Source organism: Daejeonella rubra, from assembly GCF_900103545.1.
In the GTDB taxonomy this organism is placed as follows: domain Bacteria; phylum Bacteroidota; class Bacteroidia; order Sphingobacteriales; family Sphingobacteriaceae; genus Daejeonella; species Daejeonella rubra.
The window spans coordinates 115344-167881 of the sequence record NZ_FNHH01000009.1 but is presented as its reverse complement, the minus strand read 5'-3'; the positions used below and the strand labels follow the sequence as shown (position 1 = coordinate 167881).

At 37.6% G+C, this 52538-nt stretch carries 42 protein-coding genes and 1 other RNA gene (1 of these 43 only partly in view); 17 read left to right on the top strand and 26 right to left on the bottom strand.

Features of this window, described 5'->3' with window-relative positions; translation table 11 throughout:
- Window positions 1-196: hypothetical protein (locus BLR27_RS18655; RefSeq protein ID WP_221406314.1), on the top strand; the 196-nt coding region annotated here is incomplete at its 5' end.
- Between the two features lie 393 nt (window positions 197-589).
- Window positions 590-1030 carry a PaaI family thioesterase gene (locus BLR27_RS08820; protein WP_090703908.1) on the top strand — a complete coding sequence of 147 codons (441 nt, stop codon included), beginning with the start codon at window positions 590-592 and terminating at the stop codon, window positions 1028-1030.
- A gap of 51 nt (window positions 1031-1081) precedes the next feature.
- Here BLR27_RS08820 and BLR27_RS08815 read toward each other — a convergent pair whose 3' ends face one another.
- From BLR27_RS08815 to htpG, 3 genes are all read right to left on the bottom strand, one after another.
- Entirely contained in the window at window positions 1082-2326 is a 1245-nt protein-coding gene (locus BLR27_RS08815; RefSeq protein WP_090703904.1) for a nucleoside recognition domain-containing protein, read from the bottom strand.
- A 78-nt stretch (window positions 2327-2404) separates the two neighbouring features.
- A complete protein-coding gene (locus BLR27_RS08810; RefSeq protein ID WP_090703900.1) occupies window positions 2405-3607 on the bottom strand; it encodes a M14 family metallopeptidase in 1203 nt (400 codons plus the stop codon).
- A 119-nt stretch (window positions 3608-3726) separates the two neighbouring features.
- The gene (gene htpG / locus BLR27_RS08805) at window positions 3727-5610 is read right to left on the bottom strand and encodes a molecular chaperone HtpG (RefSeq protein ID WP_090703898.1); all 1884 of its coding nucleotides are present in this window, start codon (window positions 5608-5610) and stop codon (window positions 3727-3729) included.
- A gap of 256 nt (window positions 5611-5866) precedes the next feature.
- Between htpG and BLR27_RS08800 the strand changes: the two genes are divergently transcribed.
- Window positions 5867-7552: a L,D-transpeptidase family protein gene (locus BLR27_RS08800; RefSeq protein ID WP_176767647.1), complete on the top strand. Its 1686-nt coding sequence runs from the start codon at window positions 5867-5869 to the stop codon at window positions 7550-7552.
- Window positions 7553-7614: 62 nt separating this feature from the next.
- Here the strand turns inward: BLR27_RS08800 and BLR27_RS08795 are convergent, their stop codons facing one another.
- Both BLR27_RS08795 and BLR27_RS08790 read right to left on the bottom strand, forming a co-directional pair.
- A complete protein-coding gene (locus BLR27_RS08795) occupies window positions 7615-9213 on the bottom strand; it encodes a peptide chain release factor 3 (RefSeq protein ID WP_090703892.1) in 1599 nt (532 codons plus the stop codon).
- A gap of 151 nt (window positions 9214-9364) precedes the next feature.
- Window positions 9365-10309 carry a Smr/MutS family protein gene (locus tag BLR27_RS08790; RefSeq protein ID WP_090703890.1) on the bottom strand — a complete coding sequence of 315 codons (945 nt, stop codon included), beginning with the start codon at window positions 10307-10309 and terminating at the stop codon, window positions 9365-9367.
- 128 nt (window positions 10310-10437) lie between these two features.
- Here BLR27_RS08790 and BLR27_RS08785 point away from each other — a divergent pair, with 128 nt between their 5' ends.
- The 3 genes from BLR27_RS08785 (at window position 10438) to BLR27_RS08775 (ending at window position 12754) form a co-directional block, all read left to right on the top strand.
- Window positions 10438-10653, top strand: coding sequence for a VF530 family protein (locus BLR27_RS08785; RefSeq protein ID WP_090703887.1), 216 nt, complete (start codon window positions 10438-10440; stop codon window positions 10651-10653).
- A gap of 84 nt (window positions 10654-10737) precedes the next feature.
- Window positions 10738-11274 carry a DUF3347 domain-containing protein gene (locus BLR27_RS08780; RefSeq protein WP_090703883.1) on the top strand — a complete coding sequence of 179 codons (537 nt, stop codon included), beginning with the start codon at window positions 10738-10740 and terminating at the stop codon, window positions 11272-11274.
- Between the two features lie 193 nt (window positions 11275-11467).
- A complete protein-coding gene (locus BLR27_RS08775) occupies window positions 11468-12754 on the top strand; it encodes a citrate synthase (RefSeq protein ID WP_090703880.1) in 1287 nt (428 codons plus the stop codon).
- Window positions 12755-12847: 93 nt separating this feature from the next.
- Here BLR27_RS08775 and BLR27_RS08770 read toward each other — a convergent pair whose 3' ends face one another.
- The 4 genes from BLR27_RS08770 to BLR27_RS08755 form a co-directional block, all read right to left on the bottom strand.
- Window positions 12848-14122, bottom strand: a complete 1275-nt coding sequence (locus BLR27_RS08770; protein ID WP_090703876.1) for a NupC/NupG family nucleoside CNT transporter — start codon at window positions 14120-14122, stop codon at window positions 12848-12850.
- Window positions 14123-14194: 72 nt separating this feature from the next.
- Window positions 14195-14791, bottom strand: a complete 597-nt coding sequence (locus tag BLR27_RS08765; RefSeq protein WP_090703873.1) for a bifunctional nuclease family protein — start codon at window positions 14789-14791, stop codon at window positions 14195-14197.
- 49 nt (window positions 14792-14840) lie between these two features.
- Window positions 14841-15818 carry an electron transfer flavoprotein subunit alpha/FixB family protein gene (locus BLR27_RS08760; RefSeq protein ID WP_090703869.1) on the bottom strand — a complete coding sequence of 326 codons (978 nt, stop codon included), beginning with the start codon at window positions 15816-15818 and terminating at the stop codon, window positions 14841-14843.
- A gap of 49 nt (window positions 15819-15867) precedes the next feature.
- A complete protein-coding gene (locus BLR27_RS08755; RefSeq protein ID WP_090703935.1) occupies window positions 15868-16605 on the bottom strand; it encodes an electron transfer flavoprotein subunit beta/FixA family protein in 738 nt (245 codons plus the stop codon).
- A gap of 45 nt (window positions 16606-16650) precedes the next feature.
- Here BLR27_RS08755 and BLR27_RS08750 point away from each other — a divergent pair, with 45 nt between their 5' ends.
- Both BLR27_RS08750 and chrA read left to right on the top strand, forming a co-directional pair.
- On the top strand, window positions 16651-16986 hold the full coding sequence (locus BLR27_RS08750; RefSeq protein WP_090703866.1) for a heme biosynthesis protein HemY: 336 nt from the start codon (window positions 16651-16653) through the stop codon (window positions 16984-16986).
- 4 nt (window positions 16987-16990) lie between these two features.
- Window positions 16991-18193: a chromate efflux transporter gene (chrA, locus tag BLR27_RS08745; protein ID WP_090703863.1), complete on the top strand. Its 1203-nt coding sequence runs from the start codon at window positions 16991-16993 to the stop codon at window positions 18191-18193.
- Window positions 18194-18223: 30 nt separating this feature from the next.
- On the opposite strand, the gene dnaB is transcribed toward chrA, so the two are convergent.
- A complete protein-coding gene (gene dnaB / locus BLR27_RS08740) occupies window positions 18224-19789 on the bottom strand; it encodes a replicative DNA helicase (protein WP_090703859.1) in 1566 nt (521 codons plus the stop codon).
- Window positions 19790-20074: 285 nt separating this feature from the next.
- Here dnaB and rlmB point away from each other — a divergent pair, with 285 nt between their 5' ends.
- Window positions 20075-20860, top strand: coding sequence for a 23S rRNA (guanosine(2251)-2'-O)-methyltransferase RlmB (gene rlmB, locus BLR27_RS08735; RefSeq protein WP_090703856.1), 786 nt, complete (start codon window positions 20075-20077; stop codon window positions 20858-20860).
- On the opposite strand, the gene BLR27_RS08730 is transcribed toward rlmB, so the two are convergent.
- Both BLR27_RS08730 and BLR27_RS08725 read right to left on the bottom strand, forming a co-directional pair.
- On the bottom strand, window positions 20853-21935 hold the full coding sequence (locus BLR27_RS08730) for a mannose-1-phosphate guanylyltransferase (protein ID WP_090703854.1): 1083 nt from the start codon (window positions 21933-21935) through the stop codon (window positions 20853-20855). The genes rlmB and BLR27_RS08730 overlap by 8 nt on opposite strands.
- 14 nt (window positions 21936-21949) lie before the next feature.
- Window positions 21950-22915 (bottom strand): KpsF/GutQ family sugar-phosphate isomerase, encoded by a 966-nt coding sequence (locus tag BLR27_RS08725; RefSeq protein ID WP_090703851.1) that lies wholly within the window; start codon window positions 22913-22915, stop codon window positions 21950-21952.
- Between the two features lie 93 nt (window positions 22916-23008).
- On the opposite strand from BLR27_RS08725, the gene recQ reads away from it, so the two are divergent.
- Together recQ and kdsA are read left to right on the top strand one after the other, a co-directional pair.
- Window positions 23009-25195: a DNA helicase RecQ gene (gene recQ, locus BLR27_RS08720; RefSeq protein WP_090703848.1), complete on the top strand. Its 2187-nt coding sequence runs from the start codon at window positions 23009-23011 to the stop codon at window positions 25193-25195.
- Window positions 25195-26007: a 3-deoxy-8-phosphooctulonate synthase gene (gene kdsA, locus BLR27_RS08715; protein ID WP_090703845.1), complete on the top strand. Its 813-nt coding sequence runs from the start codon at window positions 25195-25197 to the stop codon at window positions 26005-26007. Before recQ ends, kdsA begins: the two co-directional genes overlap by 1 nt.
- Before the next feature lie 43 nt (window positions 26008-26050).
- On the opposite strand, the gene BLR27_RS08710 is transcribed toward kdsA, so the two are convergent.
- The 6 genes from BLR27_RS08710 to BLR27_RS08685 form a co-directional block, all read right to left on the bottom strand.
- On the bottom strand, window positions 26051-26944 hold the full coding sequence (locus tag BLR27_RS08710) for a sugar phosphate isomerase/epimerase family protein (protein WP_090703841.1): 894 nt from the start codon (window positions 26942-26944) through the stop codon (window positions 26051-26053).
- A 25-nt stretch (window positions 26945-26969) separates the two neighbouring features.
- Window positions 26970-27932, bottom strand: a complete 963-nt coding sequence (locus BLR27_RS08705) for a hypothetical protein (protein ID WP_176767646.1) — start codon at window positions 27930-27932, stop codon at window positions 26970-26972.
- Between the two features lie 36 nt (window positions 27933-27968).
- Window positions 27969-29333, bottom strand: a complete 1365-nt coding sequence (locus BLR27_RS08700) for an enolase C-terminal domain-like protein (protein ID WP_090703837.1) — start codon at window positions 29331-29333, stop codon at window positions 27969-27971.
- A 152-nt stretch (window positions 29334-29485) separates the two neighbouring features.
- Window positions 29486-29914 carry a DUF6526 family protein gene (locus BLR27_RS08695; RefSeq protein ID WP_245704483.1) on the bottom strand — a complete coding sequence of 143 codons (429 nt, stop codon included), beginning with the start codon at window positions 29912-29914 and terminating at the stop codon, window positions 29486-29488.
- 2 nt (window positions 29915-29916) lie between these two features.
- Window positions 29917-31827: an OmpA family protein gene (locus BLR27_RS08690; protein ID WP_090703829.1), complete on the bottom strand. Its 1911-nt coding sequence runs from the start codon at window positions 31825-31827 to the stop codon at window positions 29917-29919.
- Window positions 31828-31941: 114 nt separating this feature from the next.
- Entirely contained in the window at window positions 31942-32565 is a 624-nt protein-coding gene (locus BLR27_RS08685) for a 7-carboxy-7-deazaguanine synthase QueE (protein WP_090703825.1), read from the bottom strand.
- Window positions 32566-32656: 91 nt separating this feature from the next.
- Between BLR27_RS08685 and BLR27_RS08680 the strand changes: the two genes are divergently transcribed.
- A complete protein-coding gene (locus tag BLR27_RS08680) occupies window positions 32657-32986 on the top strand; it encodes a Rieske (2Fe-2S) protein (RefSeq protein WP_090703822.1) in 330 nt (109 codons plus the stop codon).
- Window positions 32987-33641: 655 nt separating this feature from the next.
- Here the strand turns inward: BLR27_RS08680 and BLR27_RS08670 are convergent.
- Complete coding sequence (locus BLR27_RS08670) at window positions 33642-34520, bottom strand: bifunctional 5,10-methylenetetrahydrofolate dehydrogenase/5,10-methenyltetrahydrofolate cyclohydrolase (protein ID WP_090703816.1); 879 nt, start codon at window positions 34518-34520, stop codon at window positions 33642-33644.
- An 84-nt stretch (window positions 34521-34604) separates the two neighbouring features.
- Window positions 34605-36392: a translation elongation factor 4 gene (gene lepA, locus BLR27_RS08665; RefSeq protein ID WP_090703813.1), complete on the bottom strand. Its 1788-nt coding sequence runs from the start codon at window positions 36390-36392 to the stop codon at window positions 34605-34607.
- A gap of 187 nt (window positions 36393-36579) precedes the next feature.
- Between lepA and BLR27_RS08660 the strand changes: the two genes are divergently transcribed.
- From BLR27_RS08660 to BLR27_RS08650, 3 genes are all read left to right on the top strand, one after another.
- Window positions 36580-37701 carry an NAD(P) transhydrogenase subunit alpha gene (locus BLR27_RS08660; RefSeq protein WP_090703809.1) on the top strand — a complete coding sequence of 374 codons (1122 nt, stop codon included), beginning with the start codon at window positions 36580-36582 and terminating at the stop codon, window positions 37699-37701.
- A gap of 110 nt (window positions 37702-37811) precedes the next feature.
- A complete protein-coding gene (locus BLR27_RS08655) occupies window positions 37812-38120 on the top strand; it encodes an NAD(P) transhydrogenase subunit alpha (protein WP_090703805.1) in 309 nt (102 codons plus the stop codon).
- Between the two features lie 59 nt (window positions 38121-38179).
- Window positions 38180-39586, top strand: coding sequence for an NAD(P)(+) transhydrogenase (Re/Si-specific) subunit beta (locus BLR27_RS08650; protein WP_090703802.1), 1407 nt, complete (start codon window positions 38180-38182; stop codon window positions 39584-39586).
- 86 nt (window positions 39587-39672) lie between these two features.
- Here the strand turns inward: BLR27_RS08650 and BLR27_RS08645 are convergent, their stop codons facing one another.
- The 4 genes from BLR27_RS08645 to smc form a co-directional block, all read right to left on the bottom strand.
- On the bottom strand, window positions 39673-41052 hold the full coding sequence (locus tag BLR27_RS08645; RefSeq protein ID WP_090703798.1) for a sigma-54-dependent transcriptional regulator: 1380 nt from the start codon (window positions 41050-41052) through the stop codon (window positions 39673-39675).
- Between the two features lie 108 nt (window positions 41053-41160).
- Window positions 41161-41543: RNase P RNA component class A (gene rnpB / locus BLR27_RS08640), an RNA gene on the bottom strand.
- A gap of 10 nt (window positions 41544-41553) precedes the next feature.
- Entirely contained in the window at window positions 41554-42480 is a 927-nt protein-coding gene (locus BLR27_RS08635) for a M28 family peptidase (protein WP_090703794.1), read from the bottom strand.
- A gap of 55 nt (window positions 42481-42535) precedes the next feature.
- Complete coding sequence (smc, locus tag BLR27_RS08630; RefSeq protein ID WP_090703790.1) at window positions 42536-46087, bottom strand: chromosome segregation protein SMC; 3552 nt, start codon at window positions 46085-46087, stop codon at window positions 42536-42538.
- Window positions 46088-46253: 166 nt separating this feature from the next.
- On the opposite strand from smc, the gene BLR27_RS08625 reads away from it, so the two are divergent.
- Entirely contained in the window at window positions 46254-47237 is a 984-nt protein-coding gene (locus BLR27_RS08625) for a potassium channel beta subunit family protein (protein WP_090703786.1), read from the top strand.
- 51 nt (window positions 47238-47288) lie between these two features.
- On the opposite strand, the gene BLR27_RS08620 is transcribed toward BLR27_RS08625, so the two are convergent.
- Both BLR27_RS08620 and lpdA read right to left on the bottom strand, forming a co-directional pair.
- Window positions 47289-48131 carry an MBL fold metallo-hydrolase gene (locus BLR27_RS08620; protein ID WP_090703782.1) on the bottom strand — a complete coding sequence of 281 codons (843 nt, stop codon included), beginning with the start codon at window positions 48129-48131 and terminating at the stop codon, window positions 47289-47291.
- A gap of 35 nt (window positions 48132-48166) precedes the next feature.
- Window positions 48167-49555: a dihydrolipoyl dehydrogenase gene (gene lpdA, locus BLR27_RS08615; RefSeq protein WP_090703778.1), complete on the bottom strand. Its 1389-nt coding sequence runs from the start codon at window positions 49553-49555 to the stop codon at window positions 48167-48169.
- A 235-nt stretch (window positions 49556-49790) separates the two neighbouring features.
- Here lpdA and BLR27_RS08610 point away from each other — a divergent pair, with 235 nt between their 5' ends.
- On the top strand, window positions 49791-52538 hold the 5' portion of the coding sequence (locus BLR27_RS08610) for a TonB-dependent receptor (protein ID WP_090703774.1). Its footprint extends 549 nt past the window's final position; 2748 of the gene's 3297 nt are visible here — the first part of the coding sequence; the start codon lies at window positions 49791-49793; its stop codon lies off the right edge, out of view.

The window sequence follows — 52538 nt, the reverse complement described above, 5'->3', positions numbered from 1 at the left end:
GATAAACTATCCGGCAGATAGTAAACTACAAATAAAGTTATTTAAAACGATAGAAGCGGAACCTCAGGTTCTGGTTAGGGTATCGCGCCGAAAGAGCAGAGGCAGGAATATTGCAAAATACCGGTGGGATAGAGCCGGGTTTGATTGGGATTGGTGTACCGCAGAAACTGTAAGATCGCACTATCCGCGTAGCTGACCAGCTTAAAATAATCAGAAAGGTATTCCGGAATAATTCGGCTATGAAAAGCATGGAATGAATTGTGTAGGAAGTTTTTTAACCCTGAATTCAAGCTTCTCGTAACTCCATAAATTTGAACCTGATCCCTGATATTTGATTTCAGTTTTTTTGAAACCGGAATGCAAGTCCAACTGATCTATAAACAATAAAACCTCTTGAATTTTGTTTCAAAAGGTTTTATTTAGGTATGTAGGGTCTAATATGTATTATCTTAAACAATAACTATGCCTGTATTAAAAATTTGATTTTTTGACATTAAGCTCAATATTCAGTCCTTCTTCTGTTTACTATTGTAGTGAAATCCAGACAGGGTAGTTTCAATGGTTTTAGTATTATATTCAAAAAGATAAGATGAATAAGACAAATAGTCGTTTAGAGATAATGAAAGAATCAATTGGTAAAAAATCCTTTGACAGTCCATCTCCATTTTCTCATTGGCTTAAGCCTATTATCAGAGAAGCTGAGTATGGATCCCTCAAATGTGAATTTACAGTTCGGAAAGATATGACCAATCCAATGGGTATGCTGCATGGTGGTGTTTCGGCAGGCATAATCGATGATATCATTGGTGCGACTATATTCAGCATGGATTTAAGTCATTCTTTCACTACGATCAATAACTACATAGATTATTTTGCTCCTGCAATGGAAGGAGATATCATTGAAGCTCACACTTCTGTTGTTAAATTAGGCCGTCAGATCATTAATTTGCAATGTGAGATTTGGCTTCCATTTAAGAAAAGGCTAATTGCTCGCGGTTATTCTAATATGATCAGGATAGAAAAATCCTGACCAATTCAGAATATTAATTCAATAGAAAAATAATATTGTTTTAGTTAATTATTACTTAATTGTATGTCCGAAGAAAATATAAGCAAGGAAAATTGCTGCAATCAGACCTACAAGATCGGCGATCAAACCGCAAACAATGGCATATCTTGGCTTTTTGATGCCAACTGAACCGAAGTATACAGCAAGAACATAAAATGTGGTTTCAGAAGATCCCTGAATGATACTTGCAAGTCTGCCCTGAAAGGAATCGGCACCATAGGTTTTCATTACATCAACCATTAATCCTCTGGCACCACCACCACTCAGCGTTTTCATTAAGCCTACAGGTAAAGCAGGAACAAAAGATGTGTCAAGTCCGAATAAAGCTACAAGAGAGCCTATTGCATTAACTACATAATCCATACAACCGGTTGTACGAAAGGCACTTATGGCAACAAGTATGGCAATAAGAAATGGAATGATCATGATGGAAGTACTGAAACCTTCTTTTGCTCCATCAATAAAGGCTTCATAAACATTCACCTTTTTTGATGCACCGTAAACAATGAACAGGGTAATGATTGAAAAAATAATTATACCACCTAAAAGACCTGCATACACCTGAATCTGATCAGGGGGAAGTGAGCCAAGCCATAAATATAGTCCTGACATTAAAGCAATAAAACCACCAAAGAAAACCAGAATTGGTAGTTGAAAAAGGTTAATCTTTTGGTAGATAGCTACAGCGATCATACCTGCTAAGAACGAAATAAAAGTGCCGATCAGGCAGGGAATAAATACATCTGCTGGGTTGGCTGCTCCATTAGCCATTCTTAAGGCAATTACTCCTGTAGGAATCAAGGTTATTCCAGCGGTATTCAGAACCAGGAACATGATTTGGGCATTACTGGCTGTGTCTTTTTGTGGGTTTAGTTCCTGTAATTCCTGCATGGCCTTTAGCCCGACCGGTGTTGCAGCATTATCAAGCCCCAGCATATTCGCCGAGAAATTCATGATAATTGAACCATTTGCAGGATGACTTTTTGGAACTTCAGGAAATAATCTGCTGAAAAACGGATTTACACCGCGTGCAAAAAGTGTGATCATTCCCGCCCGTTCACCGATCTTCATTATTCCCAGCCAAAAGGTCATTATGCCAATAAGGCCAATAGAAATCTCAGCACCTGTTTTTGCACTGTCGAACATTCCGTTGACCACATTATTGAAAATGCTGGTATCCCCTAATACAATGAGTTTTACCAAAGCCACAACAAAAGCAATTACAAAGAAACCAATCCAAATGTAGTTTAAAGCCATAGTGGGGATTATGTTGTGGGTAAGGAGTTATGAGGTATATGTTGCTAAAAATTATCAGTCTGCTAATCAGTCGCCAATTTATTCATTTATGTTTGTTAATCTTCCATTTTCAATGGTGAGCAGAATATTAAGCCCATCCTGAATGATGATATCTGCTGGCTCATCGATCTTTAAGCCTCTTATTTCTGTGATATTAAAAGATTCACAATTGATTTCTTCATAGCCATAGTATTGAGATAAATCACCCAATTCGTTCACAACGTAGGTATAACTTACTGATTGCAGATCTTCATTGATCTTTTCTTCAGCAATTAAACCGACATCTGCCAGATAGGGGATCCCATTTCTTTGAAGTTTACAATTCCTTAATAATAGATGGAAATGCAATTTTTTATTCTCCGGTATCGAGAAATATTCTTCATTCTTCACATGAAGATAAGATTCATCTGCAATACTTATTAAACCGGTAATTATAGCCTTAAAATAGACCTTGCGGATATATTGTTTCTCCGGATCATTGTGAAAGCCTCCTGCTTCTATCAGAATGGTACTTGTTCCGGCAGCCTGAAAATTATCTCCAAAAGCCCTCGGTTCATGTTCATCGTCAAAACGTCCAACACATCCAGGGATACTCTTTTGTAACTCTTTATTCATTATGGCAATTACCTGCATTGCTTTTTGACGGACCGGATTGATACTGAGCTCCTCATCGTAAGCAGGTGCCAGCAGGGAAATTGTTGCGGGATTTCCGCTTTTACCAGCTGACCAGGAGGTACTCTGATCGTGCAGATTAAAACCAAAATGAGGATGGATCTTATCTCTTAATTTGCGCAATAATTGACCTTCAGGACTTTGTTGTCTGTGGAAATCCCTGTTGATGTCGATTTCCATTGCATTTCTTCTGGTAAATAATTCGGCTCCATCAGGATTAAGCATTGGTAAAATATACAGGGTACAGTTTTTATCTATTGAATCTCTGATCTCATTGTATATTCCATTTTGCGATAGAAAGTTTATAAGATCTGCCAGGGCCATAGTAGCTGTAGCTTCATCGCCATGCATCTGGCTCCATAAAAACACCCTGCAGGGGCCATTTCCCCATTTAATCAAATTGATCGAACGTCCCATGGTGGATAGTCCTGCTTCTTCAACCCTAAAAACTTTTTTGTTCCTGATTGAATCTAATAAATCACTTACCAGGCTATGTTTGAAAAAGCGGTCTTTGATCTGAATTTCTTCAAACGACTGATAATTTTCAATGAGGTTGTTGAGCAGATCCATGCCTCTAAATTAATATTTAGTGTTTGAATTTTAGTGTTTATATAAATTTCATTTATGACAAAAAAAATACCCTCCTAATTAAAGGAGAGTATTTATAAGGTTAAAATATATTGTTTCGTTTAGATCAGACTAACACTTCTGTTGACAAATTCTGTTAATTCAGCTCCTGTAAGCATTCCTTGCGAAAGCAAAGCCAGATCAAAGGCCTGTTTAGCAAGCTGTAATTGTTCTGTTTCATCACTGCTTTGCAAGATCTTTCCAATAAGTTTATGGTTACCGTTAATGGCAACATTATAATTATCCGGAAGATTACCATAGAAGCCCATTCCGCCACCCATTTTTGACATATCTTTCATTCTGCGCATGAATTCATCCATAGTTACAATAACTGGAAGTTCATCAGGATTAAGGCTTTCAACTTCTACACGCATGTTCGGCTTAATAATAGCCTTCTCAAAGATTGATTTTACTTTACCTTTTTCCTCATCATTCAATACGTGGACAGTGGTATCTTCTTTGCTGATTATCTTATCTGCAACATCAGCATCAACACGTTTTAAAGATGTTTTTTCAAGCTTTTGCTCCAGCTGGCTTATGAAATGAGTATCGATAGGAGAGTTCATCAGTAAAACATCATATCCCTTTTTATTGGCTGATTGTATGAATGTATCCTGCTTGTCAGCATCTGTGGCATACAGGTAAACCAATGCATCATCCTTATCGGTTTGTATAGATTTTACTTTTTCTTTGTATTCATCAAGAGTAAAATACTCATTTTTGGTATTGGTTAGTAAAACAAAATCTTTACCCTTATCATAGAATTTCTCTTCACTGATCATTCCGTATTTTACAAATAAGCCAATGTCACTCCATTTTTCTTCATAAGATTTACGATCATTTTTAAAAAGTGAAGCAAGTTTATCTGCCACCTTTTTGGTGATATAGCTATTGATCTTTTTCACCGCACTATCAGCCTGAAGGAAGCTTCTCGATACATTAAGTGGAATATCCGGAGAATCGATCACTCCATGAAGAAGCATTAAAAATTCAGGAACAACATCTTTTACCTCATCGGTGATAAATACCTGTCTTGAAAATAATTTGATCTTATTTCTCTGAATCTCAAACTCATTTTTAACCTTAGGAAAGTACAATACGCCTGTCAGGTTAAATGGATAGTCAACATTCAGGTGGATCCAGAACAAAGGATCTTCTGAGAATGGATATAATTCTTTATAAAAAGCAAGATAATCCTCGTCTTTTAACTCTGAAGGCGATTTTGTCCAAATGGGACTTGTATTGTTGATGATATTGTCAACTTCAACAGATTTGTATTTTGGTTTTCCTTCCTCATCAACACCATCGGCCTGCTGCTCTGACTTTGTTCCGAATTGAACCGAAACCGGTAAGAATTTGCAATATTTATCCAGGATCTCTCCCAGCTTTGCTTTGTTCAGAAATTCTTTGGATTCCTTATTAACATGAAGGATAATATCAGTTCCTCTTGTACTACGGGTTCCTGAACTTATTTCAAATTCTGTACTTCCATCACAGATCCATCGTGCTGGCTCAGCACCGTCCTGGAAAGATAACGTTTGTATCTCAACCTGGTCTGCAACCATAAAGGCTGAGTAAAAACCAAGACCGAACTTTCCAATGATCTCATTGGCGTCTTTTGCATCCTTAAATTTCTCAACAAATTCAGTGGCACCAGAAAAGGCGATCTGATTAATATATTTTTTAATTTCTTCGCCAGTCATTCCTAAACCATTGTCAGAAATGGTGATCGTTTTTTTCTTTTCGTCAAAGGAGACTGAAACCTTTAACTCGCCAAGGTCTCCTTTGTATTCACCAAGAGAGGAGAGGCGTTTAATTTTCTGAGTGGCATCCACTGCATTTGCGACCAGCTCTCTCAGGAAGATCTCGTTATCAGAGTATAAAAATTTCTTAATGATTGGAAAAATGTTCTCAGTGTGAATCGAAATGGTTCCTTTTTCTTGCATCTTCTTAATTTATTTGGTTAACAGTGCTATCATCTCAATACTTATTCCAAAAGAATATTATGTCAATTTGACACCCGAAATGCATTCTTTGAGTAAATAAAATGAACAAAACCAAGTTGACCTGACGGTAATTAATCCACTTCGGCACATTTGTTGCATTAATGGCAGAATCGAGGATTATTCAAGAAATTAAATTGTATAAAAATTGAAAAATAAATATTTAAATAATATAAATGAGTTTATGCAATTTCTAAAAATGAATAGAAGTACGAATACATTAGCAGTCAATAATCAAAGAACAGCTTTTTTCGGAATTAAAAATAAGGTAAAACGAATCATATTTTTTTTGTCAGCAGGTTCACTGTTTTTGTTTGCATCTTCCTGTAAAAATTCGAACTCTAGATTTGCTGATAATCCTCAGCAACTTCTCGACAGTACCTATTATATAGAATATGTAAAGTCTGATCCTAAACTCAATGATCAGATAGACCTGGTGAAAACATTTTACAGAGATAGAAAATTTGAATTAGCCTGGTATAAAAACAATGAGATGGTTCCTCAGGCAGAAAAAATGCTTGACGTGATCAGAAAAGCCTCTGATGAAGGATTGAATCCTGCAGATTATCTGATAATCGATTTTGAAAAATTGTATGCAGAGCTTAAGGCTTCCAAAAAGGATTTTGAACGGTTTTCGATTGTTCAGAAAGAAATTGATGTGGCTTTGACAGCAACATATTTTATTTGGGCTTCCGATTATTACAGAGGAGTTGTGGTGCCAAATGAGAACAAAGAAATTGAATGGGATGTAAAACGAAATAGAATCAAGCTGGATCTGGCTTTATTGAATGTGTTGGGAGAGAAAGAGAGCCAATATCCATATGCTAATTTTAGTCCGCTTCATCCTGAATATACACGACTTAAAACAGCATTGGCAGCATACCGAAAGATTGAAACAGCAGGAAGCTGGCCAATTGTTCAGGCAGCACCAAAATTAAAAAAAGGAATGCAATCTCCTGTAATTCCGGCTCTTGCGAAGAGAATGGGAGTAAATATTGATTCAAGTACTGTTTATTCCGAAGAGCTATTTAATGCAGTCAGGCAATTTCAAACAGATCAGGGATTGAAGCCGGATGGAGCTTTGGGTGCTGAAACTATCCGGATCATGAATGTTCCGATTAAAGACCGTATCAAACAGATCATTTTGAATATGGAACGATGGAGATGGTTGCCAAGGAGTTTTGAATCCAATTATTTACTGGTAAATATTCCGGAGTTTAAAGTATACGTTTTTGAGGAAGGGAAAAGTAAGATCTCCATGAATGTAATTGTTGGTAAAGCATTGAACAGCACACCGGTATTTAGTGATAAAATGGAATATGTTGTTCTTTCTCCCTATTGGAATGTTCCATTTAGTATCATTAAAGAAGATCTGGCACCTAAGTTAGCATCTAATCCTTCCTATCTTGACCGCCTTGACATGGAAATTATTACTTCAAAAGGGGAGAATGTTAGTCCTTCCTCCATTGACTGGAATACTATTAGTGAAGATAACTGGAACTATACACTTAGAAGACGTCCAGGGCCAAAAAATGACCTGGGTGACGTAAAATTTATTTTTCCAAACTCGAATGATATTTACCTTCATGATACACCTCATGATGAACTCTTCAGTCAGGCAAAAAGAGGATTTAGTCATGGCTGTGTTCGGGTTGAAAAACCAATTGATCTGGCCGTTTATTTACTTCGGGATCAGGAAAATTGGGATCGGGAAAAGATCCTGAGTGCCATATCTGAACGTAAAGAAAAACAAATTAAATTAAAAGTAACATTGCCTGTTTATCTTGTTTATTTCACGGCATTTACAGATGAAAGTGGTAAAGTTCATTTCCGTGATGATATTTATGGACACGATAAAACCCTTGCCGAGCATTATTTTAATTAAACAAAATCTCTTTTTTCTGTCGTTTAAGAAATTGATAAAAGCCACCATCGTGTGGCTTTTATTTATTGCTTATCCTTATGCCTGTTAAACTCAGATGTGCTATGGAATTCAACATTAGGAAAATCACGTTTTGCAAGGTTTAAAGTCCAATCATTGTCTGCAAGAAATACAGGGTTTCCATCTTTATCTGTTGCAATATGATGATGCCTGCGTTGTATTATTTCATTAATATTTTTCTTGTCTTTTGAAGTTAACCAGCTTGATTTTCGGAAGGTTAATGGCCTGAAAGCACATTTAGCACCATATTCATGCTGTAGCCTGAATACGATCACTTCATATTGAAGTTCACCAACTGTACCAATAATCTTGCGGTTACCCGGCTGCTGTACAAAAAGCTGTGCTACACCTTCTTCAGTAAGCTGCTGAAGGCCTTTCTCCAGTTGTTTTGATTTTAGCGGATCCCTGTTTTCAACTTCTTTGAATATCTCGGGTGAGAAACTTGGTATACCCTTAAATTGTAACTCTTCTCCTTCAGTCAGGGTATCACCGATCTTGAAGTTTCCGCTATCATATAATCCCACAACGTCACCTGGCCATGCCTCTTCAACCAAACTCTTTTCATTGGCCATGAAGTCAACAGGGTTTGAAAACTTTAGTTTTTTATTAAGTCGGGTATGATAGTAAAATTTATTGCGTTCAAATTTTCCTGAACATATTCTAAGAAATGCAATTCTATCACGATGGTTTGGATCCAGGTTGGCATGAATCTTAAATACAAAACCTGTAAAATTCTTCTCATTGGCCATTACCATCCGCTCGTTGGCTTCCCTGCTTTTCGGACTTGGAGCAATTGAAACAAAGGTATCGAGCAATTCTCTGATGCCGAAATTATTGATCGCACTTCCAAAAAATACAGGAGCGAGCAAGCCTTCAAGGTAAAGGTCATTATCAAGTTTACCATAAACACCATCTACCAGTTCCAGATCATCCTGCAGGGTTTTGAGTTCTTTTGGTTGAAGGAATTTGCTTAAAAGCGGATCTTCAAGGTCGTTAACCTGAATAACGGGCTCAGTGATCTTTGATTTGTCCGGTTTAAACAGGTTTAACTGCTTATCGAAAATGTTGTATACACCTTTGAAGTTATGGCCCTGCCCAATTGGCCATGAAAGGGGGCAAACGCTGATATTAAGATTGTTTTCAAGTTCGTCAAGCAGATCAAATGTGTCCTTACCCTCACGGTCAAGCTTGTTGACGAAAATGATGACCGGAGTATTTCTCATCCGGCAAACATCCATCAGTTTTTGGGTCTGCTCTTCCACACCCTTAACACTGTCAACCACCAGAATAACACTGTCAACAGCTGATAATGTTCTGTAAGTGTCTTCAGCAAAGTCCTTGTGTCCGGGAGTATCCAGAATATTGATCCGTTTTCCATTGTACTCAAAACCCATCACTGAGGTAGCAACAGAAATACCTCTCTGCTTCTCAATTTCCATGAAATCTGAAGTGCTGCTTTGATTTGCCTTATTTCGCTTGACAGTACCGGCAGTATTAATTGCACCACCAAACAACAGAAATTTTTCTGTCAGTGTTGTCTTACCTGCATCAGGGTGACTAATAATCGCAAATGTTTTTCTTTTTTCAATTTCAGGATGGACCATAATAGTATCGGAACGTAGGATCGTTTTTGATTTAACAGGAAAGTTTTAGATAATTCTGAAATATATCAGCATCCTTAACATTTTGCAAAGGTAATAAAATTTGATTTAAACCCCTTGAGGCTCCTTCGGGCATGCCAGCAAAGGGTGTTATTTATTTCAGAATGATTTCTGTGGCACCGTAACCAAATTTCTCTTTATATGCATCCATAAAGGTTTTTACCTGGGGATGTTTAGATATGATTTTATGTATTTCATTTCTAAGCGTTCCATTGCCGGTACCATGAATAAAAATAATTGAATGCAATTTATGGACAATCGCTGCATCAAGATACTTTTTAAAGTGGTTTAACTGAATATCCAATATTTCGGAGCTGCTTAGAAACTGATGATCGTCACGAAGTTTTTCTATGTGCAGATCAACTTCTTTTCCGGGATTTGGGATTTCAATCTTTTCTTCAGTGGGTCTGAAAAAGCTTTCCTTTAATTTTTGAGGATCAATTAGCGGAACTTCAGAATCAATTTGTATCAGCCATGCTTCTTTTCCTAAGATTGAACTGTACTTCTTTGCCCCGGAAAAATCTTTTGCCTTAAATTTATCTGAATACAGAAGGGGTTTTTGCATTTCATGTTTACCGTAAGCGTACAATAAAGTCTGAAGATGAAATTTGGGCCATAGGTCGAGTTCATTCAATGATGCAGAATAGACCTGTGTAGTGGATTCCGGGTTTAATATACCAGAACACTCACCTTTAAAGTCATGTTGCTTTTCTGTATTTAAAGTGAATAATACCTGCCATGAGCTTGTATTAATAAGGTTGAAATGTACAACTGATCCAATGCGCTTGTCATCAGCAATTCCAAGGAATATTCCGTTTGAGATGAATTGTTCAGGCTGTTTTAAAGTCGATTCTTCATTTGCATGAACATCTGTAAAATCACTTTTTCCATGTACCCGTGTAACCTGACTTGCAAGTACGGGAATTTCAAATCCATCATCGTCAGTGACAGCAATGGTATTCTCATCAATTATCCGGGTAATAAAACCTTCTCTTCGTTCATTAACAAAACGAACAAATTCACCTAATTTATATTTCATAATCAATGGATTGTACAGATAGAACACAAATCTATTAAAATTAGCTGCCTTATGATCTTATCTACTGATTTTAACGATAAAAACCGGGTCAGGTTCATACCTTTGGTTATACTAATATCTTTAAACTTATGAGTGCTGACCCTCTTCATGGTAAAACTCTGGAAATGATCCTTGTTTTTCTGGTCGATTTTTATGGATGGGAAAAATTGGGATCCCTGATCAGAATAAATTGTTTCACTGACAATCCAAGTATCAGTTCCAGCTTGAAATTTTTAAGAAAAACAGATTGGGCCCGTAAAAAGGTAGAAGATCTATATATAAAGAGTATGGAGCCCTTAAAATAATAATATATCTGATTCCAGATCCTGATCTTTTTCTTCATTTCATTGGTTGAAAATGATGATATTTGAGAAACCAAACTATTTATCATGAATAAAATAAAATTATTTGCATCAGCCCTTTCAATTATGGCTGTATATTCCGCTTGTAACCAAACTCAGGAAAGCACTGAAGCTCCAAAAGCTGATTCAGTTATTGTCTCTGCACCTATGGCGATCGAATTAAAAGATGCTGATTCTGATCGGGCGTATGATCAATATTTACATTTGAAGGATGTTCTTGTGTTATCTGATTCAATCCAGGCTCAGACAGCTGCAAAAGACCTTGCTGTCACACTCCGTAAAATTAATGGTTGTGAAAACACCGCTATCATGGCCGAGAAAATAGCTTCAGGATCATCCTTAAAAGATCAAAGGGTTAATTTTACATCGTTAAGTGCAGATTTAATCGATATGTTTAAACATGCTGAAATTGCTTCAGGAAGCATGTTCGTGCAGTATTGTCCAATGGCCAATGATGGTGATGGAGGCTATTGGCTTGCTTCTGAAACAGAGATCAGGAATCCGTATTATGGAGATGAAATGCTTAACTGCGGAGAAGTAAAAGAGACTATTACTAAAAAATAAATTTCGTTTCAAACAATTAAAAAATCTATAAATAGATCAAAATCTGAATTGAATTCATTGATAAACGCAGTCTATTTTTGAAAAAATGATATCATTTTCATTTTTTAACAAAAATATTGCAATTCCTTTCATGAAAATTAGCTCTAAAGTGAGCTTATTTATTAGTTTTGTCTATTAACTATTTCAAATTAATATGTCAGAATCAGCATCCTTAATAATAGGAGAAAAAACTTACGAACTACCAATAATTACAGGTACTGAAGGCGAAAAGGCCATTGATATTTCAAAACTACGGGATGCAAGCGGATATATAACCCTCGATTCTGGTTATAAAAATACAGGTGCAACCAAAAGCGCAATTACATTTTTAGACGGTGAAGAGGGGATTTTAAAATACAGAGGTTATGGAATTGAGGAATTGGCAGAGAAATCTACTTTCCTTGAGGTTGCCTACTTGTTAATATATGGTGATCTTCCAAATCAATCTCAATTAAATTCCTTTCAGTCGGATATCTCCAGACATACGCTGGTACATGAAGACATGAAAAAGTTTTTTGATGGATTTCCATCGAAATCTCATCCAATGGGTCAATTATCTTCCTTGATCTGTTCATTATCTTCCTTTTATCCTGAATCATTAAATTCAAAACAAACTCCTGAGGAACAAAATCTAACGATTATTAAGCTTTTTGCTAAAATGACCACTGTTGTTTCCTGGATCTATAAAAAATCTTTAGGACATCCTATTATTTATCCTCAGAACAATCTTGATTACGTTAGTAATTTTCTGAATATGACCTTCGGCCAGCGTACTGAAGTGATAGAGATCGATCCTGTTATCGTTAAAGCAATGAATGTATTGTTTATACTTCATGCTGATCACGAACAGAATTGCTCAACATCAACTGTTCGTATGGTTGGATCATCCGATTGTAATTTATACGCTTCCATTTCAGCAGGTATTTCAGCTTTATGGGGTCCGCTTCATGGCGGAGCTAATCAGGCTGTTATTGAGATGCTTGAGCAGATCAAGAACGATGGGGGAGATACTGATAAATGGATCAATAAAGCCAAAGATAAAAACGATGATTTTCGTTTGATGGGATTTGGACACCGTGTTTATAAGAATTTTGATCCGCGAGCGAAGATCATTAAAAAGGCTTGCGATGAAATTCTTGAAAAACTGGGTATTAATGATCCTGTACTTGAGATCGCTAAGAAATTGGAAAGTGCTGCTTTAAATGATCCTTATTTTGTTGAACGCAAGCTTTATCCAAATGTCGATTTCTACTCCGGTATCATTTACCGTGCATTAGGCTTTCCAACAGATATGTTTACAGTGTTATTTGCCCTTGGCCGTTTACCGGGATGGATCGCACAGTGGAAAGAAATGCGCGAAAATAAAGAACCTATTGGAAGACCAAGACAGATATTTACAGGAGAAGTCATACGCGAATATGTTGACTTAAAAAATCGCTAGTAAAACTCACATAAAAGAAAGTCCGGTGAATTTCACCGGACTTTCTTTTATGCAATAAAATATTGATTTTAAATTTCTATCTGTTTTTCTAAATTACATCAGTATGCCTGCAATAGTTGCTGATAAGTAGGAGGCAAGTGTTCCGCATATTAATGCTCTCATTCCAAGTTTAGCCAGGTCAGTTCTTCTTTCCGGGGATAATTCACCAATACCTCCAACTTGTATAGCTATAGAACTAAAATTAGCGAATCCGCATAAAGCGAAACTGGTTATCAGAATTGTTTTGGGATCAAGTGTTTCTTTGATCTTTGCAAGGTCAAGATAAGCCACAAACTCGTTGATTACCATTTTTGTTCCCATCAGTGAGCCTGCCACCTGAATATCCTTACCCGGAACACCCATTGCATAAGCGAAAACTGAAAATAGAGTCCCAAGGATCTGATTTAAACTAAGAGTTTGAAGGTTAATACCTATAAATGAAAGCGACATTCCAAGGCTGCTTAACCCAAAACCAATCTTACCTAACACAAAGTCTACCAATGCAATAATAGCGATAAAGCCAATCAGCATTGCAACCACATTTAAACCTACTTTCAATCCGTCACTTGCTCCGTGTGAAATAGCATCTACCAGATTGGCATTTGTCTTTTTAATCTCCAGTGAAACTCTTCCCTTTGTTTCCGAAATTTCAGTCTCCGGCCAAACGATCTTGGAGATCACCAATGCAGCTGGAGCTGCCATAAGACTTGCAGCGATCAGATATTCTGCAGGAACTCCCATAGCAATATACACTGCCATTACTCCACCTGCAATACAAGCCATACTACCGGTCATGGAAGCTAATAGTTCAGACATGGTCATTCCTTTCAAATAAGGTTTTATCATTATCTGGGCTTCTACCTGGCCAACAAAGGCGCTGGCAACGTTTGATAATGCTTCAGAGCCTGAAACACCCATCAATTTGTAAACGATCATTGCTATGAATTTTACAACACGCTGCATAATTCCAAGATAATACGCAACACTCACCAATACAGCAACAAAAATTATTGTCGGAATAATATTAAAGAAAAAGATAAATTCATTACCGCTGCCGAAAGCTTTACCCATATTCACAGAATTCACCAATGGTCCGAATACAAATTCAGCGCCTTTCTGAGAAAAGTTTAAGATTTTAGTAACTGCATCACCCAACCAGGAAAAGATAGTTTTGCCAAGTGGAACTTTAAGGATAAAGACAGCGAGAGATAGTTGAATTGCTATACCTGAAAATACCAGCCTATAGTTGATCGCTTTTCTGTTGTTAGACATTAAAAAGGCGATACCAAAAATTAATACAACGCCAATAAGACCGGTGAATCTCTCCATAAAGAAATTTAATTCTGAATTAATCGTGAAATTTAGGAATAAGAATTAGAAATAAAACTTTTATAGGGAAATTCATGAAGATTTCCGCCTTGAAAGTTCATCACGAATGTTTGCAGCTTTTTCATAGGCTTCGTCTGCAAGTGCATCCTTTAATTTGATTTTTAGTTCCTCTTCAGAAAGTGAACTGTAATTTAAAGTAGGACTTGCTACTTTTTCTTCTGTTTGCGGCTCAATATTTTCAAGGAAAACAAATTCATTACCTTCAATGACTATTCCGGCGCTTGCTAAAATAAATTCATAGGTATAGATAGGACACTCAAATCGCACAGCCAAAGCAATTGCATCCGAAGTTCTTGCATCTATCTCACTGGTTTTTTTACCGTCAGAACAAATTAATTTGGCATAAAAGATTCCGTCTACCAGGTTATAAATTATGACTTCCTGAATATTAATATGGTAATTAGCTGCTAAAGATTTAAAGAGATCATGAGTAAGAGGCCTGCTGGGAGTCATTTTTTCGATTTCAATAGCAATAGCCTGTGCTTCAAAACTTCCTATTATGATAGGTAGTCTTCTGCGCCCATTTACCTCACCAAGAACAAGTGCATATGCACCTGATTGAGTCTGACTATATGATAAGCCTACAATATCTAGTTTAATCTTCTTCATAAAATAAGCCTAAAGGGTTATGAATTCAAATTACTCAATTTTATAAAGATCAGGAATGAGCTTTATAAGCCTTAATAGCGTCGATCAGCTTAGGTACCACTTCAAAAGCATCACCAACGATGCCGTAATCAGCTACTTTGAAAAATGGAGCTTCAGGGTCTTTATTGATAACAACAATTGTTTTTGAAGAGCTTACCCCTGCAAGATGCTGGATCGCACCGGAAATCCCAATTGCAATATAAAGGTTAGGGCTTACAGCAATTCCTGTTTGACCAACATGCTCTTCATGAGGTCTCCATCCTGCATCCGAAACCGGTTTAGAACATGCCGTAGCCGCACCGAGTATACCGGCTAGTTCTTCGATCATTGCCCAGTTTTCAGGTCCTTTCATACCACGACCGGCAGAAACAACCAGTTCAGCATCTGGTAAAGCTATTTTGTCACTTGCTCTGACAATCTCAGAAACCATAGTGCGAAAATCCGAATCTCTGAATTCAGGTTGAAAATCTTCAACTTTTGATATAGATCCGCTCTCTTTAAGTTGAAAGGAGTTTGGATTTAAAGCAATAACTTTTACTTCTGAATTTAATTCAACAGTTGCAAATGCTTTTCCGGAAAATGCAGTTCTTTTTATTGTAAATGTATTATTGTCTGTTTTGGGAAGCTCAACAGCAGCATCTGCAAGACCAGCTTTCAGTTTGACCGCAATGCGTGGTGATAGTCCCTTTCCTGTGAATGAGTTGGCTAAAACAACAACAGAAGAACCTTCCCTTTTTGCTGCTTCTGCAATTACAGATGCATAAGCCTGATTCACAAAGTTTTTTAGCTTGTCACTGCTTACATTAAGAACCTTTGCCGCACCATATTTGCCCAGATTACTTAAATCATCTTGTTTTACATCTCCAATGGAAATGGCAATTAATTCTGTTTTTAACAGATCTGACACAGCCGCGGCGTATGAAACTACTTCAAAAGTAGATTTCTTAAATTTGCCATCTGCATTTTCAACATATACTAAAACTGACATATTTATTAGTTAAGCCCTAAAAAGGGATTTTGAATTTATGATCTGTGTTTTAAATTACTTTTGCCTCTGTATGTAAGAGACTAACCAGTTTTTCGGTTTCATCCTGCGAAAGGATGGTTACAGAACCCCGGGGGGCAGGAACACTATAAGATGTGAAAGTGATCAATTGATCAACTTCAGTTGGCTCAACAACTTCCAGTGGTTTTGTCCTGGCAGACATTATCCCACGCATGTTTGGTATTTTAGGCTCAGCTACACCTTCAGCGCAACTTGCTACAAAAGGGAAACTGACTGTTAAATGTTCTTTACCGCCCTCTATTTCGCGAATAATACTTGTCTTATCTGAATCAATATCAAGTTTTTTAATAATTGAAATTGAAGGTATGTCTAAAAATTCACCCAGCATAGCAGCAACCTGTGAGCCATTATAATCGATTGATTCACGGCCTGTTAGAATCATATCAAAACCTTTATCTTTTGAATAATGTGCTATCTGAGCTGATACAAAATATGAATCCCTGGGTGATGCATTGATCCGAACAGCATCGTCAGCGCCTATTGCCAGCGCTTTTCTTATGGTTGGCTCAGAACTTATTTCTCCAACATGAATTACAGTAACAGATCCTTTACCACCTTCAGCTAATTCAATTGCTCTTGCCAAAGCAATTTCATCATAGGGGTTTAATATAAATTGAACACCTGCTGTATTGAATTGTGTATTATCGCTGTTAAAAGTTATTTTTGTTGTTGTATCGGGGACATTACTGACACAAACTAATATTTTCATATAGATTTCTCTTTTTACAAATCTACTTAAAAAAGATAAAATAAAATGCATCTTATCCGATTACAAAAGCTTTTGGATTTTCTGAAAAATGAGCCTGATGATCCTTTTTTGAAATATGCTTTGGCAACAGAATATTTGAGTCAGAATGATATAGAAAAGGCGCTTTTTTATTTTGAAGATCTGTTATCAAAACACCCTGAATATGTTGGAACCTATTATCATATAGGTAAATTATACGAACGTCTTGACAGGAAATCGGAAGCTATTCTAATTTACCAAAAAGGAATGGAAGTAGCAAGAAGAGCCGGGGATAGTCATGCTTACTCTGAATTGCAGACAGTTTTCAATTCAGCTTCCGGTTTAGATTACGAAGACGATTAAATTTATGTGGAGTAAACGCCAGCTTATTTTTCTTTACGATGTAATTTGGTTTACTCTTACTGCCTTTGGTGGTGCCCAGGCGCATATAGGCATGATGCTTAAAAACTTTGTAAACAAAAGGAAATATATTTCTGAAAATGAATTACTGGAGCTGAATGCATTAACCCAGATTCTTCCAGGACCCTCTTCGACGCAAACATTGGTAGGAATCGCTTATAAGGTCGGAGGTTTGCCGATCGCAATTACCACTTTTTTTATTTGGATATTGCCATCCACAGCATTAATGTCTCTGGCAGTATTAAGCTATACTTTATTAGGCCAGAAGGAAAAATTTGATAAAATTCTGGAGTTTATTCAGCCTATTGCAGTTGGAATTGTGGCCTATGCTGCATTTTCATTCGGTCGTACTATTCTGAAATCTCAAACATCCATCTGGCTTGCTGCAGGATCACTATTTGCAACTTTACTTTTAAGGAATGCTTATGCTTTCCCGATATTGATTCTGATAGGAGGGATCGTTTCATCTACTGTCGAAACAGCAATAGAGGAAAATAACCTTCGATTTAAACTGTTTTCCAACATTAACCCTCGAAAAATAGCCTATTTTATAGGAGTACTGTTATTATTTGCAGGCTTGGGTGCTCTAATTAACCGGACATCTCCTTTCAGTTTACCTATCCGTTTATTCGAAAATTTTTATCGGAACGGCATTATGATATTTGGCGGCGGACAGGTGCTAGTGCCATTTATGTATACCGAATTTGTGGAGATGAAGGGATATCTTAATTCAGACCAGTTTTTATCAGGATACGCATTTCAACAAGCTTTGCCAGGTCCAACTTTTTCATTTACTTCCTTTGTAGGAGGAATGACACTCAAAAATGCAGGATATAATATCTATGGGCAAGTAATGGGTAGTATTATTGCAGTTTTGGGGATCAATTTGCCTGGACTAATCCTGATCCTTTTTATTGTTCCATTCTGGAATGATTTGAAAAAAATTACACGCATAAAAAACTCGCTTTCCGGGATCAATGCAGTTTCCGTAGGGTTTATGGGTGCAGCATTTCTACTATTATTGCAGCCTGTCGGAATAAACTATTTATCGATGGGCCTGGTTATAATAACCTTTTTGCTGCTGGTCTTTACCAGGATCAAAACACCTTTTTTAATCCTGGCTGGAGTTTTATTGGGTTTGTTTTTCTAAAATAAATCTGTGATCAGAATGCAATCCTGATTAAAATGGTGGTTCATCGTCGATATCATCCATTCTTGACGGTCGGATAATAAAGTTGCTGGGTTTCTCAAAATCCTGTGAAGGTGAAATTCCTGCAAATGGGTTAGGATTATTTCCTGATGGACTGCTGAAGTCTTCTTCCAGATCTACAAACTTTACAAATTTTCCGACAAACCGGAGTGGAACGGTACCCGTTTCGCCGTTTCTGTGCTTAGCAATAATTACTTCGCCTATCCCGATGGTGGAACGACCATTCTCATCTTCTGTAAGTCCATAATATTCAGGACGATAAAGGAATAATACCATATCTGCATCCTGTTCAATAGAGCCAGATTCCCTTAAATCTGAAAGCATTGGCTTTTTGCTGCCACCAGGGCGATTTTCAACAGCCCGGCTTAATTGAGATAATGCAATTACAGGTACATTTAGTTCTTTGGCAACTGATTTCAATGCTCTTGAGATACTACCGATCTCCTGTTCACGGTTACCGCTTTTGCCATCACTTTTACCATGCATTAGTTGAAGGTAATCGATAATGATCATCTGAATGTCATACTGGGCTTTTAAACGCCTGCACTTTGCCCTGAATTCAAAAATATTTAAGGCGGGGGTATCGTCAATAAATAGGGGAGCTTCGGTTAGTTTCCCTATCTTGGAATGAAGCTGCTGCCATTCCCATTCTGCCAGATGACCTTTTCTTATTTTTTCCTGTTCTATTTCTGTTTCGCCTGAAATCAAACGATTTACAAGCTGTACAGAAGACATCTCCAGAGAAAAGAAAACAACAGGTTTATTAAACTGTACTGCAGCATTTCTGGCACAACTCAATACAAATGCGGTTTTACCCATTGCAGGCCTTGCAGCAATAATAACAAGATCTGAAGGCTGCCATCCTGAGGTAATTCTGTCCAATGCGGTAAATCCTGAAGCAACACCTGTTAGTCCATCAACTTTATCTTTTATCTTTTCCAGATTCTCCAATGACTCACGAATGATTTCATCCATCTTTCTGGAATCTCTTCGAAGGTTGTTTTGCGCAATATCAAACAGGTTTTTCTCTGCATGATCCAACAGATCGAAAATATCAGTGGTATCCTCATAGGCATTACTGATTATTTCTGTGGAGATGCGAATAAGTTCACGCTGAATGAATTTTTGAGAGATAATCCGGGCATGATATTCAATATTTGCTGCAGATGCAACACGGTTTGTTAGTTCTGTAATATAATAGGCACCTCCAATCATTTCCAGATCGCCTTGCTGACGCAATTGGGCAGTTACTGTAAGTATATCGATGGGCGATGACTTTTGGAAAAGAAACTGGATAGCCTCGAAAATCTTTTGATGACTATCCTTGTAAAATACATCTGGTTTAAGGATGTCAATTACAGCAGAAAGAGCATCTTTTTCAAGCATCAGAGCACCAAGTACCGCTTCTTCAAGATCTAGTGCCTGAGGGGGTAATTTGCCCAACCCACTGGACATGGTACTTAGTTTATTCCTTCGCTCTGCAGAAAAAGTATTTTTATTGCTTTTATTGTATTCCTGATCCTTTTCTAAACTCATAGCAACAAAAGTATACAAAAAATGGAGCAGAAAAGTTTAAGTTTTTCACACTCTAAATTTGAATTAAATCTCATTATTGTATTCACCTCCTTAAATCACATGTTTTATTAACATTAATATTAATATTAATGTGGATATCTGATAAAATAGGCTTCCAACTGGGTACTATCATTGTGTTAATAAATTTGATGATGTTGATAAACTAGCATTCCATTCTTATAAATCTTCTTATTTCTACGAAAAGGGAAATTATATCTAACTTGGCGGCTTAAATAATATGTAGAGATGAATGGTAGCCCTTTTAAACGAAAACGCGAGCAGGAAACACATGAGTCAAACCAAATGGTATTTGGAATTCGTGCGATCATAGAGGCAATTAAAAGCGGAAAGGAGATTGAAAACCTGTTTTTACAAAGGGGACTTACCGGCGGTATAATTCTGGAGTTACGCAGTTTGTTAAAAGATCAGGAGATTGGTTTTCAACTGGTTCCGGTAGAAAAACTCAACAGGCTTACAACAAAGAATCACCAGGGTGCGGTTGCGTTCATTTCACCAATTAGTTATGATAAAATAGAGAATATAATACCGTTAATATATGAAAAAGGGGAGGTTCCTCTTATATTAGTGTTAGATGGTATCACTGATGTACGCAATTTTGGAGCAATTGCAAGAACAGCCGAATGCGCAGGCGTCCATGCGATCATAGTTCCGGCAAAAGGTTCAGCCCAAATTAATCCGGATGCGATTAAAACGTCTGCTGGTGCTCTTTATAAGATCCCTGTTTGCAGGCATGATAGTCTTTTGAAAACTGCGAAATTTCTTCAGGAATCAGGTTTACAGCTGGTTGCATGTACAGAAAAAACCAATGATTATCTCTATCAGCCTGATTATACAGTTCCGACTGCAATAATAATGGGTTCTGAAGAAACAGGAATTTCAACTGATTTGATACGTATTTCTGATCATCTGGCTAAGATTCCAATGTATGGCGAGATCGAGTCACTCAACGTTTCGGTTTCAGCAGGTGTTTTATTATATGAAGCAGTTAGACAAAAATTAGCTGCTAAATAAATTCACTTCCAAAACGCTGTTTTACATCAGCTACAATTTGCTTGATCTCCTGTTCCTGTTCTCTAGGGCAGATTAAAAGTGTATTGTTTTCCTCAACTACTATGAAGTCATGTAAACCCTGAAGGACAACCAGTTTCTCTTTTGAAACATTGACCATACAATTTGAGGAATCGTACATGATCACCCTTTCTGATGGAATTACAACATTTCCTACATAATCCTTTTCGGACTGATCGTAGATTGAAGCCCATGTTCCCAGATCTGACCATCCAAATTCTGTCGGTAAAACATACACATTGTCAGCCTTTTCCATAATCCCGTAATCAATGGAAATATTAGTGCATTGTGAAAATGCAGACTGTATAAATTCTTGCTCCTGAGGAGTATTATAAACCATTTCTCCTTCTTTGAAGATATCATTCATTTCAGGAAGGTATTTTTCATAAGATTTAAGAATGTTCTTTGCGGACCAGACAAAAATTCCTGCATTCCAAAGAAAATCACCACTTTGAACAAATGTTTTTGCTAATTCAATATTTGGCTTTTCGGTAAAGGTCTTTACTTTGAAAAAATCTTCACCGATCTTTTGCGTATTGAACTGAATGTAACCATATCCGGTATCAGGTCTTGAAGGTTTGATTCCAAGAGTTATCAGACAATCGTTTTCTAATGCTGCATCAAGTGATTTTTTAATGCAACGGGTAAACTCTTCTGAGTCCATGATCAAATGGTCAGAAGGAGCGACTACAATTGATGCATTCGGGTTGATTTTTAGTATTTTATGGCTGCCATATGCAATACATGGGGCAGTGTTGCGCATAACGGGTTCAGCAAGGATTTGAGATCCATCAATATCAGTTAATTGCTCTTTTACCAGGTCAATATAGCTTTCATTAGTTAAAATGAAGATATTCTCCCGGGGTACGATCTTTAAAAAACGATCGTAAGTTTGCTGGATAAGTGTTTTTCCTGTTCCTAATATGTCAATAAATTGCTTTGGGTGTGCCGTACGGCTTAAAGGCCAGAATCTGCTGCCAATGCCACCTGCCATTATGAGGACGTAATAATTTTTCATACTTATTTAAATACTTAAATAATTCCTTCTTTCAAAAGATCATGAAGATGGATGAACCCTTCAAACTTGCTTTCTGTACCAACAAGTATCTGGGTAATATTATTAACGCGTAGTATTTCAAGGGCGTTAACGGCAAGTTCATTCTTGTCGATGTATTTAGGCGATATTGTCATGATGTTTGCAGCGGTTAGTCCATCAATGGTAGTGTTTTTATTCAGCATTCTACGTATATCTCCATCTGTAATAATTCCGCTAAGCTTTCCTTCATCAACTACCGCTACTGCTCCAAGTCTGTTTTTTGTGATTTCAATGATTACTTCTTTTACTGATGCATTGGAAGTTACTACTGGTTTTTCATTTTGAGCAGCTAGGTCGCCAACTGTTAAATATAAACGCTTCCCTAAAGAACCTCCGGGATGGTATTTTGCGAAATCAGCACTGCTGAATTCGCGACACTCAAGTAAACATACTGCCAAAGCGTCACCCATGGCCAATTGAGCAGTAGTACTGGTAGTTGGAGCAAGATTATGTGGACAAGCTTCATGCTCAACTGAGGTATCTAAAAGCCAGTCGGCCTGTTTTGCCAAAAAAGATTCCTTATCACCTGCCATTGCGACAAGTTTATTTCCACCTTGTTTTAATAAAGGTACGAGTACCTTGATCTCTGGTGTATTGCCGCTCTTAGAAATACAAATCACCAGATCATTTTGCTGTATCATGCCCAGATCGCCATGAATGGCATCTGCAGCATGCATAAAAATTGCAGGTGTACCTGTAGAATTAAAGGTAGCGACGATCTTTTGAGCAATTATTGCACTTTTTCCAATTCCTGTTACAATAACTCGTGCATTTAGGTACAAAATTTGATGTACTATTTCTGAAAAATCATCGTTTAATTGTGTTGAAATACGGCTGATGCCTTCTGCTTCAATTTGAAGCGTTTTTCGTGCTATTTCCAATATTTCAACCTTGCTTTTCAACTTGATTATTTTTAAATAAATAGATATTTAATCGCAAAAATATGTTATTTTGAATATTATTATGACCTATTTTCAATTTTTTCCAGTTAAATAATGGAAATAAACAAATCGTTATTCGATAATTTACAGAATTTTTTCGGCTTCGATAACTTCAAAGGTGATCAGGAAGCTATTATAACCAGCATACTTCAAAAGAAAGATACATTTGTTATTATGCCAACAGGTGGAGGTAAATCCATTTGTTACCAGTTACCGGCTTTGATGAGCGAAGGTACAGCAATTGTAATTTCGCCACTTATTGCCCTGATGAAAAATCAGGTAGATCAGCTAAGAGCTTTCGGTGGAACAGATAGTATTGCCCATTTCCTTAATTCATCTCTTAATAAATCTGAGATCACTAAGGTCAAGGAAGATGTTACCAATGGTGAAACTAAATTGCTTTATGTAGCTCCTGAATCATTAACAAAACCAGAAAATGTAGATTTTCTGAGAGGTATTTCAATTTCTTTTGTTGCTGTTGATGAAGCACACTGTATTTCAGAATGGGGACATGATTTCAGGCCTGAATATCGCAGGATCCGCCAGGTGATTGACAATATCGGAGATAATATTCCGATTATTGCTCTAACCGCAACAGCAACGCCAAAAGTTCAGCAGGATATTCAAAAAAATCTGCAAATGAACAATGCCTCTCTTTTTAAATCCTCATTTAACAGACCTAATTTATTTTATGAGGTAAGGGCAAAGCGTGATGTTATTAAAGAAATTGTCAGGTATGCTAAAATGAATTCCGGTAAATCCGGGATCGTTTACTGTCTGAGCCGAAAAAAGGTTGAAGAAGTTGCTGAAGCATTAAAACTTAATGGAATAAAAGCGCTCCCATATCATGCAGGTCTTGATCCTAAAACCCGTGCGGAAACACAGGATAATTTCCTGATGGAAGATGTAGACGTCATCGTTGCAACCATCGCATTTGGAATGGGCATAGATAAACCTGATGTTCGTTATGTGATCCATCATGATATCCCAAAAAGTATGGAGGGTTATTATCAGGAGACCGGACGATCAGGCCGTGATGGTGGTGAGGGTATTTGCGTTGCCTTTTATTCGCAAAAGGATATAGATAAGCTGACTAAGTTTATGAAAGATAAACCTGTTTCTGAAAGAGAAATAGGTACTCAAATTCTTAAAGAAGTTATTGACTATGCCGAATCATCTGTATGCAGACGTAAACAGATACTTCATTATTTTGGTGAGAATTTCAATGAGACAGGCTGCAATAATATGTGTGATAATTGCCGCCATCCTAAGAAATACTTTGATGCTGAGGCTCCATTACTTAAGGTTTTGACTCTGATACGGGATCTGGGGGAAAAGTTCGATGATCAATATATCATCAATATCATGTTGGGTATTGAAAACTCCCAGGTTGTATCTTATGAACACGATAAGTTAGCGGTTTTTGGTTCAGGCAAAGAAGATGGTGAAATACTTTGGAAATCTTTATTACGCCAGACCGTATTGAACAATTTTGTTCAGAAAGACATTGATAATTATGGTCTTTTAAAACTGACAAAATCTGGTAATTCATTTATTGAAAATCCATATTCTATTAAGTTTATACTTAATTATCTGATGGATGAAGTTGAAGATGAGGTAGAAGAGGCCCAGCAGCAAAGTGGTGCTTTGGATACTCAGTTGCTCCAAATGCTGAAAGATTTAAGGAAAAAGATAGCGAAACAAAAGAATCTTCCACCGTTTGTGGTTTTTCAGGATCCTTCTTTAGATGAAATGTGTACTCACTATCCAGTTTCTATTGACGAACTCAAGCAGATACAGGGAGTTGGCTCCGGGAAAGCACTCAAGTTTGGGCTGCCGTTTATCGAACTGATCAAAAAGTATGTTGACGATAATGATATTGATCGTCCGGTAGATCTGGTCATAAAAAGTGCCGCCAATAAATCTGCTCTTAAGGTATCTATTATACAAAATATTGATCGTCAGATTGCTCTGGAGGATATTGCTTCTGCCAAGGGAATCTCATTTGATGAAATATTAAAAGAGCTAGAAACTATTGTAAACTCCGGTACAAAGCTTAACCTCAATTATTATATTGATGAATTGATTGAGGAAGACAGGCAGGATGAGGTATATGATTATTTCAGGTCAACAGAAATCGACTCGATCGATGAAGCTCTTTCTGAACTCGGAACAGAAGATTATACCCGCGAAGAAGTGCAATTAATGCGTATTAAATTTTTATCGGAACTAGGAAATTAATGATCAATAATATTCCCCAAATAAAACATACCCAATCAGGTAATTTCTTCCTGATGGCTGGACCCTGTGTAATTGAAAGTGAAGAAATAGCTCTCAGAATTGCAGAAAGAATTGTAGGTATTACTGATAAGCTTGAAATTCCTTTAATCTTTAAAGGATCTTATCGAAAAGCAAACCGTTCCCGCCTTGATTCATTTACCGGTATTGGTGATGAAAAGGCACTAAAGATCCTGAATAAGGTGAGCAGGGAGTTTGGTGTTCCTACCGTTACAGATATTCATGAAAGTCACGAAGCTGCACTTGCAGCAGAATATGTGGATGTTTTACAGATTCCTGCTTTTTTATGCCGTCAAACAGACCTTCTTATTGCAGCGGCCCTCACCGGTAAAGCGGTGAATGTAAAAAAGGGACAGTTCCTTTCTGCAGGTTCAATGAAATTTGCAGTTGAAAAGATCCAGGATTCCGGAAACCCGAATGTGATCCTTACAGATCGTGGTAATACTTTTGGCTATCAGGATATTATTGTTGATTACAGGGGGATTCCAGAAATGAGAAGTTTTGGTGTTCCTGTGGTAATGGATTGCACGCATTCATTGCAACAGCCTAATCAGTCCAGCGGAGTAACAGGAGGGAAGCCTGCTCTAATCGAAACTATTGCCAAAGCGGCTATTGCTGTAGGCGCAGATGGTTTATTTATTGAGACACACCCTGATCCTGCTAATGCAAAATCTGATGGAGCAAATATGCTTCATTTAGATCTGCTTGAAGATCTAATGGTTAAATTGATTAGGATCAGAAAAGCAATTTCCTGATCCCGGTCATTTATTCTTTAAATTTCTATTCAGTTTAGAATTCTTAATAAATATTTGCCTTAAGCCATTGCACACTTGATGCCGGATCTTCAATTGTTTTAGATCCATCCTGTTCAATGAATGCATGTTTTACTCCTGACAGTTTGGAGTTTTCATAAATATGCTTGAAATCAACCTTGCCTTTTCCTACAGGGCATGGTTTTCCACTTGTTTTATCAAGATCCTTAACATGCCATAAAGGGAAACGTCCAGGGTATTTTTTGAAAAGAGCAACAGGATCCATACCGGCGGCTGTTGCCCAGGCAAGATCCAGCTCCATGAATACCTTATTTTTATCGGTATTGCTTAAAACATAATCAAATGCTGATATTCCTTCAATCGGAGTAAACTCAGATTGATGATTATGGTAAGCAAATTTCATTTTGTTTTTTGCAGCAGCATCACCGGCCTTAATGAAAATATCAGTAGTCCGTTTAATTTCATCCATCGTATTGATTGATGAACTGGAACAAATTACCCACCCGCAACCTCCTTCAGCCGACTCATCCACAATCTGTTGAAGATTATCCCTCAGGTTTCTTGAACCAGCAGTAACCTGTGCCGACCTTGGTAATCCTCCAACATGATTTCCGATCCATTTCAGACCCAGATCATTGACAATGGCAGCAAATTCCTTTGCAGAATGTCTGTAATATAAACCACCGGAACCTGTAGCCGTTTCCAGTTCTTTGATACCTATATCAGCAATCTGCTTTAGAATGGTTTTAGTATCTGCTCCAGGCGAGTTAATTAAAGTATTAAGAGTATATACCTGAAGGCCCATAGGGGGATATTTGAGTGCCATTTTACCGGGTAGTCCGGCATTTGCCCATTTAGGTAAAGTGCATCCAAGAGCAATAATTGCTGAATTTTTCAGGAAGGATCTTCTATCGGTCATTATATTATTATTAATATGTTAAAATCTATTTTTTATCAATTGTATAGAAATCGTATGTGATTGCCCAGGTAAATTCCTTCCCGGGTAATGCATCGATCTTTATAAAGGGTTCAGGACTTAATGTTGTAGGAACAGACCAATACATGAAATGTGATAGGGGACGGTCAGATCTGATTCTCACTGCGGCTCCTGTTTTTTGATTTTCAATCCTGAAATCATAATCTCCAACGTTTGTTCCTGTAAAGCCTGTTGGGTATTCCATGGTGCTTTCGCCTTTTTTCAAATCCCTTGTATAGATCATTTTATTGTCCTTGAAATTCATTAGACTCTTTTTTGCAGGCTCTGAACTGATTTTAAAAGGCATGCTGACCATAAAATCAGGTCCTGTTGTCTGATTGTCGATCACGAAAAAATTATGATTAAATACACTTGTGTTGATAGCTTTTTGCCCTATGTTTTTTAAACTATGTTCCAAAATCATTTGTGCTTTTCCTTTTACAAGGCGGACTGTTTTCTTGTAGATATATGAATATCCGGAATCATCCTGAAGGGTATGTGTGAATTCAACCCGGTCTCTTTTCGTTCTGACTTTCCATTTCCCTGCGTTAAGCACTTCAAAATGGTTGCTGAACCTGTATGGTTCATTTTTTATCTTACGTAGTGTACCAATGCCGATCTTCAGGAATTTTTCGCCTGGAGCGGCTGTAGTATAATCTATTGGATCAAATGCCTCTACCGGGCCCGTAATTGCATCATGCCTTTTGGGATCGTGTTGGGGGTACCATTCACCGAAATACTCATGATCTTTATATTTCAGACTATTTATTACGCCAGACCAATCAAATCTTGTTCCCCTGTAAAATCCATTTTTAGCATCAGGAAGGTATAATTTAGCCTCAATCAATCCATTAGATATACTTGATTGAGGATATTGTGCAAAAATGCCGGATGCCGAAAAAATCAGAATTCCGAGAAGTATTTGTTTCATCCAATAATTTTTAAAATTTATCAATTAATCAAATGGTTAAGGTCTGATCAAAGTGCCATCCGCTTTACGTACCTGCCAATTGGATTTAGTACCAATCGGATATTTTGCTGCCTCTTTTTCATTGATATCCACCCCAAGTCCAGGAACTTCATTCACAGACATATATCCATTTTTCATTGTAGGGCAACCAGAAAATACTTCCTGCATTTTATCGGAAAATTTCACAGACTCCTGAATTCCAAAATTCCATACGGCAAGGTCGATATGGGCATTTGCTGCATGCCCAACAGGAGACACATCACCCGGGCCGTGCCATGCAGTTTTAATATTAAACCATTCGCCCAGTCGGGCAACTTTCATGGCAGGAGTGATGCCACCTATCTGGGAGATATGTATTCTGATATAATCAAACCACTGGTTAACCATTGGCATTTTAAACTCATTGATATTATTGAATAGTTCACCCATGGCAATAGGAACAGATGTACTTGCTCTTAATTGCTTAAACCATTCCATATTTTCAGGAGAAAATGGATCTTCAATAAAAAATGGGCGATATTGCTCAAGTTGTTTGATCATATTGATCGCATCCATCGGCTGGACGCGTTCATGGATATCATGCAATAACTCTACATCATCACCACAATATTTTCTTGCAGCCTCGAAAATTTTTGGAACGGAACGCAGATAAGTTCTTTCGTCCATGAATGCATCGGTCTCTCCACCAAATCCTGCTTCCTTAAAGTCTGGTTTCTTTTGATTTACTCCAACTGCACCATAGCCACCCTGCTGTATTCTTACATACTTGTATCCCTCATCAATGAACTTTTTGACATTTTCTGCAACTGCTTCTGGTGTATTTCCACTTGCATGGGCATAACAAGGAACTGCAAATCTTACTTTTCCTCCTAGAAGCTGGTAAACAGGCATATTGGCACGTTTGCCTTTTATATCCCAAAGAGCCTGATCTAATCCGCTTAAGGCATTATTCAAGACAGGGCCATTCCTCCAGTATGAACTAACATATACCCCATGCCACATATCCTCAATATTATCAACGTCCTTTCCGACACAAAAATCATTGAGATAACTATTTATTGCAGCTACGACAGCAACTGCACGCTGTGTGAATGTAGCACAGCCTAAACCATACAGTCCGGGCTCTGTTGTTTCAACTTTAACAACGATCAGATTTGACCCGCTTGGTGCTGTGGCTATAGCTTTTACACTTTTAATTCTCACCGGCGCCATTCCCTTTGTATAATCGGGACTGGCATTTTCTGCTGCTTTGGATGATGGGATAGCACCAAACATACCCATCATGCCAGCGGTCGAACCAATTCCAAGAAGTCTTAATGCCTCGCGACGGTCGAGGGTGTTTTGATTTTTTTCAGTATCCATATTTATGAATTGATTTTCTGTTAACCTTCCCCTCTAAACCTGCAATTAAGTTAATTATATTTAAGATATTTTTGTTTGCAAATAGTTAATAATTGCTGTTTGGATATAATTAACCGTTTTTTATCTGTTTTTCTGATTACCGGAAATATTATTTAAACTCTGTAATAATCAGGTTTCCAGTTTTGGATGGCTTGCTTAATTGTTTTAGGGTCCAGGTTTTCCGAAAGTGTTCTTTGCACCAGTTTTGGAAATTCTTCATCCGATGCAAAGCGTAATGCAATTATTTGCCCCATTTTAAGTTCGGATGGCAGGGGCTTTCCGGTTAGAATATAATGTCTGAAGTTTTCTTCAGAACGAATGGCTCTATCCTGAGCTTTTAAAGGGAATGAACGTGTATACCAAAAAAGGAGACAGCAGCATACAAAGAGTAGAGTTATTAAACTGGCAGAATAAAAGCTTTCATTATTCCATGATCCGTAAAGATTGAAAATTGAGCCTGTTAACCCTGATAATATGAAAAGAGTTAGTATTCCGTGATAGCCCGTAACCAGGCGTGCGTGGTTTTTGTAGTTTTGTTCCATGATTATTTATTTGTGATTTTAAATTCTGTTCGTCTGTTATTTTTTCGGCCTTGCTCAGTTGAATTGTCAGATATTGGCAAGCCTTCACCATATCCTTTGAAACTTAAATTCTTTACAGGTATTTTATTGATTATCAAATAATCATAAACTGTTTTAGCTCTGTTTTTAGAAAGAATCAGGTTTGATTCATCCTCTCCAATACTATCAGTATGCCCGCCAATTTCGATAGAAACTGTTGGGTTTTCTCTAAGGAAAAGAATTAGTTGTTGTAATTCTGATTTAGATTCCGGTAAAAGATCAAATTTATTGGTTTCAAAAAATATATTGTTGAGTATGACCATTCTTCCGATCTCGATTTTCTGAAGGGGTACTTCAATTATAAATGGTTTGTTTTCCTGATCCCCTGTAAGTGTAAAATTTTGTGAATAAAACAAATATCCTTCTTTTGATACGGTTAACCCATACGATTTTCCTGCAGGTAGTGTCGCAAGAAATTGTCCGTTTTCCGGATCTGTGATTTCATCATAAACAGTATTTCCTTTGGTCAGATTTGTAATTTGAATTTGGGCATCCAATACCTCTTTGCTAAGATTATCAAAAACCTTCCCTTTAACATAAGTAACTGATCCGGGTCTTGCTTTTTCGGGCAATTCAAAAGAATAAATATCCAACTTGCCATATCCATCCTTCTGATTGCTTGAGAAGAAGGCCAGTTTTCCACTGCTGCTTATGCTTAATCCGCTTTCTTCTGAAAATGAATTTATTGGAAAGCCCAGATTTTCAGGTTTTTGCCAGCCCGTTTGCTTATCTCCTGAGTAAGTTTTTCGGCTTAAGAACAGATCTTTATTTCCCAGACCAGGCCATCCGTTTGATGAAAAATAGAGACTTTCATTATCCGGATGAATAAATGGTGATTGTTCATCATATGAAGTATTAATATCAGGTCCCAAATTAACAGGACTAGCCCATGATCCATCCGAGTTTAATTCAGAACTCCAGATATCATAGCCACCGTAACCACCCTGACGGGTACTTACAAAGTACAAGGTCCGGCCATCGGCACTGATTGATGGTTGTGATTCCCATCCTGCTGTATTTACTGGTCCGCCAATATTAAATGGTTTACTCCAATCATTTCCTTCACGCTTAGAAATATAAATATCACATCTTCCTAAACCATCGGGACGGTTACAACCGGTAAAAAATAAATAGTTGCCATCCGGTGAAATATTTTGGGCACCTTCATTAAAATTGGATGTGTTAATTTCTTTGCTAAGAAACTCAGCTACAGACCATTCGCCATTTCGTTTTGTACTTTTATAAAAGTCCTCATTACGGTTTGTCTGCCGTGTATAAATGATCATTTCTTCATCTGCAGTAATAACAGGAAGGTATTCGTCTTCTTTGGTATTAATTGCCGGACCAATATTTATAGGTTTAAAGGGAACAGGAGTTTTTATGGCTTCAAGACTAAATGTACAGTCGGCAATATATTTATTGATATTATCCCTGCTAACAGGATTGAGGCCTGGGTAAGTCAGATATTTGTTGAAATGTTGTATTGCATTGGCATAATCACCCGTATTCAGCTCAGATTCAGCGATTCCAAAATAGGTGAGAGGATGGAATTCAGGGTCGACTTCAAGAATTTTTCTATAATTATTCAGGGCATTGGAATAATTCCCTGATTTTCTGTAAAGGTCACCTAATTGCTGATAAGCAGCAAGAAAGTTATTATCCAGTGATATAGCCCGGTTAAGCTCAGAAATAGCCTTATCGTATAACTTATAAGAAATAGCTTGATTAGCCTGTTCATAAGCCTTTTGTGCCTGCTTATTAATTGAACTTGTCTGCTTTTGAGCAAAGACAGATCCGGAAACAAGACAGAAAATAAATAGTATACACTTATACATACATTTTGGGGATTTCCCTGTGTATGAAGGTAAAAAATAATCAGTACTTAGTCTACTGGAATGAAACAAAGATTTAATACTTTGACTGATCAGATGAAAAATGCCAAAAACAGATTATGGTATGTTAAGGTATTTATGGGTTTGAAGTGAAACTTCCCATTTAGGATTCTGCATGACATAATCAATGATGAGGGGGGTAATTTCTGCACTTTTAGACCATTCAGGCTGTAAATATAATTTACAGGTATCTGAAACATGAGCGGCATGTTCTTCTGCCCAAAGAAAATCACTTTTATTAAATACGATCACTTTTAATTCCCCTGCAAAGGGTAAAATATCTGGTCTTGGGGACTTAAACTTTTTAGGTGATAAACAGATCCAGTCCCAGCTTCCCGAAAGAGGATATGCACCGGATGTTTCAATAAATGTTTTGATGCCTCTTTTTTGTAATTCCGCTGTCAGATAGTCAAGATTATAAATCAGGGGTTCACCGCCTGTTACAACCACCGCCTTTCCCGGAAATTTTTCTGCATTCTGTACAATTTGGTCAGCTGAAGTCAGCGGATGTAATTCTGCATCCCAGCTTTCCTTCACATCACACCAATGACAACCAACGTCGCAACCACCCAGGCGAATAAAATAGGCGGCTTTTCCTGAATGGAATCCTTCGCCCTGGATGGTATAAAACTCTTCCATTAAAGGTAATAATGTGCCGTCAGGCGGAATTTGGTGTGCCATTTTGTAATTTAGGATGCAAATATACTTAAGTTTAATTTCTCAACCTTGCTTTTAGAGGATTGAGACATAAAATTGACAATTTTTGAAACCCATGAACTGGATTAAAATATTTCCCTTATCGATTTTATCGGCTGAAGACTTTCTGAAAAAAATTGATATTTCCGGTAAAAAATTATGTGTAGTTAAAACAGAAGAAAAGTTCTACGCTATACAAAATAAATGTCCTCATGCAGGTGCTGAACTAAGTAATGGTTGGTGTACTAAAGGAAAAATAATTTGTCCATATCACAGACAAGAATTTGATCTTGAAACAGGCAGGGGAGCTCCGGGTCAGGGTAATTATGTGGATACTTATCCTGTTGAAATTAAAGATGATGGAGTTTATGTGGGGATAAGTAAGCCCTGGTGGAGGTTTTGGTGATGCCCCTAAGTCTTAAATCAAAATCATGGATTTTTCGGATTGCTTAAATGGTTAAATTTTTATACTATTTTAGTAAGTAACATTAAGTTAATCATAACATTAAGGACAGTTTTTAAATGAAAATAGGCTATAGTAATCGACATCTAACCGTAAACTTAATTTTAGGTTTATTTTGGTTTATATGGTTCTTATTTGAGAGTAAAACCAAAGACCCAACAAATTGGTCAGATTTTGTGAAATTAGGTTTTTCTCTTTTATATTTAAGTCTCTACCTGCATAAACGACAAATCAAATATTTAAGCATTGAAAGTGGATATATTAAAGTGAACGATTTATTTGGATTAGGAAAGAAAATAAACTTAAACGAAATAAATAGTATTAAACAGTTTTCGAAGGGCTATACACTCAAGACAAATAATAGGGATTATAAAATCAATACTCATATTATTGACCCGAATTCACTCGCTGACCTGAATAAGGAATTGGAAAAACTAAATGTCGAATGGAATTAAAATTCCCACAGTATTCTAATTGTTCTGTCCGAGTTTAGCGTAGCGCCTCAACGGATTTTCAAATAAGCTTGAGTCCCCTGGCTCCTCATCACTAGATCGCTTCAGTTAAGTCTAAGGACAGGAAAACTAAGACTAAAAATAGATTAATAGATCTCTTTCTTAGCCGAAGCCAGAGTGTTTTTCAATAATCCAACAATGGTCATCAATCCAACTCCACCGGGTACAGGTGTTATCCAGGATGCTTTTGGAGCAACGTTTACAAAGTCAACATCACCATATAATTTGTATCCTGATTTTGTTTCAGTTGAAATTTCACGATTCATACCAACGTCAATAACAATGGCGCCATCTTTTACCATATCAGCGGTAACAAAGTTTTTCTTTCCGATTGCCACGATCAGTATGTCGGCATCGAGACTGAATTTTTTAATATCCGGAGTTTTGCTGTGACAGATCGTAACAGTACAATTCCCGGGATTGGTATTCCGGGCCATTAAAATGCTCATCGGTGAGCCAACTATATTACTTCTTCCAATAACAACACAATGTTTTCCGCTGGTTTCTATTCCATATTCCTGTAACATCAGCAATATACCATAGGGTGTTGCAGGAAGGAAGGAGGGTAGGTTACGCTGCATCCGTCCAAGATTTACAGGATGAAAACCATCCACATCCTTTTCGGGGGATATCTTCTCAGTTACTTTATCAGCTGATATATGTTTTGGAAGTGGAAGTTGGACAAGTATTCCATCTGTTTCCGGATCCTGATTTATTTCATCTATTTTTTTCAGTAGCTCTTCTTCAGTGATCGAACTTTCATAGCGATATAATGTCGAATTAAATCCCACCTTTTCACAGTTCTTTATCTTGCTGGCTACATATGTTTCTGAACCCCCATCATGACCAATAAGTATGGCTACCAGGTGTGGTTTTCTGCCGGTTTTTTCAAGGATTTCAGCTGCCTCAACAGCTATTTGTTGCTTTAATTTTTCAGATACAAATTTTCCGTCCAGTAATTGCATTTATGTATTAATTGGGTATTTATTAACATTCAACAGCTTATTAACATGTATTATTCGCTATTCGCGAAATACGAAAATGAATTATTAATCCAGTTTCAGAACAGCCATAAACGCAGTTTGCGGTATTTCGACATTTCCTACCTGACGCATGCGCTTTTTACCTTTCTTTTGTTTTTCCAGAAGCTTTCTCTTTCTGGAAATATCTCCACCATAGCATTTTGCAGTTACATCCTTACGTAAGGCTTTCACAGTTTCCCGCGCAATGATCTTTGCACCGATAGAAGCCTGAATAATTATTTCGAATTGCTGACGTGGTATTAATTCTCTTAATTTCTCACAGATCTTTTTCCCGAAATTATAGGAATTTGTCCGGTGAATAAGTGAAGATAAGGCATCCACAGGTTCAGCATTTAAGAGGATATCCAAACGAACCAGATCTGACTGGCGGTATCCGATCTGATGATAATCGAATGAAGCATATCCCTTTGAAATTGTTTTTAAGCGATCGTAAAAATCGAATACGATCTCACCCATAGGCATTTCAAAGATCAGTTCAACACGGTCTGAAGTCAGGTAAGATTGATTGACTATAGTGCCTCTTTTCTGAATACAAAGCGACATAATAGCACCTACATATTCAGATTTTGTAATGATGTTTGCCTTGATATAAGGTTCTTCAACATGGTCCAGTTTACTTGGGTCAGGAAGATCAGAAGGGTTGTGAACATCAATTTCTATTCCTTTGGATGTAAAAGCTTTATAGGATACGTTTGGAACGGTTGTGATGACCGTCATATCGAATTCGCGTTCGAGACGTTCCTGAATGATCTCCATATGAAGCATTCCCAGGAATCCGCAACGGAAACCAAATCCTAAGGCAGCTGATGATTCCGGTTCAAAAACAATGGAAGCATCATTAAGCTGCAACTTGTGCATACTTTCTCGGAGCTCTTCATATTCATCAGTATCTACCGGATAAATTCCGGCAAAAACCATTGGTTTAACCTCTTCAAAACCCTTAATTGGCTCTCTGCTTGGTTTGTCTTTATGAGTGATGGTATCTCCAACCTTTACTTCGCGGGCTTCCTTTATTCCGGATATGATATAACCAACATCACCTGTTTTAATGACATCTTTTGGCTTTTGTGTTAGTTTTAATGTCCCAACCTCTTCAGCGATATAATCCTTATCCGTGGCCACGAACTTCACTTTATCACCTTTACGGATTTCGCCGTTCAATACTTTATAATAAGCAATGATTCCCCTGAAGGAATTAAATACAGAATCAAAGATCAGAGCCTGTAATTCGCCGTCAGGATTACCTTTTGGTGCAGGTACACGTTCCACAATAGCCCTGAGGATATTATCTACGCCAAGTCCGGTTTTACCAGAAGCCGGAATAATATCTTCACGCTTGCAACCGATCAGTTCAATTATTTGATCTTTTACTTCTTCGGGCATAGCACCGGGAAGGTCCATCTTATTTAAGATTGGAATGATCTCAAGATCATGTTCCAGGGCAAGATATAAATTTGAAATTGTTTGAGCCTGTATACCCTGTGAAGCATCTACAATCAGTAGTGCACCTTCGCAGGCAGCAATTGAACGGGATACTTCATAAGAAAAATCCACATGTCCGGGTGTATCGATCAGGTTTAGAACATAAGGTTGCCCATCCTGAATATAATCCATTTGGATTGCATGGCTCTTAATGGTGATTCCACGTTCACGTTCCAGGTCCATATCATCAAGCAACTGAGCTTGTGATTCACGCTGAGTGATTGTATTGGTATACTCAAGAAGACGATCAGCTAATGTGCTTTTACCGTGATCTATATGAGCAATTATGCAAAAATTACGTATGTACTTCATTTGAAGCGCAAATATAGTTTTTTAAGCTCAAATTATGGATTAGTTCTTCTATTTATGCCAAGATCTACTCCCGCTTGATTTATACATATTTTTTGATCCAGAGGAATTTGTATTTTTTTCATGATGAATATATGACTACTACATTTTTTTACTATTTTGTCTGAAACACTTATATACAGCGAATTCAATGACTATTGGCATCTTACGCGAACCGACTTCAGAATCCAGGGTTTCTTTAATTCCCGAACACATCGCGGTACTCAAAAAACAGAATATTCATGTATTAGCGGAGCATAATTGCGGCAGCCTTGCTTTTGCATCAGACTCCCTGTATTCAGAACAGGGCGCTGAGCTCAGCTCAAGAGAGAATGTTTTGAAGAACTCTGATATTCTCCTTAGTATTCATCCAATATCAAATGAGGATTTGAATCATGTAAAAAAAGATGCAGTTGTTTTAGGAGTTTATAATCCCCTGGCCAATTTTGAATTAATAAAGGAATGGGCAGGGAAAGGATTAACTACATTTAGCATGGATATGCTCCCCCGCACTACCAGGGCTCAGAGCATGGATATTTTAAGTTCACAGGCAAATATTGCAGGGTATAAAGCAGTTTTACTTGCAGCTATGCAGTTGCCTAAATATTTTCCAATGTTCATGACCGCTGCAGGAAGTATAGCACCTGCAAAGGTGATGATACTAGGCGCAGGGGTAGCAGGACTACAGGCCATTGCAACAGCTAAAAGATTAGGAGCAGTTGTGGAAGTATTTGATACCAGGCCAGCTGTTAAAGAAGAGGTTATGAGTTTGGGGGCGAAATTTATTGAAGTCGAAGGTGCACTTGATGCCTCGAAAGCTGGTGGATATGCAGTAGATCAAACAGAAGAATACAAACAGAAACAGCAGCAGCGAATTGCAGAAGTTGCTGCAAAAGCAGATGTGATCATAACTACTGCTCAAATACCGGGCAAGAAAGCTCCGATACTTTTACCTGACAGTATTTTGGATTCTATGAAAACCGGTTCACTGATCATTGATCTGGCATCTGCTACTGGAGGAAACACCACACAAACTAAAGACAGAGAAACTGTGGTTTATAAAAATGTGACCATTATCGGTAACTCAAACCTTCAGGGAACCATGCCTTCTGATGCAAGCAAGCTTTATGGAAAGAATATTTTAAATTTTCTCCAGTTGATCTTCGGAGCTGAAGGACAGATCAATCTGAATTTTGAAGATGATCTGGTCAAGGGTACCTGTATCACATATAATGGCGAGGTTTGTAATGCAAGAGTGAAAGAACTTTTGTAAGTTTTAGGTTTTAAATTTAATTAATAAGAAATAGGTTATTGGTATCAGATTTTTGTTCGATTGTTTTTATAAGCAATTAGCAACCCGGATATAATCATTAAAATAAAAATATGGAAACAATGTTTAGCTGGCTATCGCTGCATCAGGAAATGATCTACATCGTAATTCTGAGTGTATTTCTAGGAATCGAAGTAATTGGTCGAGTACCCAGTGTTCTGCATACCCCTCTGATGAGTGGAGCAAATGCCATCCATGGTGTGGTCATAATAGGAGCAATCATTGTTATGGGAAAGGCTGAAAGTAATAATCTGCTTGCGCTTACGCTTGGATTCCTTGCAGTGATCCTGGGCACCTTAAATGTGGTTGGCGGATTTGTGGTGACAGATCGGATGCTGGAAATGTTTAAAAAGAAAAAATAGAAATTTAGTGCTTTCAGCTTTATACTCAAGATAATTTCACATTAAGAATTTAGAATAGAATGGAATTAAATATACTAATCATTTGTTACCTGATCGGATCTGTAACGTTTATCATCGGATTAAAGATGTTAAGTCATCCGGAAAGTGCCCGAAGAGGAAACCTTATCGCAGCAGCGGGAATGGCAATTTCCATTTTGGGAACCATTTTCCTATATGAAGAAGGTGGAGTTAAGCTTGGAAATTATATCTGGATCTTTGCAGCATTGATCATCGGTACCGTTCTGGGTACTATAGCCGCCAAAAAAGTGAAAATGACAGCTATGCCTGAAATGGTCAGTCTGTTTAATGGTATGGGTGGTGCTTGCGCTGCATTAATCTCAATAGTAGAATTTGATCATCTTAATCATCAAATTCAGTCTGGCGGAGCAACTGATAGTGGCACACTACTGATCATTTTTGCCGGTTTGATCATCGGTACTATCTCTTTTGCCGGCAGTATGATTGCATGGGCAAAACTTAATGGAAGAATAAAGGATTTTGCCTTCAATGGTCAGCATATAATGAACCTGGTTATTTTTGCAGTGATTATTTGTCTTTCAGCTTATCTGATTATTTCTGGTGATCCTGCTGCAGGAACCTTGTTCTATGTGGTTTTTGTGTTGTCAATCATTTACGGATTGTTTTTTGTTTTGCCGATCGGTGGGGCAGATATGCCAGTTGTAATTTCCTTGCTGAACTCATTTACAGGGGTTGCAGCAGCGTTCGGTGGATTTTTATATGATAATCCTGTGATGCTGACCGGTGGTATTTTGGTTGGCTCAGCAGGTACTATCTTAACCATCCTGATGTGTAAAGCCATGAACCGGCCATTGAGTAATGTATTGATTGGTTCATTTGGTGGTGCTTCATCAGGTGCGGCAAGTAAAGATCAGGGAGCCTATAAAGAAATAAGTATCAGTGACTCAGCAGTTGTAATGAGTTATGCAAAAAAGGTGATGATCGTTCCTGGCTATGGTTTGGCCGTTGCTCAGGCTCAGCATGTTTGCCATGAACTTGAAAAATTACTAAGTGACAAGGGTGTTGAAGTTAATTATGCGATCCATCCGGTTGCAGGCCGTATGCCAGGGCATATGAATGTACTTCTTGCAGAAGCAGATGTAGATTATGCCAGATTACTGGAAATGGAACATGCAAATGAAGAATTTCCTCAAACTGATGTTGTTTTAGTGCTGGGAGCAAATGATGTTGTAAACCCTGCAGCTAAAACAGACCCCGGATCTCCAATTTATGGAATGCCTGTACTTGACGTCGAACTGGCTAAATTGGTTATTATTAATAAAAGAAGTATGAATCCGGGTTATGCAGGTATTGAAAATGAACTCTTTTTCCAGCCTAAATCTTCCATGTTATTTGGAGATGCGAAATCTGTACTTCAAAAATTGGTAGCAGAAATAAAAACGCTTTAAGATAAAAGCAAAAAGCCAAAAGGATAAGGCTGGCATGGACTTAAAACATGCTTTAGCTTTGTGCTTTTGGCTTAAACTATATTCTTTTAATCGGCCCTTTTTAGCCCATATTTTTCAATCTTACTATATAAATGACTTCTCTGGATATCAATATCATCAGCTGTTTTTGAAACATTCCAATTATTCTTTTCCAGTTTGTACTTTATATAATCACGTTCTGCAAAATCTTTGTATTCCTGGAAATTTGTAAACTGATCAAAATTTGTGTGATTATTACTTGCACTATTTTCAGATCCGGATGAAAGTGAACCAGGGTTAGCATAAGCTTTTACATCTTTATCTGTGATTACTTTATCACTAAGGATGATCAGACGTTCGATCATATTCCGAAGTTCTCTGATGTTACCTGTCCATTCCAAAGCCTGTAATGCTTCCATGGCCGCGTCATTGATCTTTTTTACAGGCATCCCATAATCTTTGCAAATTTCTTCACAAAAATTTTGTGCGATCATCGGAATGTCTTCCTTTCGTTCTGTTAAATGAGGAACATGGATAAGGATCACACTAAGGCGATGGTAAAGATCCATTCTGAAATTACCTGCTTCAATTTCTTTTTGAAGATCTTTGTTGGTTGCAGCAATTACCCGAACATCAACTTCGATTTCTTTTTCACCACCTACACGGGTTACTTTATTCTCCTGAAGGGCACGCAGAACTTTTGCCTGTGCAGAAAGACTCATGTCGCCAATTTCATCTAAAAACAGAGTTCCGCCACTGGCTTGTTCAAATTTTCCTATTCTTTGCTTTATAGCAGATGTAAAAGACCCTTTTTCATGACCAAACAATTCACTTTCAATTAATTCAGAAGGAATTGCAGCACAATTAACCTCAACTAAAACGGAACTTCCACGGTTCGATTTTTCATGAAGCCAGCGAGCGACTAATTCTTTACCACTTCCATTAGCTCCGGTAATTAATACACGGGCTTCAGTAGGAGCCACTCTTTCAATGGTATCTTTTATTCGTTGGATAGCTGCTGAATTTCCAAGTATCTCTCTTGTTCGACTGGCTTTACGCTTTAAAACCTTGGTTTCGGTAACCAGGTTCTTGCGTTCCAACGCATTCCTGACTGTAAGCAGAAGCCGGTTCAGGTCAGGTGGTTTGGTTATAAAATCATAAGCCCCCTTTTTGCTTGCTTCGACGGCAGTTTCTACCGTTCCATGCCCTGAGATCATTATAAATGGTAAATCTGGTTGAATTTTAAGTCCTTCGCTGAGAACTTCCATTCCATCCATTTTATTCATTTTGATATCACAAAGGATCAGATCATACTCATTTTTTCTAATGAGCTCCAATGCGTCAGCACCGTTATCTACATCATCAACCTGATATTCTTCGTATTCAAGGATTTCGCGTAGTGTATTACGGATTGCTCTTTCATCATCTACGATTAAAATTTTTGCCATATGTATAGTCGTCAGCTCAAATATCCTGCCAATTAAACCTGATAAACAGGGAATTTAACTAATAGTTTATTTGGTAATTTAAATTCCTTATCCAGGTATTGTAGTTTAATAAAAAGCAAGCCTGTAAGCCGGGTTCTGTTTCCCGAAAACTCGGGAATTCTATCATTTATCTAGCCACGTAATTACTCGCGTGATCTAACGACCTACCCATTCCGGAAAATGCCGCATTTGCGGCATAAGGAAACGAGCAGCTTCGCTTCCGGAACCTATTTGGTCTTTCAACTCCTGGGGTTTACCGCACCTCATGTCACCATGTGATGCCGTGAGCTCTTACCTCACGTTTTCACCTTTACCCACCTGAGCGGGAAGTATATTTTCTGTGGCACTTTCCGTCACCAATTTATGGCGCCTTCCTGTTAGGAAGCAGAATGCTCTGTGTTGCCCGGACTTTCCTCCTTGATTTGCATCACGGCGATAGAACGGCTTGCAATCCAAAGATAGTTATTTTGTTTTTAAGGAATCTGCGGTATTTGCCTTTATCTTATTTAGGTCTTTATCAAGTTTAATTATACTTCTTAGTATAGCAATTGAAGCTGAATGAAAAAAATCCTGATTAATATTAGCGAAAATATCAGTTGGCTTGTGATAATCATCATGATCTTCAACCCCGAAATAAATAAATGGTATATTTTCCTTTGCAAAAGGACCCTGATCACTTTGCATGGTCCAATCATCCTTGCCTGAACCAGGAATGTCATGGCCAAACAGGATGTTTATTCCTGTATTTTCATCCGCACCTTTTATTATCTCCTTTAAAACCGGAGTTTTGTATGTACCTGAAGCATATAGTTCTGACTTGTCATTATGAGAAACCATATCCATATTAACATTCAGTATAATGGAGTTTCTGGACGGTAAAGGTTCTTTTATAAAAGCATAAGCCCCTTGCAGACCCATTTCTTCTGCATCAAAAGCGATGAACAGGAGCGTATTCCGGGGTTTGTGGTCTTTGAAATATTCAGCAATTCCTAATAATACAGAAACTCCTGATGCATTATCATCGGCTCCATTATATATCTGTGAATTATTTACTCCCACATGGTCATAATGTGCTGAAATTACGATCACATCATCTGTTTTACCTTTTACAAACCCAATTAGATTGGTTCCGTTTATAGGCTCTGACTTCCTGTTTTTAAAACTAAATGGATGTCTGAACTTGTCCTGAAATGACCTAAGGCCAGTCTCCTTAAATCTTCCAGAAATATATTCCGCTGCTGCATTATTTCCGTCTGTTCCTGTTTTTCTACCAGCATACTTATCTGATGATAACGTTTCTATATCTCTAAGCAATTTAGAACGATCTACATCCTGGGCATTTGCCAAAAATCCTGTAAGTAAAGCAATTGTTATTAGTAGTTTCTTCATATCGATCTTATCAGGATATAGACAGTAATTAATTTTAGGATTATCGGTTTAAATATTAAGCAACTTCGCGAATGTCAACTGCAACTACTCTGGATACACCTTGTTCAGCCATTGTAACACCATATATAATGTCTGTACTGGCAATTGTTCGCTTATTATGGGATACAATTATAAATTGTGAGCGGTCTGAAAACTCACGAATGATATTATTGAACTTGTCAATATTCGTATCATCAAGAGGAGCGTCAACCTCATCAAATATACAGAATGGAGCGGGTTTTAGTAAATACAGAGAGAACAGTAAAGCTGTAGCTGTCAGAGTTTTTTCACCTCCTGATAGCTGATTTATAGAAAGTGGTCTTTTACCTTTTGGCCTTGCAATAATGTCAATATCAGATTCTAATGGATTAGAGGGATCGGCTAATATCAGATCACAACTATCTTCCTGATTGAAAAGGGAACGGAAAACCTCTATAAAATGTGTTCTGACATTTATAAATGCATCCATGAACTTTTCTTTTGCGGTATCATCTATTTCTTTAATTGTCTGTAATAAGGATGCCTTAGCTTCTGCAAGATCTTTTTTCTGTGATTGAATGAATGTATACCGCTCATTCATCTCCTGATAGGCTTCCATAGCCATAGGATTAATCGCACCAAATTCATCAAGCTGCCTTTTGAGCCGTTCCGTTTTCTCACGCAGATCCTGCTCGTTTTCAGACCCATTTTCGGTATTTATCTCTTCATCCAGCAGATCGGAAATATCAATTGAAAATTCAACGGATAATCTTTCTTTTAAGGCATTTAACTCCAGTTTGATAGCTGTTTTCTGATCTTTTAACTCGTTGCTGATAAGGTCTGACTGTTCTTTATTACGACGCAGAGTACTAATATTTTCTTCGATCTCAGTGATCTTTCCACGTGAGGTATAATATGCCTGTTCGGAATCTCTTACAGCAATTTCAAACTCTTCTTTCTGTGCATACATTGCAATCAGATCTTCATCCGAATGATCTGCATGCTGTAAAGCATCCTTGATACTAATTTGTGTTTTCTCAAATTCTGCCTGATTGGATTCTATTCTGGTTTCGAATGTTCGTTGCTGACTTTCTCTGTATTCGAGATCCTTTTCTATTCCTGAGACTTTGTTCTGCTGCTGATGAAACCGTATATTTTCCTGATTGTAAAATCCCGATTTTATGTTAAGCGACTCAGCAAGGTCATTATACTCCTGCTGAAAACTGAGGAGTTGGGCCTGCTTAATTTCTTTACTGTTCTTTAATTCCAATAGTAGGGGCTCAGAAGCCAATAATTCATTGCTGATACTGGAAATCTTAAGTTCTATGTCTTGTTTTCTGTTCAGGCTGTTTTCAATAAATGCCAGGTATTGTTCTTGTTTTGTCTTTACTGAAGTAAACTCATTACCTAACTTGTTAATTTCTACCTGCACTAATTGTAACTGTTCCTTTTGGGATGAATCAAGTAGGTTTTTAAGTTTTTCATCCTCAAATGAAATTTCATTTTTTAATTTTATGATTCCTGCTTCTGTTGTATGGATCTCTTTGTTAAGCTTTTCAAGGTTTTTAGCACGTCCGATTCGCTTACCTTCAAATAATCCTACAGAGCCTCCTGACATTCCAATTCGGGTCTTAGAGAACATCCCTGATTTACTAAGAATTACGTATTGTTCTTCTGGCAATGAGGACTTAATTTCCTGTTCATCACCTGATTCCAGGAGATAAACATTGTATAAAAGTATTTCGCACAGCGGACGGTATTTTGAATCCGTATCAATTATTTCCAGTGCAGGAATCAGGTTTTGACTAGTTAAATTATCGGTAGTACGTTTAGCTATTTTATTAAGGGCATCCAGTATGAAGAAGTTTGCCCGTCCTCTTGATGAATCATTAAGCAATTGGATGGCCTGAATAGCCTCCGATTGTGTTTCAACAACATAATGGTTCATTACAGGTTCAAGATAGTTCTCAATCGCGATCCGGTATTCTTCGCGACAAAACAAAATGTCTGAAAATAGGGGAGCCTGTTTCGCCCAGGCAGTATTTTTTTTCAGAAAACGAATTGATTCCGGAAATCCTTCCAGATTGTCAACCATCGATTTGGTCAGATTATATTCGTTTTGCTTAGAGTCTAGTTTTCGGCTTTCCTGATTCAGTGATTCTTTAAATTCTTTTAACTGTTCAGTACTTCGCTGAATTTGTCTGTTAAGCTCATCTTCAAGCTCTTTATTGTGATTAAATTCCTTTTGCTTGCTCTCCAGTCTGCTACCGATCTCAGCAATCACTTTATTAAACTCGTTCAGTTCAGTCTCTTTTGAACGGGCATCCTCCATGTTACGGCTACCTTCCTGATAAAGAGCATCTTTTTGGATATGAAGGATCGCAATATCTTTTTCAAGTTTATACACCTGGTTCTGAAGCTCGTTGTTTTCTGTGCTGTATGTATCCAGTTCTGACTTCGACTTTTGCTGCCTGGTTCTTAGTTCAGTTATTTCCAGTTGCTGCGATGATACAGTATTTCTAAGTTTTTCAAGAATTTCACTTTCCTGAAGATGTTCTTCATTCAAGCGTTTCTGATTGTAAAAAACATGATTTAATTGATTTCTGTCTTTTTCTAATTCATCACTCAGCCTGCTTTTTTTATCCTCCAGAAATCTTAATTGTTCGTTTTTTAGCTTTTTTTCACTCTCATAATTCCTGATCTTAGATATAAATTCATTACTTGCTTTTTGTTGAATGGACAGGTTCTTCTCCAGGTTCAAATTATCCAGTTTTAGCTGCTGTATTAAAGCTTCCAGATTACTAATTGAAGTACTGATCCCGGTATTACTAAGGGAATGTTGTTGCTCCTTGTCTTCAAGCCTTGCAAGTGATTCCCTGAAACTAATTATTCGAAAGGAAGCAAGCATGATGCTTAGACTTTTATACTGCTCTTTTAATTTAAAGTAGCGCTCAGCCTTTTTGGCCTGATTTTCAAGTGTTTTAAGGTTTTTATCTATTTCAAATAGCAGATCCTCAACCCGGCTCAGATCTGCTTCTGTATCTTTTAGCTTGTTGAAGGTTTGTTTCTTCCGAAGTTTGTATTTGGATATCCCGGAAGCCTCTTCAAATAATGCACGTCGTGAATTGTCTTTGTTGGCAATGATCTCATCGATCATTTTAAGCTCAATAATAGAGTAGGAGTCTGACCCGATCCCGGTATCCAGGAAAAGGTCTGTAATATCCTTCAAACGACAATGAACATCATTTAGCCTGTATTCACTCTCACCTGAGCGATAGAGCTTTCGGGTAATGGTAACCTTGGTGAAGTCTGTCGGAAGTATATTTTTGGTATTATCAAAGGTTAGGGATACCTCTGCAAGATTGGAAGGCTTGCGGGTTTTTGTGCCGTTGAAAATAATATTTTCCATCTTTTCAGAGCGCAGCATTCGTGTACTCTGTTCTCCGAGTACCCAGCGTATTGCATCCACAACATTCGACTTCCCGCAACCATTAGGTCCGACAATAGCAGTCACACCTTCGTTAAAGTTGATCGTGATTTTATCACCAAAGCTTTTAAAACCTTTAATTTCCAGTTGGGTAAGCTGCATTTCTTTATTTCCGCAAGTTGCGAATCTCAATTACATTTATGGGGACAATTTATAAAATAATACAGACCTATATAATTTAAAAATGATGAAATGATAAATGTTTTTTTGACTTGTAAATTGCTAATTTAGAGAAGAAAACAATCTATAATATAATAAACATAAAATCATGGAATACAGACGTTTAGGTAAATCAGGGCTAAAAGTTAGTGCACTTTCGCTGGGAAGTTGGTTAACTTTTGGTCAGCAGATCGAAGATAAAGTTGCTGAAGAGCTTATGGATATTGCTTACGAAGGCGGTGTTAATTTTTTCGACAATGCTGAAGGATATGCAGGTGGTAAGTCAGAGGTCGTTATGGGAAAGATCCTGAAAAAGAAAAATTGGGATCGTAGTTCTTATATCGTTTCCAGTAAGATATTTTTCGGAGCAGAAGAAAAGAAGCCGAATATGATCGGTCTATCCAAAAAACATCTTTTTGAAGGAACTCACAATGCATTGAAACGCTTGCAGCTTGATTATGTTGATCTGATCTATTGCCATCGTCCGGATAAGGAAACACCTATTGAAGAAACTGTTTGGGCAATGCATCAATTGGTTCAATCAGGTAAAGCCCTTTATTGGGGTACTTCAGAGTGGAGTGCATTAGAGATCATGCAGGCTCATTATTTTGCTGAAAAGAACCATTTAGTGCCTCCTGTAATGGAGCAGCCGCAGTATAACATGCTTTGGCGTGATAAAATGGAAATGGAGTTTTTATTATTGTTCAGAGATTTTGGGATGGGAACAACCATCTGGAGTCCGATGGCATCCGGTTTACTTTCTGGAAAATACAATAATGCCGATCCAAAAGATGCACGTTTCAGCATGGATAATCTCGAATGGTTAAGAAACAGACTGCTTGTTGAGTCAAACATACATAAGGTTAAATTATTGCAGGCAATTGCAGAGAGACTAAATACCTCATTAGCTAAACTCGCAATTGCATGGTGTTTAAAAAATCCTCATGTCAGTACTGTCATCCTGGGTGCTTCAAAGGCAGTACAGCTAAAGGAAAATCTGACTGCATTGGAAGTGGTTCCTTTGCTGACAAATGAAGTGATGGAAGAAATTGATCAGATTACCGGAACTAAGCCAGAGGTTATTATACCATAAATTATTGTTTATCAGTAAATTATAAACAATAATTAGTAGTTGAATAAAAATTTAGATCTCGCTTAACTTAAAGGTATCCTTAACACGGATACCTTTTTCTGTTTCCTGAAGTGTGCAGCATTCGTTCACAGGATCATGTTCAAGAAACAGGATATAATTATTTTGAACTGCTTCTTCGAGGTATTTCTTTTTCTCATTCAATGTTTTGAGCGGGAACATATCATAAGACATTACGTATGGCATTGGAATATGCCCCACTGATGGGAGCATATCTGCCATATATAAGATGGTTTTACCTTTATAACTGATCTGAGGCAACATCATGGCATCCGTGTGTCCATAAGCAAAGCGGATCTTAATGTTTTCGGTAAATGAAACTCCATCAACAGTGTCAATAAATTTAAGTTTTCCGCTTTCCTGAATAGGCAAAATATTTTCCTTCAAAAATGAGGCTTTCTCCCTATCATTAGGTTCAACTGCCCATTGCCAGTGCTCCTTATTACTCCAGTAGTTTGCATTTTTAAAAGCCGGGACTAAAGTCCCGTCTTCCAGTCTCTCAATAGACCCTCCACAATGGTCAAAATGCAGATGGGTTAAAAAAACATCAGTTATATCATCTTTAGAGAATCCATGATGTTCAAGTGATTTTTCAAGAGTATCATTGCCGTGTAAATGGTAATGTTTTAAAAAACGCTCATCCTGTTTATAACCAATACCGTTATCGATGAGTATCAGACGATCGCCATCCTGTACCAGCAAACATCGCATCGCCCAGGTACAAAGATTAAATTCATCTGCCGGATTAGTCTTTTGCCAGATGGATTTTGGAACTACGCCAAACATAGCACCACCATCTAACTTAAAAAAACCAGTATCGATCGTGTATAATTTCATATCAGAACTTATTTGTCAATTCTTTAAATTAATTTTTACAAGTGAATCACTTCACCATATGCATCCGCTGCTGCCTCCATGATTGCTTCACTCATTGTAGGGTGCGGATGTACAGTTTTTACGATGTCCATACCTGTGGTTTCAAGTTTTCTTGCTACCACAACTTCAGCGATCATTTCTGTAACATTGGTACCGATCATGTGTGCGCCAAGAAACTCTCCATATTTGGCATCAAAGATAACCTTGACAAATCCATCTTTCGCTCCGGCTGCACTTGCTTTACCTGATGCTGAAAATGGAAACTTTCCGATCTTTACTTCATATCCGGCTTCTTTTGCAGCTTTTTCAGTATATCCAACTGAAGCGATCTCAGGAGAACAGTAAGTACAACCCGGGATGTTATTATAGTTTAGTGGTTCGGGATGATGACCAGCAATTTTTTCAACACAAATAATACCTTCTGCCGATGCTACATGTGCAAGTGCCTGACCTTTAACAATATCACCTATAGCATAAACGCCTTCAATATTAGTCTTGTAAAAATCATCAACCTGAACACGGCCTTTTTCAATCTGAATTCCAACCTCCTCTAAACCTATATTTTCAAGATTCGGACTAACTCCGATCGCAGAAAGAACAATATCACATTCAATTACTTCAGTTCCGGCAGCAGTTTTAACCTGTACTTTACAACCGGTACCGGAAGTATCAACTGACTCCACATTGGTTCCGGTCATGATGGTTATTCCTGATTTCTTAAAACTTCTTAATAGTTGTTTCGAAATATCTTCATCCTCCACAGGTACAATATTGTCGAGATATTCAACGATGGTTACTTTAGTTCCCAGAGCATTATAAAAATAAGCGAATTCAACACCAATAGCACCAGAACCTACAACTACCATAGATTTAGGCTGTTCAGGTAAAACCATTGCCTGACGGTAACCGATAATTTTTTTACCATCCTGCTTTAAATTAGGCAATTCTCTTGAACGACCGCCTGTAGCGAGTATGGTATGTGTGGCAGAATATTCTTTTGAAGATCCATCAGGTCCCAAAACATCAACTTTACCGCCTTTTTTTATTTTTCCTGTACCCATGATGACATCGATCTTATTCTTCTTCATCAGGAACTGTACACCTTTACTCATTCCTTCGGCAACGCCACGGCTTCTTTTAATTATTGCTCCAAAATCGGCTTCTGAACCCTGAACTTTGATGCCATAATCTGCTGCATGAGTTATATATTCAAAAACATTGGCACTTTTTAACAAGGCCTTGGTAGGAATGCAACCCCAGTTCAAACAAATTCCACCAAGGGATTCGCGTTCAACGATTGCAACCTTTAAGCCTAACTGTGCTGCACGGATGGCTGCAACGTATCCGCCTGGTCCACTTCCGATAATAATGATGTCGTAATTCATATATAATATTTGTAGTACAATGGAGAATTAAGGCAAATCTAACAAAATACTCAACGGGTTGAAAATATTTGTCCAGACTTAGTTATTCATTTGTAGGATAGCCTGTTGAAAACATTGGAATGTCGAAAAGTATCTGTAATATTTAACATTAAGTTAATATAGACACTATCGAATTTTCAGAAATGCTCTGTATATTTGCGGCGATTCAAACAACCAATTATTAAAAAACCAATTTATGAAGAAAATTCTACTCTTAACACTTGTCGTGTTATGTACTGTGTTTAATATATCTGCACAGGTAACAACAAGTAGTTTATCGGGTACTATTCGTGATTCAAAGGAATCACTGATCGGTGCTACAATTAAGGCTACACATCAGCCAACAGGGACCGTTTATGGTTCTTCTTCCGGTGTTGACGGAAGATTTAATATCCCTAACATGCGTGTTGGAGGTCCTTATCTTATACAGGTAACTTATGTTGGATACCAATCGGAATCATTCAGCGAAGTGATGTTAAAGTTAGGCGAGCCTTATGTGTTAAATGTAATGTTAAATGCATCCGGAAGAGAACTTCAGGAAGTGGTAATTACTGCACAGGATCCTAACTCAGTACTTAATGCCAACCGTACAGGTGCTACAACCAATATTGGTCGTGCACAAATTCAAAACGTACCTACGATCAGCAGAAGTGTCAATGACCTGACTAAATTTACCCCTCAGGCTAACGGTGCTTCGATAGGTGGTGGTAATTACCGTCAGAATAACTTTACAGTGGATGGTTCAGATTTTAACAACCAATTTGGTATCGGAAGCAACCTGCCTGCAGGTGGTTCTCCTATCTCAATTGACGCTATTGAGGAGGTATCAGTAAATGTTGCTCCTTATGATGTAAGAATGTCTGGATTTGTAGGTAGTGCAATTAATGCTGTAACCCGTTCAGGAAGAAATAGTTTTTTCGGAAATGCATATTTCGGTATGCGTAATGATGGTAACCAGGGAAGTAAAGTTGACGGAAATACAATCACTTTACAACCTCTTGATGTTACTCAGTTCGCTCTTAGTTTAGGTGGACCTATCATCAAAAATAAACTTTTCTTCTTTGCAAATATCGACCGTACTGATGAGGTTAGACCAGGTCAGAACAGGGTAGCAGCAACTTCTGCAGCTCCATTTGGTTCTAACCCTAATGTAGCTCGTCCTTTAGCAGGCGAATTAGATATGATTAGTAATTACCTTAAAAATACCTATGGTTATAATCCGGGAGTCTATCAGGGTTATTCAAATAAAAGTAATAACTACAAATTCCTTGCACGTGTCGACTGGAATATTAATAAAGATCACCGCTTTAATATTCGTTATAATCAGGTAGAGAGTAGTTCTCCTTCTTTTTTGAGTAACTCTACAGGAGGAACTGGTTTTAATTTCCCAAATAATGGCGGACGTTTAAACCCTGGTCACCTGCACTTCAGTAATTCAAATTATTCTCAGCAAGCTAATCAATATTCATTGGCAGCTGAGTTAAACTCTTCTTTTGGATCTAAATTTTCAAATACTTTAAGAGGTAGTTTCACTCATCAGAATGACCCAAGAGGTTCTGAAAGTGATGTGTTTCCTCTGGTAGATATAATGAAAGACGGAACGGCATTTACAACCTTCGGTTATGAGCCTTTTACTTATGGAAACTTAAGAGACGTTCAGACTTATAGCTTCACAGATAATTTCACAATGAATCTGGGTAACCATGAGTTGACTCTGGGTGCTCAAATGGATTTTAGTACAACAAAAAATGGTTTTCAACGCTTCGGAACAGGTTATTACCGTTTCAACTCCTGGGAAGATTTTGTAAATGGCTCTAAGCCAAATGATTATGCAATAACTTATTCTTTATCTCCGGGTTATGCGCAGGCATTCCCAACATTTAAATTCCAGCAGTATTCAGCTTACCTTCAGGATAATTTCCGCGTAGGTGAGAAGTTAAATATTACTGCGGGTATTCGTTTTGAGCTACCTACTTATCCGGATGTTCCTGAAGTAAAAACGCATCCTTTGATCGCACCTCTAACGTTCTCTCAGGGAAGAAAAATTGATACAGGTGTATTGCCTAAAGAAAGAATTATGTTCTCTCCAAGGTTAGGTTTCAATTATGATGTTAAAGGTGATCGTTCTCTACAAATAAGAGGTGGTACCGGTATCTTTACTACAAAAGTTCCTTTTGTTTGGATCGTTGCTCAATCTGGTGATGCTGGTCTTATTCAGTTTACTCAAAACTTTAATGGTACTGCTAATACTCCAGGACCATTCAGTGCTGATATTAGAAAGTACCTTCCAGCTACTCCTCCGGCAGCCGGTACTTCAATTCCTGGTACAATCAGTGCAATTGATCCTGATTTTAAATTTCCTCAAACCTGGAAAAGCAGCTTAGCTTTAGACGCGAAGTTGCCGTGGGGTATTGTTGGTACATTAGAAGGTATTTACAATAAAGATCTGAACATTGCAAAAGGATTCAATGTCAATCTTGTTGATCCAAAAGCTTTAAATGTTTCAGGTTATCCGGATAACCGTCCAATGTATCCAAATGCAAACGTTGATAAGTTTATAAACAAACTGACAAACACTGGACAGGCAAGTGCAACTGCAACAGGTTCATTAAATTCTATTGTGTTGGATAATTCAAATGAGGGTCATTCATGGTTTTTGACTGCAACGTTGAACAAATCTTTCAATAAAGGATTATCAGCTCAATTGTCATATACCAGAAGTGAACAAAAATTAATTTATGATGGTGGTGGTGACCAGTTATTTAATACATGGTCTAATACTCAAACCTCAAATACAGGAAATAATCCAGGTATGAGTTATTCAAACTTTAATGTACCTCACCGTGTAATTGCAGGTCTTACTTACCGTAAAGAATATATTAAAAACCTTGCTACATCTGTGTCTATGTTTTTCGAGGCTTCACATCAGGGAAGATTCTCTTAT

Coding starts and splice junctions, on each gene's coding strand:
- BLR27_RS08705 (WP_176767646.1), bottom strand. CDS start 27,932: ATGAAACAAATACTTCTCGGAATTCTGATTTTTTCGGCATCCGGCATT.
- htpG (WP_090703898.1), bottom strand. CDS start 5,610: ATGCAAGAAAAAGGAACCATTTCGATTCACACTGAGAACATTTTTCCA.
- BLR27_RS08800 (WP_176767647.1), top strand. CDS start 5,867: ATGAATAGAAGTACGAATACATTAGCAGTCAATAATCAAAGAACAGCT.
- BLR27_RS08730 (WP_090703854.1), bottom strand. CDS start 21,935: ATGAAAAATTATTACGTCCTCATAATGGCAGGTGGCATTGGCAGCAGA.
- BLR27_RS08625 (WP_090703786.1), top strand. CDS start 46,254: ATGGAATACAGACGTTTAGGTAAATCAGGGCTAAAAGTTAGTGCACTT.
- BLR27_RS08790 (WP_090703890.1), bottom strand. CDS start 10,309: ATGAAATATAAATTAGGTGAATTTGTTCGTTTTGTTAATGAACGAAGA.
- BLR27_RS08750 (WP_090703866.1), top strand. CDS start 16,651: ATGCATCTTATCCGATTACAAAAGCTTTTGGATTTTCTGAAAAATGAG.
- recQ (WP_090703848.1), top strand. CDS start 23,009: ATGGAAATAAACAAATCGTTATTCGATAATTTACAGAATTTTTTCGGC.
- BLR27_RS08620 (WP_090703782.1), bottom strand. CDS start 48,131: ATGAAATTATACACGATCGATACTGGTTTTTTTAAGTTAGATGGTGGT.
- BLR27_RS08680 (WP_090703822.1), top strand. CDS start 32,657: ATGAACTGGATTAAAATATTTCCCTTATCGATTTTATCGGCTGAAGAC.
- BLR27_RS08820 (WP_090703908.1), top strand. CDS start 590: ATGAATAAGACAAATAGTCGTTTAGAGATAATGAAAGAATCAATTGGT.
- BLR27_RS08650 (WP_090703802.1), top strand. CDS start 38,180: ATGGAATTAAATATACTAATCATTTGTTACCTGATCGGATCTGTAACG.
- BLR27_RS08755 (WP_090703935.1), bottom strand. CDS start 16,605: ATGAAAATATTAGTTTGTGTCAGTAATGTCCCCGATACAACAACAAAA.
- BLR27_RS08695 (WP_245704483.1), bottom strand. CDS start 29,914: ATGGAACAAAACTACAAAAACCACGCACGCCTGGTTACGGGCTATCAC.
- BLR27_RS08660 (WP_090703809.1), top strand. CDS start 36,580: ATGACTATTGGCATCTTACGCGAACCGACTTCAGAATCCAGGGTTTCT.
- lepA (WP_090703813.1), bottom strand. CDS start 36,392: ATGAAGTACATACGTAATTTTTGCATAATTGCTCATATAGATCACGGT.
- BLR27_RS08765 (WP_090703873.1), bottom strand. CDS start 14,791: ATGAAGAAGATTAAACTAGATATTGTAGGCTTATCATATAGTCAGACT.
- BLR27_RS08710 (WP_090703841.1), bottom strand. CDS start 26,944: ATGACCGATAGAAGATCCTTCCTGAAAAATTCAGCAATTATTGCTCTT.
- BLR27_RS08795 (WP_090703892.1), bottom strand. CDS start 9,213: ATGGTCCATCCTGAAATTGAAAAAAGAAAAACATTTGCGATTATTAGT.
- BLR27_RS08655 (WP_090703805.1), top strand. CDS start 37,812: ATGGAAACAATGTTTAGCTGGCTATCGCTGCATCAGGAAATGATCTAC.
- BLR27_RS08645 (WP_090703798.1), bottom strand. CDS start 41,052: ATGGCAAAAATTTTAATCGTAGATGATGAAAGAGCAATCCGTAATACA.
- BLR27_RS08700 (WP_090703837.1), bottom strand. CDS start 29,333: ATGGATACTGAAAAAAATCAAAACACCCTCGACCGTCGCGAGGCATTA.
- BLR27_RS08815 (WP_090703904.1), bottom strand. CDS start 2,326: ATGGCTTTAAACTACATTTGGATTGGTTTCTTTGTAATTGCTTTTGTT.
- smc (WP_090703790.1), bottom strand. CDS start 46,087: ATGCAGCTTACCCAACTGGAAATTAAAGGTTTTAAAAGCTTTGGTGAT.
- BLR27_RS08810 (WP_090703900.1), bottom strand. CDS start 3,607: ATGGATCTGCTCAACAACCTCATTGAAAATTATCAGTCGTTTGAAGAA.
- BLR27_RS08780 (WP_090703883.1), top strand. CDS start 10,738: ATGAATAAAATAAAATTATTTGCATCAGCCCTTTCAATTATGGCTGTA.
- dnaB (WP_090703859.1), bottom strand. CDS start 19,789: ATGAGTTTAGAAAAGGATCAGGAATACAATAAAAGCAATAAAAATACT.
- BLR27_RS08760 (WP_090703869.1), bottom strand. CDS start 15,818: ATGTCAGTTTTAGTATATGTTGAAAATGCAGATGGCAAATTTAAGAAA.
- BLR27_RS08785 (WP_090703887.1), top strand. CDS start 10,438: ATGAGTGCTGACCCTCTTCATGGTAAAACTCTGGAAATGATCCTTGTT.
- BLR27_RS08670 (WP_090703816.1), bottom strand. CDS start 34,520: ATGCAATTACTGGACGGAAAATTTGTATCTGAAAAATTAAAGCAACAA.
- kdsA (WP_090703845.1), top strand. CDS start 25,195: ATGATCAATAATATTCCCCAAATAAAACATACCCAATCAGGTAATTTC.
- chrA (WP_090703863.1), top strand. CDS start 16,991: ATGTGGAGTAAACGCCAGCTTATTTTTCTTTACGATGTAATTTGGTTT.
- lpdA (WP_090703778.1), bottom strand. CDS start 49,555: ATGAATTACGACATCATTATTATCGGAAGTGGACCAGGCGGATACGTT.
- BLR27_RS08770 (WP_090703876.1), bottom strand. CDS start 14,122: ATGGAGAGATTCACCGGTCTTATTGGCGTTGTATTAATTTTTGGTATC.
- BLR27_RS08635 (WP_090703794.1), bottom strand. CDS start 42,480: ATGAAGAAACTACTAATAACAATTGCTTTACTTACAGGATTTTTGGCA.
- rlmB (WP_090703856.1), top strand. CDS start 20,075: ATGAATGGTAGCCCTTTTAAACGAAAACGCGAGCAGGAAACACATGAG.
- BLR27_RS08685 (WP_090703825.1), bottom strand. CDS start 32,565: ATGGCACACCAAATTCCGCCTGACGGCACATTATTACCTTTAATGGAA.
- BLR27_RS08690 (WP_090703829.1), bottom strand. CDS start 31,827: ATGTATAAGTGTATACTATTTATTTTCTGTCTTGTTTCCGGATCTGTC.
- BLR27_RS08775 (WP_090703880.1), top strand. CDS start 11,468: ATGTCAGAATCAGCATCCTTAATAATAGGAGAAAAAACTTACGAACTA.